Source organism: Micromonospora sp. BQ11 (assembly GCF_052068135.1).
In the GTDB taxonomy this organism is placed as follows: domain Bacteria; phylum Actinomycetota; class Actinomycetes; order Mycobacteriales; family Micromonosporaceae; genus Micromonospora.
This window is the reverse complement of record NZ_JBQHDB010000006.1, coordinates 333272-388756: the sequence shown is the minus strand read 5'-3', so window position 1 is coordinate 388756 and position 55485 is coordinate 333272. Positions and strand designations below refer to the sequence as shown.

63 protein-coding genes and 1 riboswitch (1 of these 64 running past the window's edge) are annotated in these 55485 nt (G+C 70.6%); of the genes, 6 read left to right on the top strand and 57 right to left on the bottom strand.

The genetic code is table 11. From position 1 onward, the window contains the following. On the top strand, positions 1 to 471 hold the 3' portion of the coding sequence (locus ACTMSW_RS16150) for an ABC transporter substrate-binding protein (protein ID WP_441181401.1). Its footprint begins 714 nt before the window's first position; only the last 471 of its 1185 coding nucleotides appear in the window; its start codon lies beyond the left edge, outside the window; the stop codon is at positions 469 to 471. Positions 472 to 523: 52 nt separating this feature from the next. Here the strand turns inward: ACTMSW_RS16150 and ACTMSW_RS16145 are convergent, their stop codons facing one another. Both ACTMSW_RS16145 and ACTMSW_RS16140 read right to left on the bottom strand, forming a co-directional pair. Further along, positions 524 to 1384 carry an ABC transporter permease gene (locus ACTMSW_RS16145; protein WP_441181400.1) on the bottom strand — a complete coding sequence of 287 codons (861 nt, stop codon included), beginning with the start codon at positions 1382 to 1384 and terminating at the stop codon, positions 524 to 526. 103 nt (positions 1385 to 1487) lie between these two features. Beyond that, positions 1488 to 2519 carry an ABC transporter substrate-binding protein gene (locus ACTMSW_RS16140; RefSeq protein WP_441181399.1) on the bottom strand — a complete coding sequence of 344 codons (1032 nt, stop codon included), beginning with the start codon at positions 2517 to 2519 and terminating at the stop codon, positions 1488 to 1490. 268 nt (positions 2520 to 2787) lie between these two features. On the opposite strand from ACTMSW_RS16140, the gene ACTMSW_RS16135 reads away from it, so the two are divergent. From ACTMSW_RS16135 to ACTMSW_RS16120, 4 genes are all read left to right on the top strand, one after another. After that, positions 2788 to 3573, top strand: a complete 786-nt coding sequence (locus ACTMSW_RS16135) for an ABC transporter ATP-binding protein (protein ID WP_441181398.1) — start codon at positions 2788 to 2790, stop codon at positions 3571 to 3573. A 2-nt stretch (positions 3574 to 3575) separates the two neighbouring features. After that, on the top strand, positions 3576 to 4526 hold the full coding sequence (locus tag ACTMSW_RS16130; RefSeq protein WP_441181460.1) for an LLM class F420-dependent oxidoreductase: 951 nt from the start codon (positions 3576 to 3578) through the stop codon (positions 4524 to 4526). After that, a complete protein-coding gene (locus ACTMSW_RS16125; RefSeq protein WP_441181397.1) occupies positions 4523 to 4825 on the top strand; it encodes a cupin in 303 nt (100 codons plus the stop codon). The genes ACTMSW_RS16130 and ACTMSW_RS16125 overlap by 4 nt, the downstream gene beginning before the upstream one ends. Before the next feature lie 77 nt (positions 4826 to 4902). Then, positions 4903 to 7329 carry a hypothetical protein gene (locus ACTMSW_RS16120; protein ID WP_441181396.1) on the top strand — a complete coding sequence of 809 codons (2427 nt, stop codon included), beginning with the start codon at positions 4903 to 4905 and terminating at the stop codon, positions 7327 to 7329. Between the two features lie 127 nt (positions 7330 to 7456). Here ACTMSW_RS16120 and thiC read toward each other — a convergent pair whose 3' ends face one another. From thiC to ACTMSW_RS16070, 10 genes are all read right to left on the bottom strand, one after another. After that, the gene (thiC, locus tag ACTMSW_RS16115) at positions 7457 to 9049 is read right to left on the bottom strand and encodes a phosphomethylpyrimidine synthase ThiC (protein ID WP_441181395.1); all 1593 of its coding nucleotides are present in this window, start codon (positions 9047 to 9049) and stop codon (positions 7457 to 7459) included. Between the two features lie 17 nt (positions 9050 to 9066). Then, on the bottom strand, positions 9067 to 9855 hold the full coding sequence (gene thiD / locus ACTMSW_RS16110) for a bifunctional hydroxymethylpyrimidine kinase/phosphomethylpyrimidine kinase (protein WP_441181394.1): 789 nt from the start codon (positions 9853 to 9855) through the stop codon (positions 9067 to 9069). Further along, a complete protein-coding gene (locus tag ACTMSW_RS16105) occupies positions 9852 to 10499 on the bottom strand; it encodes a thiamine phosphate synthase (protein WP_441181393.1) in 648 nt (215 codons plus the stop codon). The genes thiD and ACTMSW_RS16105 overlap by 4 nt, the downstream gene beginning before the upstream one ends. Then, positions 10496 to 11266, bottom strand: a complete 771-nt coding sequence (locus ACTMSW_RS16100) for a thiazole synthase (RefSeq protein ID WP_441181459.1) — start codon at positions 11264 to 11266, stop codon at positions 10496 to 10498. Before ACTMSW_RS16100 ends, ACTMSW_RS16105 begins: the two co-directional genes overlap by 4 nt. 11 nt (positions 11267 to 11277) lie before the next feature. Further along, complete coding sequence (thiS, locus tag ACTMSW_RS16095) at positions 11278 to 11478, bottom strand: sulfur carrier protein ThiS (RefSeq protein WP_441181392.1); 201 nt, start codon at positions 11476 to 11478, stop codon at positions 11278 to 11280. Next, positions 11469 to 12608: a glycine oxidase ThiO gene (gene thiO, locus ACTMSW_RS16090; protein ID WP_441181391.1), complete on the bottom strand. Its 1140-nt coding sequence runs from the start codon at positions 12606 to 12608 to the stop codon at positions 11469 to 11471. The genes thiS and thiO overlap by 10 nt, the downstream gene beginning before the upstream one ends. Beyond that, positions 12602 to 13228 (bottom strand): thiamine phosphate synthase, encoded by a 627-nt coding sequence (thiE, locus tag ACTMSW_RS16085; RefSeq protein WP_441181390.1) that lies wholly within the window; start codon positions 13226 to 13228, stop codon positions 12602 to 12604. The genes thiO and thiE overlap by 7 nt, the downstream gene beginning before the upstream one ends. Beyond that, positions 13223 to 13331, bottom strand: a riboswitch (TPP riboswitch). Its footprint overlaps the gene before it by 6 nt. 488 nt (positions 13332 to 13819) lie before the next feature. Continuing rightward, on the bottom strand, positions 13820 to 14788 hold the full coding sequence (locus ACTMSW_RS16080; RefSeq protein WP_441181389.1) for an aldo/keto reductase: 969 nt from the start codon (positions 14786 to 14788) through the stop codon (positions 13820 to 13822). A gap of 75 nt (positions 14789 to 14863) precedes the next feature. Next, positions 14864 to 16543: an ABC-F family ATP-binding cassette domain-containing protein gene (locus ACTMSW_RS16075; RefSeq protein ID WP_441181388.1), complete on the bottom strand. Its 1680-nt coding sequence runs from the start codon at positions 16541 to 16543 to the stop codon at positions 14864 to 14866. A 41-nt stretch (positions 16544 to 16584) separates the two neighbouring features. Next, on the bottom strand, positions 16585 to 17190 hold the full coding sequence (locus ACTMSW_RS16070) for a class I SAM-dependent methyltransferase (RefSeq protein ID WP_441181387.1): 606 nt from the start codon (positions 17188 to 17190) through the stop codon (positions 16585 to 16587). Between the two features lie 140 nt (positions 17191 to 17330). Here ACTMSW_RS16070 and ACTMSW_RS16065 point away from each other — a divergent pair, with 140 nt between their 5' ends. Then, positions 17331 to 18371 carry a hypothetical protein gene (locus ACTMSW_RS16065; RefSeq protein WP_441181386.1) on the top strand — a complete coding sequence of 347 codons (1041 nt, stop codon included), beginning with the start codon at positions 17331 to 17333 and terminating at the stop codon, positions 18369 to 18371. Between the two features lie 58 nt (positions 18372 to 18429). Here the strand turns inward: ACTMSW_RS16065 and truA are convergent, their stop codons facing one another. The 45 genes from truA to rplA all read right to left on the bottom strand — a co-directional run bounded on the left by truA (position 18430) and on the right by rplA (position 55432). Then, the gene (truA, locus tag ACTMSW_RS16060; RefSeq protein WP_441181385.1) at positions 18430 to 19260 is read right to left on the bottom strand and encodes a tRNA pseudouridine(38-40) synthase TruA; all 831 of its coding nucleotides are present in this window, start codon (positions 19258 to 19260) and stop codon (positions 18430 to 18432) included. A 65-nt stretch (positions 19261 to 19325) separates the two neighbouring features. Continuing rightward, positions 19326 to 19889 (bottom strand): 50S ribosomal protein L17, encoded by a 564-nt coding sequence (gene rplQ / locus ACTMSW_RS16055; RefSeq protein ID WP_441181384.1) that lies wholly within the window; start codon positions 19887 to 19889, stop codon positions 19326 to 19328. Positions 19890 to 19921: 32 nt separating this feature from the next. Beyond that, complete coding sequence (locus ACTMSW_RS16050) at positions 19922 to 20944, bottom strand: DNA-directed RNA polymerase subunit alpha (RefSeq protein WP_357030266.1); 1023 nt, start codon at positions 20942 to 20944, stop codon at positions 19922 to 19924. A gap of 99 nt (positions 20945 to 21043) precedes the next feature. Continuing rightward, positions 21044 to 21670 (bottom strand): 30S ribosomal protein S4, encoded by a 627-nt coding sequence (gene rpsD, locus ACTMSW_RS16045; RefSeq protein WP_334569332.1) that lies wholly within the window; start codon positions 21668 to 21670, stop codon positions 21044 to 21046. Positions 21671 to 21684: 14 nt separating this feature from the next. Further along, on the bottom strand, positions 21685 to 22092 hold the full coding sequence (gene rpsK / locus ACTMSW_RS16040; RefSeq protein ID WP_014440747.1) for a 30S ribosomal protein S11: 408 nt from the start codon (positions 22090 to 22092) through the stop codon (positions 21685 to 21687). 18 nt (positions 22093 to 22110) lie between these two features. Then, positions 22111 to 22491, bottom strand: a complete 381-nt coding sequence (gene rpsM / locus ACTMSW_RS16035; RefSeq protein ID WP_441181383.1) for a 30S ribosomal protein S13 — start codon at positions 22489 to 22491, stop codon at positions 22111 to 22113. A 261-nt stretch (positions 22492 to 22752) separates the two neighbouring features. Then, on the bottom strand, positions 22753 to 22866 hold the full coding sequence (gene rpmJ, locus ACTMSW_RS16030; RefSeq protein ID WP_012184307.1) for a 50S ribosomal protein L36: 114 nt from the start codon (positions 22864 to 22866) through the stop codon (positions 22753 to 22755). Positions 22867 to 22959: 93 nt separating this feature from the next. Further along, entirely contained in the window at positions 22960 to 23181 is a 222-nt protein-coding gene (infA, locus tag ACTMSW_RS16025; protein WP_007073013.1) for a translation initiation factor IF-1, read from the bottom strand. Between the two features lie 855 nt (positions 23182 to 24036). Then, on the bottom strand, positions 24037 to 24888 hold the full coding sequence (gene map / locus ACTMSW_RS16020; protein WP_441181382.1) for a type I methionyl aminopeptidase: 852 nt from the start codon (positions 24886 to 24888) through the stop codon (positions 24037 to 24039). 93 nt (positions 24889 to 24981) lie between these two features. After that, entirely contained in the window at positions 24982 to 25635 is a 654-nt protein-coding gene (locus ACTMSW_RS16015) for an adenylate kinase (RefSeq protein WP_396711821.1), read from the bottom strand. Further along, positions 25636 to 26964 (bottom strand): preprotein translocase subunit SecY, encoded by a 1329-nt coding sequence (secY, locus tag ACTMSW_RS16010; RefSeq protein WP_441181381.1) that lies wholly within the window; start codon positions 26962 to 26964, stop codon positions 25636 to 25638. It abuts the gene before it with no gap. Positions 26965 to 27521: 557 nt separating this feature from the next. Then, positions 27522 to 27965 (bottom strand): 50S ribosomal protein L15, encoded by a 444-nt coding sequence (rplO, locus tag ACTMSW_RS16005; protein ID WP_441181380.1) that lies wholly within the window; start codon positions 27963 to 27965, stop codon positions 27522 to 27524. Beyond that, a complete protein-coding gene (gene rpmD, locus ACTMSW_RS16000) occupies positions 27965 to 28147 on the bottom strand; it encodes a 50S ribosomal protein L30 (protein WP_441181379.1) in 183 nt (60 codons plus the stop codon). The genes rplO and rpmD overlap by 1 nt, the downstream gene beginning before the upstream one ends. Further along, the gene (rpsE, locus tag ACTMSW_RS15995; RefSeq protein ID WP_222956323.1) at positions 28147 to 28761 is read right to left on the bottom strand and encodes a 30S ribosomal protein S5; all 615 of its coding nucleotides are present in this window, start codon (positions 28759 to 28761) and stop codon (positions 28147 to 28149) included. The genes rpmD and rpsE overlap by 1 nt, the downstream gene beginning before the upstream one ends. A gap of 33 nt (positions 28762 to 28794) precedes the next feature. Continuing rightward, positions 28795 to 29184 carry a 50S ribosomal protein L18 gene (rplR, locus tag ACTMSW_RS15990; protein ID WP_441181377.1) on the bottom strand — a complete coding sequence of 130 codons (390 nt, stop codon included), beginning with the start codon at positions 29182 to 29184 and terminating at the stop codon, positions 28795 to 28797. After that, entirely contained in the window at positions 29181 to 29723 is a 543-nt protein-coding gene (gene rplF, locus ACTMSW_RS15985) for a 50S ribosomal protein L6 (protein ID WP_357030282.1), read from the bottom strand. Before rplF ends, rplR begins: the two co-directional genes overlap by 4 nt. A 16-nt stretch (positions 29724 to 29739) precedes the next feature. Continuing rightward, on the bottom strand, positions 29740 to 30147 hold the full coding sequence (rpsH, locus tag ACTMSW_RS15980) for a 30S ribosomal protein S8 (RefSeq protein WP_013288624.1): 408 nt from the start codon (positions 30145 to 30147) through the stop codon (positions 29740 to 29742). Between the two features lie 118 nt (positions 30148 to 30265). Beyond that, on the bottom strand, positions 30266 to 30451 hold the full coding sequence (locus ACTMSW_RS15975; protein ID WP_007465272.1) for a type Z 30S ribosomal protein S14: 186 nt from the start codon (positions 30449 to 30451) through the stop codon (positions 30266 to 30268). Position 30452: 1 nt separating this feature from the next. Continuing rightward, positions 30453 to 31019, bottom strand: a complete 567-nt coding sequence (gene rplE, locus ACTMSW_RS15970; protein WP_441181376.1) for a 50S ribosomal protein L5 — start codon at positions 31017 to 31019, stop codon at positions 30453 to 30455. Beyond that, complete coding sequence (gene rplX / locus ACTMSW_RS15965) at positions 31019 to 31339, bottom strand: 50S ribosomal protein L24 (RefSeq protein ID WP_357030286.1); 321 nt, start codon at positions 31337 to 31339, stop codon at positions 31019 to 31021. Before rplX ends, rplE begins: the two co-directional genes overlap by 1 nt. After that, entirely contained in the window at positions 31336 to 31704 is a 369-nt protein-coding gene (gene rplN / locus ACTMSW_RS15960) for a 50S ribosomal protein L14 (RefSeq protein ID WP_007073026.1), read from the bottom strand. Before rplN ends, rplX begins: the two co-directional genes overlap by 4 nt. 97 nt (positions 31705 to 31801) lie before the next feature. Beyond that, on the bottom strand, positions 31802 to 32077 hold the full coding sequence (gene rpsQ, locus ACTMSW_RS15955) for a 30S ribosomal protein S17 (RefSeq protein WP_441181375.1): 276 nt from the start codon (positions 32075 to 32077) through the stop codon (positions 31802 to 31804). Next, positions 32074 to 32310, bottom strand: coding sequence for a 50S ribosomal protein L29 (rpmC, locus tag ACTMSW_RS15950; protein WP_350681994.1), 237 nt, complete (start codon positions 32308 to 32310; stop codon positions 32074 to 32076). Before rpmC ends, rpsQ begins: the two co-directional genes overlap by 4 nt. Continuing rightward, positions 32310 to 32735: a 50S ribosomal protein L16 gene (gene rplP / locus ACTMSW_RS15945; RefSeq protein WP_007465292.1), complete on the bottom strand. Its 426-nt coding sequence runs from the start codon at positions 32733 to 32735 to the stop codon at positions 32310 to 32312. The genes rpmC and rplP overlap by 1 nt, the downstream gene beginning before the upstream one ends. A 3-nt stretch (positions 32736 to 32738) precedes the next feature. Continuing rightward, complete coding sequence (rpsC, locus tag ACTMSW_RS15940; RefSeq protein WP_441181374.1) at positions 32739 to 33623, bottom strand: 30S ribosomal protein S3; 885 nt, start codon at positions 33621 to 33623, stop codon at positions 32739 to 32741. Further along, positions 33623 to 34081: a 50S ribosomal protein L22 gene (rplV, locus tag ACTMSW_RS15935; RefSeq protein ID WP_441181373.1), complete on the bottom strand. Its 459-nt coding sequence runs from the start codon at positions 34079 to 34081 to the stop codon at positions 33623 to 33625. Before rplV ends, rpsC begins: the two co-directional genes overlap by 1 nt. 40 nt (positions 34082 to 34121) lie before the next feature. Continuing rightward, the gene (gene rpsS / locus ACTMSW_RS15930) at positions 34122 to 34403 is read right to left on the bottom strand and encodes a 30S ribosomal protein S19 (RefSeq protein WP_007073032.1); all 282 of its coding nucleotides are present in this window, start codon (positions 34401 to 34403) and stop codon (positions 34122 to 34124) included. 12 nt (positions 34404 to 34415) lie between these two features. Further along, complete coding sequence (gene rplB / locus ACTMSW_RS15925; RefSeq protein WP_046567215.1) at positions 34416 to 35255, bottom strand: 50S ribosomal protein L2; 840 nt, start codon at positions 35253 to 35255, stop codon at positions 34416 to 34418. 12 nt (positions 35256 to 35267) lie between these two features. After that, positions 35268 to 35570, bottom strand: coding sequence for a 50S ribosomal protein L23 (gene rplW, locus ACTMSW_RS15920; RefSeq protein ID WP_076466668.1), 303 nt, complete (start codon positions 35568 to 35570; stop codon positions 35268 to 35270). Beyond that, entirely contained in the window at positions 35567 to 36217 is a 651-nt protein-coding gene (gene rplD, locus ACTMSW_RS15915) for a 50S ribosomal protein L4 (RefSeq protein WP_441181372.1), read from the bottom strand. Before rplD ends, rplW begins: the two co-directional genes overlap by 4 nt. Then, positions 36214 to 36879 carry a 50S ribosomal protein L3 gene (gene rplC, locus ACTMSW_RS15910; protein ID WP_441181371.1) on the bottom strand — a complete coding sequence of 222 codons (666 nt, stop codon included), beginning with the start codon at positions 36877 to 36879 and terminating at the stop codon, positions 36214 to 36216. Before rplC ends, rplD begins: the two co-directional genes overlap by 4 nt. A gap of 11 nt (positions 36880 to 36890) precedes the next feature. Continuing rightward, positions 36891 to 37199, bottom strand: coding sequence for a 30S ribosomal protein S10 (gene rpsJ, locus ACTMSW_RS15905; protein ID WP_007073037.1), 309 nt, complete (start codon positions 37197 to 37199; stop codon positions 36891 to 36893). Positions 37200 to 37551: 352 nt separating this feature from the next. After that, positions 37552 to 38745, bottom strand: coding sequence for an elongation factor Tu (gene tuf, locus ACTMSW_RS15900; protein ID WP_441181370.1), 1194 nt, complete (start codon positions 38743 to 38745; stop codon positions 37552 to 37554). Positions 38746 to 38967: 222 nt separating this feature from the next. After that, positions 38968 to 41064, bottom strand: coding sequence for an elongation factor G (fusA, locus tag ACTMSW_RS15895; protein ID WP_441181369.1), 2097 nt, complete (start codon positions 41062 to 41064; stop codon positions 38968 to 38970). Between the two features lie 74 nt (positions 41065 to 41138). Continuing rightward, a complete protein-coding gene (gene rpsG, locus ACTMSW_RS15890; protein WP_441181368.1) occupies positions 41139 to 41609 on the bottom strand; it encodes a 30S ribosomal protein S7 in 471 nt (156 codons plus the stop codon). A gap of 1 nt (position 41610) precedes the next feature. Continuing rightward, positions 41611 to 41985: a 30S ribosomal protein S12 gene (gene rpsL / locus ACTMSW_RS15885; protein ID WP_007465318.1), complete on the bottom strand. Its 375-nt coding sequence runs from the start codon at positions 41983 to 41985 to the stop codon at positions 41611 to 41613. A gap of 502 nt (positions 41986 to 42487) precedes the next feature. Then, on the bottom strand, positions 42488 to 42859 hold the full coding sequence (locus ACTMSW_RS15880; protein ID WP_441181458.1) for a hypothetical protein: 372 nt from the start codon (positions 42857 to 42859) through the stop codon (positions 42488 to 42490). Positions 42860 to 43368: 509 nt separating this feature from the next. Then, complete coding sequence (locus tag ACTMSW_RS15875; RefSeq protein WP_441181367.1) at positions 43369 to 43740, bottom strand: hypothetical protein; 372 nt, start codon at positions 43738 to 43740, stop codon at positions 43369 to 43371. A 110-nt stretch (positions 43741 to 43850) separates the two neighbouring features. Beyond that, entirely contained in the window at positions 43851 to 47738 is a 3888-nt protein-coding gene (locus ACTMSW_RS15870; RefSeq protein ID WP_441181366.1) for a DNA-directed RNA polymerase subunit beta', read from the bottom strand. Between the two features lie 80 nt (positions 47739 to 47818). Continuing rightward, complete coding sequence (gene rpoB, locus ACTMSW_RS15865) at positions 47819 to 51250, bottom strand: DNA-directed RNA polymerase subunit beta (protein ID WP_441181365.1); 3432 nt, start codon at positions 51248 to 51250, stop codon at positions 47819 to 47821. Positions 51251 to 51822: 572 nt separating this feature from the next. Next, positions 51823 to 52212 carry a 50S ribosomal protein L7/L12 gene (gene rplL, locus ACTMSW_RS15860; RefSeq protein WP_357037918.1) on the bottom strand — a complete coding sequence of 130 codons (390 nt, stop codon included), beginning with the start codon at positions 52210 to 52212 and terminating at the stop codon, positions 51823 to 51825. 57 nt (positions 52213 to 52269) lie between these two features. Then, the gene (gene rplJ / locus ACTMSW_RS15855; RefSeq protein WP_357037921.1) at positions 52270 to 52815 is read right to left on the bottom strand and encodes a 50S ribosomal protein L10; all 546 of its coding nucleotides are present in this window, start codon (positions 52813 to 52815) and stop codon (positions 52270 to 52272) included. 331 nt (positions 52816 to 53146) lie between these two features. Next, on the bottom strand, positions 53147 to 53836 hold the full coding sequence (locus ACTMSW_RS15850; RefSeq protein WP_441181364.1) for a hypothetical protein: 690 nt from the start codon (positions 53834 to 53836) through the stop codon (positions 53147 to 53149). Next, positions 53833 to 54636, bottom strand: a complete 804-nt coding sequence (locus ACTMSW_RS15845) for an ATP-binding cassette domain-containing protein (protein WP_441181363.1) — start codon at positions 54634 to 54636, stop codon at positions 53833 to 53835. Before ACTMSW_RS15845 ends, ACTMSW_RS15850 begins: the two co-directional genes overlap by 4 nt. A gap of 79 nt (positions 54637 to 54715) precedes the next feature. Further along, complete coding sequence (gene rplA / locus ACTMSW_RS15840) at positions 54716 to 55432, bottom strand: 50S ribosomal protein L1 (protein WP_441181362.1); 717 nt, start codon at positions 55430 to 55432, stop codon at positions 54716 to 54718. Between the last annotated feature and the right edge of the window lie 53 nt (positions 55433 to 55485).

The following is a 55485-nucleotide window of genomic DNA, read 5'->3' as shown; positions in this document are numbered from 1 at the left end:
GAGCAGGCGACACTCGCCGCCGCCGCGGCCGCGCAGCGCGACTTCTCCGGCTCGCTCTTCTTCGACGCCTCCGCGGCCGGTGACCTCTTCCTCGGCGCCTCCGCCCGGGCCACCGAACGGGCGACCCTGGTCTTCACCCAGACCATGGTGATCGACGACGTCATCGCGACCACGCCGGCCAAGGCCGCCCGACGCCAGTGGTTCCAGGACTACACCGCCAGCTACGGCGGCTACCACGGTTCGTCGTCCTTCGCCGCGGACGCCGTCCAGCTCGTCGCCGACGCCGTGCTGCGTGCCGGTGGCGAGCCCGGCACCGTCAACCGCGACGGCATCCGGGACACGCTGGAGACGTCCCAGCTCGACGGCCTCTCCGGCCCGATCCGGATGACCCCGGACAACCACTCCGGCCTGATGCCGCAGGCGCTGACCGTTCTGGTGGCCCGTAACGGCCGCTGGCGCCTGGCCGGCTGACCCACGACGCGTACGGCCCGCCGGGTCCACCCCGGCGGGCCGTTCCGTGCGCTCAGCGACTGCTCGTGGTCTCCCGCTGCCAGGGCAGGGCCCGCCGTTCCACGACCAGCAGGGCCGCGTAGAGCAGGATGCTCACCAGCGCCACCAGCATGATCGCCGCCCACGCGGTGGCGGTGTCACCGATGCCCGCGTACTGCTGGATGACGTAGCCGAGGCCCCCCTCGCCGGCCTGGAACTCGCCGATCACCGCGCCGATCGCGGCCAGCGGCATGGCCACCTTGAGCCCGACGAAGATCTGCGGCAGCGCCGCCGGGAAGCGCACCTTGCGGAACGCCTGCCAGCGCGACGCGTTCAGCGAGCGCGCCAACTCGGCGAGATCGGCCGGTGTGGTGGTCAGACCGGTCGCCGTGGACAGCACGATCGGGAAGAAGCAGAGCAGGAACACCATGGTGAGGATGGGTTTCTGACCCCAGCCGAGCGCCACCACCAGCAGCGGCCCGAGGGTGATCTTCGGGACCGCGTTCACCGCCACCAGCAGCGGGGTGAACATCCGCTCCACCGTGCGGGAGGCCGCCAGGGCCAGGCCGAGCAGCACGCCGGCCACCGCCGAGAGCGCGAACCCGACCATGATCTCCCGGGTGGTCATCCAGGTGTGCTCCAGCATCCGGGCCGGCTGGTCGGCGAACGCGGTCACCACGTCGCCCGGCGGCGGCAGGGCGGCCGGGTGGACCAGTTCCAGGTGGGCCACCACCCACCACGTGCCGAGCGCGACCAGCAGGCCGGCGACGGGCAGCAGCACGGCGGCCGCGCCGCCACCCCACCGCCGGGCCCGGGCGCGACCGGCCGAAGAGCCGGCCTGCGGCGCGGACGGGGCGACCGTCACCGCCGGCTCCGGCGAGCGGACGTCGGTCATCGAGATCCTCCTGGCAACATGCGGCCGTCGGCCGGTACGGGACGGGGGCACGCCCCACCGGTCGGGACCGGTGGACCGCACCCCCGTGGACGATCGGACCCGCTCAGGCCTTCGGCGCGAGACCGAAGTCGATGATCTGGTCGGGGGTGATGTTCTGCTTGAGCTGGCCCGCCCCCTGCAGGATCGCGATGCTCTTGGCCACCCGGCCGCTGTCCAGGGTGCCGAGCTGGGTGCCGGAGTTGCTGGACCGGACGTACGCGGCCATCAGCTGAAGCTCGGCGGCGGCCGCGGCGGGGACCGTGGCGTCGACGTTCTTCTTCAGGAGGTCGGCAGCCTCCTTCGGGTTGGCCAGCGCGTACTCCAGGCCCTTCATCAGGGCGCCGGTGAACCGCTTGACCATCTCCGGGTTCTCCTTGGCGATCTTCGAGGACGTGATCAGCACGTTGCCGTAGAGGTCCTGCATCACGTCGCTGTACGGCAGCAGGACCGCCTTCTTCTTCGTGATCGCCTCGATGGTGGGCTGACCGACGACGAACTGGCCGATGCCGTCGACCGAGCCGGAGGCCAGCGTGCCCATCAGCGTCTGCGCCTCACCGTTGACCCAGGTCACCTTGGAGGCGTCGACGCCGGCCATCCGGGCGTACGTCGGGAAGAGGTTGCGCACGACGGAACTCGGGGTGTCGGCGAGCTTCTTGCCCTCCAGGTCCTTCGGAGAGGCGATGTTCTTGCCCTCGACCGTGGCGATGGCCGCCATGGTGCGCTGCTGGATCGCGGCGACCGCCACGAAGTCCTTCGCCTGGCCGTTGCCGAGCTGGAGCAGACCACCGGTGAGGTCGATCGGGCCGAACTGGGCCTGACCACCGACGATGGTCTGGATGACCGAGCCGGTGCCCTGGCCCGGCTTGATCTCGACGTCGAAGCCGGCCTCGGAGAAGAAGCCCTTCTCCTTGGCCACCCAGGCGTACGAGTCACGGCCGAAGTTGCCGAACGAGGTGAGGTAGGTCACCTTCTCCAACGCCTTGCCGTCGCCGCCCTTGGGGGCGTCGGCGGAGTCCGAGCCGCTGCTGCAGCCGGCGACCAGGGCGAGGGCGGTCGCCAGGGTGGCCGCGGCGACCGTGCGGGTCAGCCTTCTCATCAGTGCACCTTGTCCTTTCCGACCGGGGGCGGCGGGCCTCCCGGCGGGGTTGTTCGGTGGCGGCGGCTCAGGGGGAAAGCCGACACCACCGTCGTGAGGGGACTCTTCGCGGCCACAGCGTACGAGAAACCCACCTTTGCGACGCCAGGCGTCCGAGGTTTCGGAACGGAAACAACTCACCTCCACCCCGGACGGTGCGCAAACCACACAGGACGGATACCCTTTCCGGCAGCCGGCTGACCGACGACTCAGGGGAGGCACGTCGGAGATGATCCGTCTTTCCGGGGTGTCCCGTACCTTCGACGGCCGCAGCGGCCAGGTCGAGGCGCTGCGCGGCATCGACCTCGACGTCGCCGAGGGCGAGTTCGTCGCCGTCGTCGGCCGCTCGGGCTGCGGCAAGTCCACGCTGCTACGCCTGATCGCCGGGCTGCTCCCGACGACCGCCGGGGAGATCACCGTCGCCGGCACGCCGATCACGCGGCCCCGACCGGACATCGCGATGCTCTTCCAGCGGCCGGCCCTGCTCCCCTGGCGCACCGTCCTGGACAACGTCCTGCTCCCGGTCGAGATCTTCGGTTGGAAGCGGAAGGAGCACCGGGAGCGCGCCCGCGCCCTGCTCGACCTCGCCGGCCTCGCAGGCTTCGAGAAGCGCCTCCCGCACGAGCTGTCCGGCGGCATGCAGCAGCGGGTGTCGCTGTGCCGGTCGCTCATCGGCGAGCCCCGGGTGATGCTGATGGACGAGCCGTTCTCGGCACTCGACGCGCTCACCCGCGAGGAGCTGGCCGGCGAACTCCAGCGGGTGCACATGGAGACCTCCGCCACCGTCGTGTTCGTCACCCACTCCATCGACGAGGCGGTGCTGCTGGCCGACCGGGTGGTCGTGCTGAGCCCCCGCCCGGGACGGATCCGCAAGGTCGTCGACGTGGCCATCCCCCGACCCCGCACCCTGGGCCGCAACGCGCACCTCGCCGACGTCGCCCGGGTCAGCGCGGACCTGCACGAACTGCTGATGGAGCGGGACCTGCCGGTCGCCTCCGGCGCGGAGGGACGATGACCATGCGGGTGTCGGTGTTCGTCGAGCCGCACCGCGGCGCGAGCTACGACGACCAGTCACGCTTCGCCCGCGCGGCCGAGGCGGCCGGGTACGAGGGCTTCTTCCGCGCCGACCACTACCGGGCCATGGGCGACGAGCCCGCGTTGCCCGGTCCCACCGACGCCTGGCTGACCCTCGCCGCGCTCGCCCGGGAGACCAGCCGCATCCGGCTCGGCACCCTGGTGAGCTCGGCCACGTTCCGCATGCCCGGGCCGCTCGCGGTGATGGTGGCCCAGGTCGACCAGATGAGCGGCGGCCGGATCGAGCTGGGCATCGGGGCCGGCTGGTATGAGCGCGAGCACACCGCGTACGGCATCCCGTTCCCCGGTGTCGGCGAGCGCTTCGACCGGCTCGCCGAGCAGTTGGAGATCGTCACCGGGCTGTGGGCCACCCCGTCAGGCGGGACGTTCAGCTACACCGGCGACCACTACCGGCTGGTGGACGCTCCGGCGCTGCCGAAGCCCGTGCAGGTGCCCGGTCCCCCGGTGATCGTCGGCGGACGCGGTCCGAAGCGCACCCCCGAGCTGGCCGCCCGGTACGCCGACGAGTTCAACATGCCGTTCAAGTCGGTCGAGGAGACCGCCGTCGCGTACGAGCGGGTACGCGAGGCGTGCGACCGGACCGGGCGGGACGCGAGCGGGCGGGCACCGCTGGTGCTCTCCGCCGGGATCGTGGTGGCGATCGGCCGCACCGACGCCGAGGCGCGGGAGCGCGCCGCGCCGCTGCACGTCAAGAGCGCCCTGCCGCCGGAGGACCCGGTGGTCGGGTCGCCCGCGCAGCTCGTGGACCGGATCGGCGAGTTCGCCGCGATCGGCGCCTCCCGTGTCCACCTGCGCCTGATCGACCTCGCCGACCTCGACCACCTGGAACTCATCGCCGCCGAGGTGCTTCCCCGTCTGGACGGAGTCCGATGACCGACGCCCAGCTCGATCTCGGTCCGGTGGGCCAGGAGATCGTGTACGAGAACGACCGGGTCCGGGTGTGGCACATCCGCCTGGAGCCGGGCGAGCGCCAGCCCCTGCACCGGCACGACCACCCCTACCTGGTGGTGGCGGTCCAGGGCGCGAAGAACGTCGTGCAGACCGTCGACGGCACGCGGATCGACGCGGACGAGCCGACCGGCGGCGTCGTCTACCGGGACCCGGGCGCCGTGCACATGCTCACCAACGTCGGCGACACGACGTACCTGGCCCGGCTGGTCGAACTCAAGTAGACCCGCCGGAGGCAGGGCCGTGACGTCGCACGGCGCGCCGGTGGCGATCGGGCGCACCGGACCGTAACGTGCCGGACATGGCCTTTCGGACCTGGGGCAGACTGCTGCTCACCGCGCTCGGGGTGAGCCTGTTGGCCGGGGCCGGCCAGCTGGGCGTCGCGTTCGGCTTCGGCATCGTCCGGCTCGACGGCAGCTTCACCGGCGGCAGCGTCAACCAGTGGCCGGCTCAGCTCGTCTGGGCCGGCTGGTTCGCGGCGAACGCCGCCGTGGCCGGCGCCGTGCTCACCGAGCGCCTGGCCCGGCGCGACGGGCTGCTGACCGGTACGGTGCGACCGGTCGCGGTCGCCGCGGCCGCCGCGCTCGGCGCCACCGTCGTCGCCCCGCTGTGCATGCAACCCGCACGGGCCGCCGAGCTGATCTCGGTGGACCCGGTCTGGGCGGTCGCCGTCTGCGCGACCGCCGGCGCGGTGGTGGGTGCGTGCGCCGCGACGACCGTCCTGCTACGACCGCCGGTCGGCTGGAACATGGCCCTGGTGGCCGCGGTCGTGTGGCTGCTCGCGCTGGTGTCGGCCGCGCCGACGCTGATCGGCGCGGGCGAGCTGTCCACCGTACGACTCGGGGTCCTGGAGCCGTCCTGGCTCGACCCGGACGCGGCGCAGCGGCTGTCGATGGTCGTCCTGCCGCTGGTGGCTCTGCTGGCCGGCGCGGCCACCGGTGGTCTGGCCCGCTGGCGGGGGCACCCGCCCCTGGTCAGCGGCGCGACGGGGGTGGCCGGCCCGGTGCTCCTCGCGTTCGCGTACCTGACCGCGGGTCCCGGGGACGTCGTCGACCGTTACCAGGCCACGCCGTACTACGGCGCCCTCATCGCCGTCGTGGTGGGCGCGCTCGGCTCGGCCGCCGCTGCCCTGCTGCGCTGGCCGCTCGTGCCGGCCCGGTCCGCGAGCACGGCCATCGAGCCGACCGAGGTTCTCCGGGCGCTGCCCGCCGGCCCGGGCCTGCCCTCGACCGTTACGTCCGCCGACACCACGTCGGCCGACGTCCGGTCGACCGACGTCACGCTCACCGGCCGGCCGGGCGACGAGCCGGACCCGCGCGGGAGGACCGCCGTCGGGGTCCGCGACCACGACGGCGGTACGCCCCTCGGGGCACCCGTCCCGCCCGGCGGTTCCGGCCCGACGACCCCGGTCCACTGGGACTGGCCGGTAGCGACGACGAGGCCGATCGACCTCGTCCCGGATCGGGCACCCGACGCCTCGGCCCCGGCACCCGCCCAGAAGACCGACGACACGACCACGACCACGACCGACACGACCACGGCCGACACGACCACGGCCGGCACGACGACGGCCGGCGCGACGGCGGCTGGGGGGCCCGAAGGGCTCGCGGCACCCGCTCCGGTCGCCGCGTCGACGGCCCGCCCTCGCCGGCCCCGCCGGCCCCGCTCCGCCCCGGAGCCGTCGGACACCACCACGCCGGTTCCCGTCACCGAAGCCGTCGTCGGGCCGGTCGGCCCTCCCCGGGACCAGGCCACCCCGATCCCGGCCGGTCGGACCCCCGACCCGCGCGCGACGCCGCCCGCACCGGTCGTCGCTCCGATCCACGCCGCGGTGCCGACCAACGCGACACCGACCGGCGCCGCACCGACCGACGCCGCGGTGCCGACCAACGCGACACCGATTGACGCCGCACCGACCGACGCTGCGCCGACCGACGCCGTCGTACCGGCCGACCCGCCCGCCACACCGCCACCGGCGACCCGACCGACGCCCATCGGTCGGCCGGTCCGCCCCGAGCCGCCCGTGACCCGGCCGAACGGGCCCGCCGCGGCTCGGACGACCGGGGACGGGACTCCGGAGCCGGCTCTCCGACCACGGCACCGGGCTCCGCTGCCCGACCTCAGCCGCGCCGCGACCTGGGACGCCTTCGAGACGGCCCGCCGCGCCGGCCCGCAGACGACCGGTGCCCCGCTCCCGACCACCGGCCCGTCCTCGACCACCGGCCCGTCCTCGACCACCGGCCCGGCGCCGGCTGCGGCGACCACGAGGACCCCCGGCACGATCACCTCCACGCCCGGCGCGCCGGGCAGCCCGGCCGGCACCGCCGGCACGGACACCACGGGCACGAGCACCACCGGCACGAGCACCGCCGGCACGGGCACCATCGGCACGGGCGCCGCCGGCGTGATCGGCACGGGCGCCGCCGGTACCTCCCCGGCGGGCACCGTCGGCGGCGGGGACGCCGCCCTCGACGGAGCGCCGCCGAGCGCCGGAACCGACCAGTCGGCCGGACGGGGGCGCGGCCGGCGTGGGCTGTTCCGCCGCGGCAAGGCGCGGGCCGAACAGGACACCGCCGCCACGGTCGACCAGACCGAGCAGCTCCCCGCACAGGACGAGGAGTTCGTGGACTGGGTCGCCGGGCTCAGCAAGCCGCTGCCGGACAACGAGCCGGAGCAGGAGAGCGGCCGGCGGTCGCTGCGGTCGAGCGGCCGGCACCACCGCGACTGAGTGCCCACGAGGGAGCACGAATCTGAACTGGCGTTATGCCTGACAGGCATATTTATTCCTGACAGGCATACCGCCTCGCGCACTCGTACACCCTCAAGTGCGCCGTACCGGGGCGGACCGGCACGGGTCAGGCCAGCGGCAGGTACACGCGGCCCCCACCGGCCACGAACTCGTCCGACTTGTTCTTCATGCCACGGGCGGCGTACTCCTTCAGCTCCTGCGTGATCTTCATCGAGCAGAACTTCGGCCCGCACATCGAGCAGAAGTGGGCCGTCTTCGCCGGCTCGGCCGGCAGCGTCGCGTCGTGGTACGACCGTGCGGTCTCCGGGTCGAGCGACAGGTTGAACTGGTCCTCCCAGCGGAACTCGAACCGCGCCTTGGAGAGCGCGTCGTCCCACGCCTGCGCCCCCGGGTGGCCCTTGGCCAGGTCGGCCGCGTGCGCGGCGATCTTGTACGCGATCACGCCCGCCTTCACGTCGTCCCGGTCCGGCAGACCGAGGTGCTCCTTCGGGGTGACGTAGCAGAGCATCGCGGTGCCGAACATGCCGATCATCGCGGCACCGATCGCCGAGGTGATGTGGTCGTACGCCGGGGCGATGTCCGTGGTCAGCGGGCCGAGCGTGTAGAAGGGGGCCTCGTGGCACCACTCCTGCTGGAGGTCCACGTTCTCCTTGATCTTGTGCATCGGCACGTGCCCGGGGCCCTCGATCATGACCTGGACGTCGTACTCCCAGGCGACCTTCGTGAGCTCACCGAGGGTGCGAAGCTCGGCGAACTGCGCCTCGTCGTTGGCGTCGGCGATCGAGCCGGGCCGCAGCCCGTCGCCGAGGGAGAACGTCACGTCGTACCGGGCGAGCAGCGCACACAGCTCCCGGAAGTTCGTGTAGAGGAAGTTCTCCTCGTGATGTGCGAGGCCCCAGGCGGCCATGATGGAGCCGCCCCGGGAGACGATCCCGGTCACCCGGTCCACGGCCAGCGGCACGTACGGCAGCAGCACCCCGGCGTGCACGGTCATGTAGTCGACGCCCTGCTCGGCCTGCTCGATCACCGTCTCCCGGAACACCTCCCAGCTCAGCTTCACCGGGTCGCCGCCGACCTTCTCCAACGCCTGGTAGATCGGCACCGTGCCGATCGGCACCGGCGAGTTGCGCACGATCGCCTCGCGGGTCTCGTGGATCCGCCGGCCGGTGGACAGGTCCATCACCGTGTCCGCGCCCCAGCGGGTGGCCCACGTCAGCTTCTCCACCTCCTCGGCGACGGACGAGGTGACGGCCGACGTGCCGATGTTCGCGTTGACCTTCACGAGGAACGCCTTGCCGATGATCGCCGGCTCGCACTCCGGGTGGTTGACGTTCAGCGGCAGCACGGCCCGGCCGGCCGCGATCTCGTCCCGCACGAACTCGGGCGCGACGCCCTCCCGGATCGCCACGAACTCCATCTCCGGCGTGACGACCCCCGCCCGCGCGTACGCGAGCTGGGTCGGCCGCTTCCCCTCCGCACCCGCGAGCGGGGTACCCGCACCAGCGACGGGCGCCACGTCACCCCGCGCGGCGATCCACGCACCGCGCAGCGGCGGCAGCCCCACCTCCGGGTCGGAGCCCGGGCCGGAGGTGTCGTAGAGCCGGACCGGCGGGTTGTCCCCGGTCAGGTCCACCTCGGCGAACGGCACCCGGACGTCCGGCCGCGACCCCTCGACGTAGACCTTGCGACGTGCCTGCATGACAGCCTCCCTGTCGCTCAAGCGGACCAGCCGAAGTGGTCCAGAGGGCCGCGTCCCGCGCCCAACTCCCAGTCCCGGGCGCCGGTCAGCGCCCGGGTGACGTACTCCTTGGCGGTGGTGACGGCGACCGGAACCGGATCGCCCAGCGCCAGCCGGACGGCGATCGCCGCCGAGAACGAGCACCCGGTCCCGTGGTTGTGCCGCGTCGGCACCCGGGACGCGCGGAGCACCGTCGTCGTGCCGCCGCCGCGCAGGACGTCGACCGCCTCACCGTCGGCGTCCACGTCGCCGCCGGTGACCACCACGAACGCCGGTCCGCCCGCGGCGAGGGCCTCCGCGGCGGCCACCATCTCCTCGACCGTGGTCACCGGGCGTCCGGTGAGGGCCGCGGCCTCCGCGCAGTTCGGCGTCGCCACCTCGGCGTACGGCAGGAGCCGCTCCACCGCCTCCACCACGCCGAGCGTGTGGCCGCTGGTGGCGACGAGCACCGGGTCGACGACGAGATGGGGCAGCCGCCTGTCCTTCGCGGCCTCGGCCACCGCGTCCGCAACGGCGGGGCTGCCCAGCATGCCGGTCTTGACCGCCCGGACGGTGAAGTCGACGAGCACGCTGTCCAGTTGGTCGGTGACCGTACGCGGAGGCAACGGCAGGACGGCGTCCACGCCCCGGGTGTTCTGCGCGGTCACGGCGGTGAGCACGCTGGTCCCGTACGCCCCGAGCGCGGCGAAGACCTTGAGGTCGGCCTGGATGCCGGCGCCCCCGCCGGAGTCCGAGCCGGCGATGGTGAGCACGGTCGTCGGTGTCACCGGTCCCCCTCGGTGGTCGCGGCGGCGGCCTGCAACGTGGCGGCGGCCTCGGCGGGGTCGTCGGCCCGCATGACCGCGCCGAGGATCGCCACGCCGACCGCCCCTGCCGCGACGCACTGCCGCACCTGGTCCGGGGACTCGACGCCACCCAGGGCCAGGACCGGGACCGGGCTGACCCGGATCAGATTGGCGAGCCCCGTCGGGCGCAGTGGTGGGCCGTAGCCGGGTTTGGTCGTCGTCGGGTAGACCGGCGAGAGGGTCGCGTAGTCCTCGGTGGTGAGCCGGGCGAGTTCCGCCTCGTCGTGGCAGGAGCGGCCGACCAGACCGAGGCGCGGCGGTGGGTACGGGCCGGCGGCGGGCAGGTGCACGGCGTCGGAGCCCAGCGGGTCCGGACCGGCGACGACCAGCGTGCCGCCCGCCTCGGCCAGGATCGCCCGCAGGTCGGCGGCGAGGGCGGCCCGCTCGACCCGGGGCAGGTCCTTCTCGCGCAGCACCACCCACCGCACTCCCCCGGCGACGGCCGCCGCCACCACCTCGGCGAGCGGCCGGCGCGCCAGCCGCCGATCGGTCAGCACGACGACGCCCGAGGGACGGCGGGAGGAGACGGAGCCGGGACGCGGGTCGAGGCGCGACGACGCCGTCACAGCTCCGGCCTTCCCTCGTCCGGCGTGGACGCGAGGGCGTGGAAGCGGCGCTCGATCCGCCCGGCACCGTACGCGAGGCGGCCGGCCTCGACCGCGTACCGCATTGCGGTGGCCATCGCCACCGGGTCGGCGGCCCGGGTCACCGCGCTGGCGAGCAGCACCGCGTCGCAGCCGAGCTCCATGGCGAGCGCCGCGTCGGAGGCGGTGCCGATGCCCGCGTCCAGGATCACCGGCACGTCGACGCTCTGCCGGATCAGCCGGATGTGGTGCGGATTGCTCACCCCCAGCCCGGAGCCGATCGGCGCGCCGGCCGGCATGACGGCGGCGCAGCCGACGTCGGCCAGCCGGCGGGCCAGGATCGGGTCGTCGGACGTGTACGGCAGCACGGTGAAGCCGTCCGCGACGAGTTCCTCGGCGGCACGCAGCAGCTCCACCCCGTCGGGCAGCAGCGTCCGCTCGTCGCCGATCACCTCCAGCTTCACCCAGTCGGTGTCGAACGCCTCCCGGGCCAGGTGGGCGACCTTGACGGCCTCGCCCGCCGTGTAGCAGCCGGCCGTGTTCGGCAGCAGGCGTACGCCGCAGCGGTCGAGCAGGTCGAGCAACCCGCCGGCGGTGCCGGGGGCGGTGTCGACGCGACGCAGGGCGAGGGTGACCAGCTCGGTGCCGGAGGCCCGGATCGCCTGCTCCAGGACGTGCAGGTTGGCGGCGCCGCCGGTGCCGAGGATGAGGCGCGACGTGAACGGGACGCCGCCGAGGTCCAGGGTCAGGGTCACCACGCTCACCCGCCCTGCGCGGCGCTGAGCACCTCGACGCGGTCGCCGTCGCGCAGCGCGGTCACCGGCCAGCCGGTCCGGGGCACCACTTCGCCGTTGACGGCGACCGCGAGGCCGCGCTGCTGGTCGGTGACGGCACGGACCAGGTCCGCCACGGTGGAGCCGCCGGGCAGGGTCCGGCCGGCACCGTTCACGGTCAGTTCCACGGGTGTCCCTCCTCGGTGGTGAACCGGTCCGGGGTGAACGGGGCCAGCAGCGGGTCGGCCACCCCGGTGGTGATCAGGTCGGCGATCAGGTCGGCGGTGACGGGGGTGAGCACGATGCCGTGGCGGTGGTGTCCGGTCGCCGCCAGCACGGCGGGCCGCCCGGGCAGCGGGCCGAGGATCGGGGCGTTGTCCGGTGTGCCGGGGCGCAGCCCGGCGACCGCCTCGACCAGGTCGTACTCGGCCAGCTCCGGTAGGAGGTCCACGGCGGCACGCAACAGGCGCAGCACCGCCCCGGCGGTGACCGTGGTGTCGGTGCGCTCCTCGACGGTCGCCCCGACCACCACCTCCCCGTCGGCGCGCGGGACGAGGTAGACGTGCTCGCCGTCGGCGTACCCCCGGATGACGTGCCGGAAGCCCGGCGCGGCGCCCCCGGGCGCGCGGAGCCGGAGCACCTGACCCTTCACCGGTCGGACCGGCAGCCCGGTCAGCGACGCGGCGCCGCAGCCGGCGGCGACCACTGTGACGCGAGCGTCCACCTCGGACAGGCGCGCGACGGCCGTGGCGGTGAGCGTCGCTCCGGCCCGCTCGGCGGCGGTACGCAGCGCCGGCACCAGGCGGCGCGGGTCGACCTGGTGGTCGGTGCCAGCGAGCGCGCCGCCACGCACTCGGGGGGCGAGGGCCGGCTCGCGGTCCCGCAGCTCCGAGGGGCGCAGCGGCGTCACCGGCAGTCCGAGCCCCTGCTGGAACGCCCACAGCCGCCGCGCCTCGGCCAGGTCGTCGGCGGTGAGCCCGACCAGCAGGGTGCCCTCGGTGCGGTAGCCGAGGTCGGCGCCGGTCGCCTCGGTCAGCTCGGCGGCGAACGCCGGCCAGCGGGCGGCGGAGGCGGTGAGCAGGCCGGTCAGCTCGTGCTCACCGAAGTACGCCTCGGCCACCGGCGCGAGCATCCCGGCGGCCACGTACGACGCCCCGGAACCGGGCGCCGGATCGTGCACGACGACGCGCAGCCCTCGCGAGGCACACCGCCAGGCGATCGCCAGCCCGACCGGCCCCGCCCCCACCACCGCCACATCCGGTGCAAGGAAGGGCCCCTTCTTAACGCCTGATGTATAGAAAGGGCCCCCGCTTAACACGTCAACGCCCCGAGCAGCTCCGCCGTGGCACGGGCGGGGTCGGCGGCTCCGGAGAGCGCGCCCACCACCGCCACCCCGTACGCGCCGGCGGCCCGCAGCTCGCGCACGTCCGCCGCCGTCACACCACCGATGGCGATCACCGGCACGGTGACCGCCTCGGCGACGGCGCGCACGCCGGCCACACCGATCGCCGGCGGCAGTCCGTCCTTGGTCCGGGTGGGTCGGAAGGGCCCCACGCCCAGGTAGCTCGCCCCGGCGGCGACCGCCTCGGTGGCGGCACCCGGCTCGCGGGCCGTCGCGCCGAGCACGGCGGCCGACCCGAGCACCCGCCGCGCCGCGCCGACCGGCAGGTCGTGCGCGCCGACGTGCCCACCGGCGGCGCCGACCGCGAGGGCCACGTGCAGGCGGTCGTTGACCAGGCAGGTCACGTCGTGGCGGGCGCAGAGCGCCACGACCCGGCGGGACAGGTCGTACGCCTCCCGGTCGGTGGCGTCGTCGCCGACCCGGACCTGGACGACCAGCTCGCCGCGGGCCACCGGCAGGGCGGCCCGCAGCACGGCGAGCGGGTCCCGTCCGGGTCGGGTGTCGGTGATCAGGTGCAGGCGTCCCAGGGACGGCACGGCAACACTCCTCCCTGCGCCGGCATTACCCGGATCAGGTTCGACGGTCGGGGGCTGTCAGCCCCCCTCTCAGCCCGGTACACCGGGCTCCCGTGGGTCACTTGCGGCTGTCACCGTACGACGGATCCTCGGATCCGCCAAGGGCGGGGGTACGGATTTCCCACCGACCGTCCGAAGGCGACGAGGGGGCGGCGGGTGAGCGTCCCGTCACGCCATGCTGTCCGGATGCCCTCCGCCGCCCGGGTTCCGCGCCGCCTCGCGTTCCTGCCGTTCCGGGCCGGCGCGGCCGTCGCCGAGGGTGTGGTGACCTGGTCGATGCTGCGCGCACCGGTGTGGCGCAGGCTCCTGCCGGACGTGTACGTGCACGTCGACGGCTATCGGGAGACCGACCATCGCATGTGGTGCGACGCGGTGGGCCTGGTGCTTCCGCCGGGCGGGGTGATCGCCGGACTCGGCGCCCTGTACCTCTGGGGCACCGACCTGCTGGGCCGGGCCGCCGGCAACACGCGGCACCGCCCGCCGGCAACGCGCGCACCAGGCCTCGCAACGCGTGCACCGCGCCGACCGCAAAGCGGCCGGGAACCGCGAGGTCTACCGGTCGAGTACGGCGCGCAGGGCCGCCAGGTCGTCGTCGCTGGGCTGCCAGGAACCGGCCGCCGCGTTGGCGCGTACCTGCTCGGGCGTGGTGGCGCCGGCGATCACCGACGTCACGGCCGGCTGGGCGGCGAGGCCACCGATCGCCACCTGGAGCATGGACAGGTCCCGGTCCGCCGCGTACGCCTCGATGGCCTCGATGGTGTCCCAGTCGGCGGCGGCGAGGCGGGCCGCGTACCGGCCGCCACCGGCGAGTCGGCTGCCGGCGGGCGGTGCCTGGTCCCGGCGGTACTTGCCGGTGAGCAGGCCGTTGGCCAGCGGGAAGAACGGCAGCATGCCGAGGCCGAAGCGCTCGCAGGCGGGGATCACCTCGGCCTCCACGCTCCGCTCCAGCAGCGAGTAGTGGTTCTGTGCGGAGACGAACCGGGTCCGGCCCTGGGACGACGCCGTCCAGTCGGCGTCGGCGATCTGCCAGCCGGCGAAGTTGGAGTTGCCCAGGTAGCGGACCTTGCCGGCGCGGACCAGGTCGTCCAGAGCCGCCAGCGTCTCGTCGATCGGGGTGTCCGGGTCGGGCTCGTGCATCTGGTACAGGTCGATGTGGTCGGTGCCGAGCCGGCGCAGCGACGCCTCCACCGCCCGCGCGATGTAGCGCCGGGCGCCCCGGGCGCCGAAGTCGGGCCCGTTGAGGCCGTGCATGTCCATGCCGAACTTCGTGGCCACCACCACGTCGTCGCGGCGGCCCTTGAGCGCCTGACCCAGCAGCTCCTCGGAGCCGCCCTGCGGTTCGCCGTAGATGTCGGCGGTGTCGAAGAAGGTGATGCCGGCGTCGAGGGCGGCGTCGACCACCGCCCGGGTGCCGTCGAGGTCGAGCTTGCGGCCGAAGTTGTTGCAGCCGATGCCGACCACGGACACCACGAGCCCGGAGTCGCCCAGCCGGCGGTACGTCATCTCAGTCACGAGATCCACCCTATGCCCGCCGGGGGGAGCGGAACGGTTCAGCCGAGTACCTCGGCCGCGAGCGCCCGCCGACGCCGGCGGGGATCACCGGACGTCCCAGACCGGCTCGGTGGTCTCCACCACCTCGCCGTCACCGCGGAACAGCACGAAACGGTCGAAGGAGCGGGTGAACCAGCGGTCGTGGGTCACCGCGACAACCGTTCCGGCGAAGGCCGCGAGGCCCGTCTCCAGGGCCTCCGCGCTGGCCAGGTCGAGGTTGTCGGTGGGTTCGTCGAGCAACAGCAGCGTCGTCCCCGACAGCTCCAGCAGGAGTACGAGGAACCGCGCCTGCTGCCCGCCGGAGAGGGTGCCGAAGCGCTGGTCGCCCTGCCCGGCCAACTCGTACCGGGACAGCGCCGCCATCGCCGCGTGCCGGTCCATGCCGGCGCGGTGCTCGTCGCCCCGCCACAGGATCTCGACCAGCGTCCGTTCCATCAACTCCGGCCGGTCGTGGGTCTGCGAGAAGTGACCGGGGCGGACACGGGCGCCGAGCCGGGCCATCCCGCCGTGCGCGACCGGGGCGAGCTTCTCGGCACCGTCGACCGGCCCGTTGGCGGGGTCGGGGTCGGTGCCGCCCCGGGCCAGCAGGCGCAGGAAGTGGGACTTCCCCGTCCCGTTGGCGCCGAGCACCGCGACCCGGTCGCCGTACCAGATCTCCAGGTCGAAGGGGTAGGTGAGGTTGTCGAGTTCGAGCTGCTCGCACATCACCGCGCGCTTGCCGGTCCGGCCGCCCGCGAGCCGCATCCGGATGTCCTGGTCCTTCGGTGGCACGGGCGGCGGCCCGGCCTCCTCGAACTTGCGCAGCTTGGTCTGCGCCGACTGGTAGCGGGAGGCCATGTCGGAGTTGTACGCGGCCTTCTGCTTGTACATCAACATCTGCTCGCGCAGCTTCTGGTGCTCCTCGTCCCACCGCTTGCGCAGCTCGTCGAGGCGCGCGTGGCGAGCGACCCGGGCGGCGTGCCAGCTGGCGAACCCGCCGGGGTGCACCCAGGCGCTGCCGCCCTCCACGGCGACCACCCGGTCGGCGGTGTGCGACAGCAGTTCCCGGTCGTGCGAGACGTAGAGCACCGACTTGCCGGACTCCCGCAGCCGCGCCTCCAACCAGCGCTTGCCGGGGACGTCGAGGAAGTTGTCCGGCTCGTCGAGGAGCAGCACCTCGTCGGGGCCGCGCAGCAGCAGCTCCAGGGCGAAGCGCTTCTGCTGGCCGCCGGAGAGGGTCCGGACGGGACGTTCCCGCGAGGCGTCCCAGGGCAGGTCGAGCACGATGGTGGAGACGGTGTCGAAGAGCACCTCCGCGTCGTACCCGCCGGCCTCGCCCCAGGCGGCCAGCGCGTCCGCGTACGCCAGCTGGGCCTTGCCGGCGGCGGTGCTGTACTTGCCGCGCACCTCGGCCGTCCGCATGGCCGCCTCGGTCTCGGCGAGCCGGCGCCCGGCGGCGCGCAGCGCCGGTGGGGCGAGCGAGAGCGCGAGGTCGGCGAGGGTCGACTCGTCGCCGATCATGCCGATGAACTGGCGCATGACGCCGAGCCCGCCGGTACGCGCGATCGTGCCGGTCCGCACCGTCAGGTCACCGGCGACCATGCGCAGGAGCGTCGTCTTGCCGGCGCCGTTCGGTCCGACCAGCGCGACCTTGGCCCCCTCGCCGACGCGGAACGACACGTCGGTGAAGAGTTCCCGGCCGTCGGGCAGGATGTGCCCGACCCCTGCCACGTCCACGTATCCCACGCCGGCATCCTGCCCGAGCCGCCGCCGGACGGCCCAGTCATTTACCGGGTGACGCGCAGCACCCGGAAGCCCTTCTGGCTGGAGTGGCGCTCGACCTGCCAGTCGGTGTCGACCAGCCAGCGGTGCAGGGAGTCGCCGCCGAGGTGCCGGGCGACGACCAGCCAGGCGACCCCGTCCGGGGCGAGTCGGGGCAGCCAGCGCGACAGCAGCTGGTGCAGCTCCTCCTTGCCGATCCGGATCGGCGGGTTGGACCAGATCTGGGCGAAGGTGACGTCGGCCGGTACGTCGTCCGGGGCGGCGACGCGCACCCGCTCGGCCGCGTCGACGCGGGCCGCGTTGGCGGCGGTCAGCTGCCGGGCCCGTTCGTTGACGTCGACCGCCCAGACCGTCGCCGACGGTGCACACGTCGCGAGGACGCAGGTGATGGGCCCGAAGCCGCAGCCGATGTCGAGCAGGTCGCCGGTGGTGCCGGCGGACGGCAGCTCGGCCTTGCGGAGCAGGACGGCGGTGCCGGGGTCGAGCCGGGTGGCGGAGAACACCCCGCCGGACGAGGCGAGTGTGTAGTCGCGGCCGGCGACGGTGAACTCGACCTCGCGCGGGTGGGCGGTGGTCGTGGGTTCAGCGGTGAAGTAGTGGTCGCCGGTCATCCGGCGATTCTCGCAGGCAGCCCGGGTACGGCCGGCACGGGTGCTGGGCTGTGGGTACGAACCCTCACCATCTTCACCACCGTCATCACAATTTCCCATTTTTACCACCTAAAGGGACATTGACTCCTACTCTGGGCGGCATGGTGTATCGGTACGAGTCCGATGAGGACGCATTCCTGGAGTACCCGGACGAGGCGTCCGGGCCGTCGGCGCTCGGCGCCGGTCCCCAGCCTCCGGCCGGCCCGTCGCCGTCCCGCTTCCCCACGCCGTCGCTCCCCCGGACCACGCGGATGGCGCTGCCGTCCGCCGAGCCGGTGCCGCCGCCGGAGCCGCCACCGGCGCAGCCGCCCCGCGCCGCCGTGTACGCCTCGGCCGTACCGATCGAGCCTTCCGCGCGCGGTGGCGGCTCCGGCGGCGGCCGGATGTGGCAGGTGGTCGTCGGCGGCTCGGCGGTGCTGGTCCTGCTCGCCCTCTGCGGCCTCGGTGCCGCCGCCCTGGTCAACGAGCGGGACAGCGACCCCCGGCCCACGCCGACCGAGCAGCCCGCCGCAGCGGGCTCCACCGCACCCGACCGGCAGGACCTCGACTCCCGGGACATCGACCAGGCGCCGTTGACCGCCAAGGAGGTCTTCCCCGGCCGGCAGCTCGTGCCCGGCGACGGGGAGGCCGCGTACCGCGTGCTCAAGACAAACTCCAGCGGCAGCTGCGCGGTGGCCGCCACCGGCGAGGTCGCCGAACTGCTCGTCCGGCTGGGCTGCAACCAGGTGGTCCGGGCCACCCTGCGCTCCCCGGACGGCGAGCACCTCGTCACCACCGGCCTGTTCAACCTGACGGACCGGGCCAGCGCCGAGCGCGCCCGTGACCGGATCCGCCAGATCCTCGACGATCGGCAGGGCCGCTTCCGCGGCATGGTGGCCGACGACGAGACGGAGGCGATCGGCACTGCACCGACCCGCGTCGGCTGGCAGGTACGCGGCCACTACCTCGCGTACGCCCTGGTGGCCCGGGTCGACGGCGAGACCATCCGGTCCGGCGACACCGCGGTCCGCGAGGTCCTCTTCGACATGATCGAGCTGCACCTCAACCAGAGTGTGCTGGAGCGGCGGGCGACGGGCGGCACGGCCGTCCAGCCGACCGAGGAGGCCACCGGTTCCCAGGAGGGCGGGTCCACCGGCGACTGAGGAGGACACATCGGGGGTGCGGGTGTGGGCCGGACAGGCCCGCACCCGCCGTGTCGTCTCAGCCCTCGACGGGCACGCGCAGCCGGCGGGTCAGTTCGGCGCGACGGGCGTAGGCGGCCGGATCGTCGGGATAGCCGACGGCCACCAGCGTCAGCCCGTGCGCCGGCGCGACGGTCACCTCGCTGGACCGCTCCCGACGGGTGAGCAGGCTGCCCGGCCAGTCGACCGGACGCCGGCCGTCACCGGCCACCAGCATCGCGCCGACGAGGCTGCGCACCATCGCCTGGCAGAACGCGTCGGCCTGCACGGTGGCGACGAGGATGCCGTCCGGGTCGCGCCGCCAGTCCAGCCGGGTCACCTCGCGCAGCGTCGTGGCGTTCTCCTTGCGCCGGCAGTACGCGGCGAAGTCGTGCTCCCCCACGAGGCCCGCCGCGGCGGCGTTGAGAGCGTCCAGGTCGAGCGCCTTCGCCCAGGCGAGGGTGTCCCGCCGACGCAGCGGCTCGGCGCCCCAGGGGGCGTCGGTCACCCGGTACTCGTAGCGGCGGAAGGTGGCCGAGAACCGGGCGTCGAAGTCGCCGGGCACCTCGGCCATCGCCCGGATCCGCACGTCGGTCGGGAGCAGCCGGGCCAGCCGGCGCAGCAGCCGCCCCTCGTGCTCCCGCCACACCTCGGCGGGCAGGTCCACGTGGCACACCTGCCCGCTGGCGTGCACCCCCGCGTCGGTACGCCCGGCCACGGTCAGGCCGGTCGCGGTTCCCGCCCCGAGCACCAGGTCGAGCGTCTGGACGATCACCCCCGCGACCGTACGACGGGTGGGCTGGGCGGCCCAACCGGAGAAGTCCGTGCCGTCGTAGGAGACGTCCAGCCGGAGCCGGGTGCGCTCGTCCACTCGTACCTCCTGACGGGTCGGGCCCGGCACCCCCTCAGGGGTGCCGGGCCCGATCGTGGCCTGGCTCAGGCCTTGTCGTTCTCGCCGGCCTCGTCGCTGTCCTCGCGGGCGGCGGCGGTGTCGCCGGAGGCCGAGACGGGCGCCTCGGCGTCCTGGTCGTCAGCCGGCTTCGACTGCGGGGCCTCGTCCTCGGGGGCGAGCGCCTCGACCTTGTCCTGCTGCGCGGCCTTGCGGGCAGCGGTCTTCTTGTTCGCCTTCGGTGCCGCGACCTGCAGCTCCTCGACCAGCTCGATGATCGCCATCGGAGCGGCGTCACCCTTGCGCGGACCGGTCTTCACGATCCGGGTGTAGCCGCCGTTGCGGTTGGCGTACCGCGGGGCGATCTGGTCGAACAGGGCGTAGACCACGTCCTTGTCCTTGACGACGCCCAGCACCCGCCGACGAGCGGCAAGGTCGCCGCGCTTGGCCTTGGTGATGAGCTGCTCCGCGAGCGGACGCAGCCGCCGGGCCTTGGTCTCGGTAGTCTGGATCTTGCCGTGCTGGAACAGCGCGGTGGCAAGGTTGGCCAGCATCAGCCGCTCGTGCGACGGGCTGCCGCCGAGGCGGGGACCCTTGGTGGGCGTGGGCATTCTCGGTGCTCCTCGTTAATCCTCAGCCGCGCTTACAGCTGCTCGGTCTCGCGGTAGTCGTCGCTGTCGTAGTCGGCCTCACCGAAGGCGTCCACGACGTGCGCCGGGTCGAAGTTCGGAGCCGAGTCCTTCAGCCCCAGACCCATCCCGGCGAGCTTCATCTTGACCTCGTCGATCGACTTCTGACCGAAGTTGCGGATGTCGAGGAGGTCGGCCTCGGTGCGCCCGATGAGCTCACCAACGGAGTTGATGCCCTCGCGCTTGAGGCAGTTGTAGGAGCGGACGGTCAGGTCCAGCTCCTCGATCGGCAGCGCCAGGTCGGCGGCCAGCTGGGCGTCCTGCGGGGACGGCCCGATGTCGATGCCCTCGGCGGTCTCGTCCAGCTCCCGGGCCAGCCCGAACAGCTCCACCAGCGTCGAACCGGCCGAGGCCAGCGCCGTACGCGGGCCCATCGACGCCTTGGTCTCGACGTCGATGATCAGCCGGTCGAAGTCGGTCCGCTGCTCGACACGGGTCGCCTCGACGCGGTAGGTCACCTTGAGCACCGGCGAGTAGATCGAGTCGACCGGGATCCGGCCGATCTCGGCGCCGGCCTGCTTGTTCTGCGCCGCCGTCACGTAGCCGCGACCCCGCTCGACGGTCAGCTCCATGTCGAGCCGGCCCTTGCCGTTGAGGGTGGCGAGCTTGAGGTCCGGGTTGTGCACCGAGACGCCGGCCGGCGGCTGGATGTCGCCCGCCGTCACGTCGCCCGGGCCCTGCTTGCGCAGGTACATGCTGACCGGCTCGTCGTGCTCGGAGCTGACGCAGAGCTCCTTGATGTTCATGACGAGCTCGACCACGTCCTCCTTGACACCGGGGATCGTGGTGAACTCGTGCAGGACACCGTCGATCTTGATCGAGGTGACCGCCGCACCCGGGATCGACGACAGCAGCGTACGCCGCAGCGAGTTGCCCAGGGTGTAGCCGAAGCCCGGCTCCAGCGGCTCGATGGTGAACCGGGAGCGGGTCTCGTTGATCGACTCTTCGGAGAGAGACGGTCGCTGGCTGATGAGCATTTCTTCTCTTCTCTTCCGGGGCGCCCGCTATTTGACGCCCACGACACAAACTGTTCCGGTGGCCCGCCCCGCGAGGGGGCGAGCCACCGCAACGAGCCCTTACTTGGAGTAGAGCTCGACGATCAGCTGCTCCTGGACCTGGGTGTCGATCACCTGGCGGGCCGGGAGCGAGTGCACGAGGATCTTCATCTGGCTGGGGATCGCCTCGAGCCAGGCCGGCACCGAACGCGAACCGGCCTGAGCCTGCGCCACCACGAACGGGGTGAGCTCCTTGCTCTTGCCCCGAACCTCGATGATGTCGTGCTCCTTGACGCGGTACGACGGGATGTCGACCTTCTTGCCGTTCACGGTGAAGTGACCGTGCTTGACAAGCTGGCGAGCCTGGTCACGCGAGCTGGCGTAGCCGGCCCGGTAGACCACGTTGTCCAGCCGCGACTCGAGGATCTGCAGGAGAACCTCACCGGTCTTGGCCTTCTTGCCCACGGCCTCTTCGTAGTAGCCGCGGAACTGCTTCTCCAGCACGCCGTAGACACGACGGGCCTTCTGCTTCTCACGGAGCTGGAGCAGGTACTCCGTCTCCTTCGTGCGGCCGCGGCCGTGCTGCCCGGGCGGGAACGGCCGGGACTCGAACGGGCACTTCGGACCATCGCACTTGCTGCCCTTGAGGAACAGCTTCATCTTCTCCCGCCGGCAACGGCGGCAGTCAGCACCGGTGTAACGAGCCATCTCTCTCTAACCTCTCAGACCCGGCGACGCTTCGGCGGACGACACCCGTTGTGCGGCTGCGGGGTGACGTCGGAGATCTGCCCGACCTCGAGGCCCGCGGCCTGCAGCGAACGGATGGCGGTTTCCCGGCCGGAGCCGGGGCCCTTGACGAACACGTCGACCTTGCGCATGCCGTGCTCCATGGCCCGACGCGCGGCGGCCTCGGCAGCCAGCTGCGCGGCGAACGGGGTCGACTTGCGGGAGCCCTTGAAGCCAACCTGGCCGGAGGAGGCCCAGGAGATGACCGCACCGGTCGGGTCGGTGATCGACACGATGGTGTTGTTGAAGGTGCTCTTGATGTGCGCCTGCCCGTGGGCGACGTTCTTGCGTTCCTTGCGCCGGACCTTCTTGACGGCGGCTCCGGCACGAGCCTTCGGTGGCATAAGTCTGTGCGCTCCTAGTTACTTCTTGCCGGGCTTCTTCTTGCCGGCGACGGTCCGCTTCGGGCCCTTGCGGGTCCGGGCGTTGGTCTTGGTCCGCTGGCCACGCACGGGCAGGCCCCGGCGGTGCCGGATGCCGGCGTAGCAGCCGATCTCGACCTTGCGGCGGATGTCAGCGGCGACCTCGCGGCGCAGGTCGCCTTCAACCTTGTAGTTGCCCTCGATGTGGCTGCGGAGCTGGACCAGCTCCTCATCCGTGAGGTCCCGAACGCGCTTGTCCGGCGAGATGCCGGTGGCGGTGAGCGTCTCCAGGGCGCGGGTCCGACCCACGCCGAAGATGTAGGTGAGCGCGATCTCCATCCGCTTTTCGCGGGGGAGGTCGACGCCAGCTAGACGTGCCATGTGCGGGCGTACTCCTCGTGATGTTGTGGCGGAGGTGTGGACCCGTCCCACCCCGCTACCGACCGTCCCTGTCCTTCCGACGCCGTTGGCGCCGGCGACCGGGAGTGGTCGTGCCCGAGCGGGCCCCGGCCTCCGACCGGGGGTCAACCACGATGAGATACGCGCTGCGTACCGCTCGTGGCTGGAACGAGCATGTGCTGTGTTGTGGATCTGCGGCCCGGACCGGTCCGACCGACCGTTCGCACGGTCGGTCGCGACGGTTCAGCCCTGGCGCTGCTTGTGGCGCGGGTCGGTGCAGATGACCATGACCCGGCCGTGCCGGCGAATGACCCGGCACTTGTTGCAGATCCGCTTGACGCTCGGCTTGACCTTCACGGTTGCCTTACTTCCCATCTGGCCCGGTGACGCGACGAGCACGACGACCGGACGACGAAGACGGACACGGGACTCACCCGGCCGCCGTCAGGCTTACTTGTAGCGGTAGACGATGCGCCCTCGGGTCAGGTCGTACGGCGAAAGTTCGACGACGACCCGGTCCTCCGGCAGGATGCGGATGTAGTGCTGCCGCATCTTGCCGCTGATGTGAGCCAGCACCTTGTGACCGTTCGCGAGCTCCACCCGGAACATGGCGTTCGGCAGGGGCTCGATGACCCGGCCCTCGATCTCGATGGCTCCGTCTTTTTTCGGCATGTCCTCCGCTGTCCTGACGTCGGTTACTCCGGACGGCTCACAACGTCTTACACGGATCGGCCTGATCAAGATCAGGAGATCCGCGCCAGCCGCGGCTCCGACTCCCACCGAAGCGCGGGGTGGGCATGCCGGAGTGGACGCTGTGCGCCGATCTGAAAGTGTACGCCCGCCCGCGCGCCGTCGCCAAACCGACCGCCGATCCGGTTGCCGCGGGTCGAAAATCGGGCCCTCCGGGCCGGCTCCCCCGGCGCCGGACCGCCTCAGACCTGGTCCGAAGCCCGCTTCGTGGCCTTCCGCGCGCGTTTGCGCGCCCGCTTGGCCCCCCGCCGCTGCCGACGTCGCTCCTCGTCCACGGCCCACCGCCGCGGCTCCCCGACGTGATACCGGACACGGTACGGACCAGGAGCACCGCGCCCCACGGCTGGCCACCCAGGCCGGCCAGAACCAGAGCGCCTGGCCCGCCGGCACCGACGTCACCGCCCACACCGCCAGAGACGACCCCACGGCCTTCAGGTAGGGGCTCCCACACGTTCCCGAGCCACCACGCGGTGGCCGCCCGCTGGAGCCGTCCGGCCCGGCGTGACCCCGCTCGGAACGGCATGCGTCGAACAGTCCGCAAGGTCGACTCGATGTCAGGACCATTGGGCCTTCGCCGCGCCAGGACAACCCGATGTACCCGACACCGAGTCGACCTTGGCCTTCTCCGGTCCGCGACCGCCTGCCGATCCACGTCGGCGGGCCCGTGTTCCCGCCCGTCCATGGCATCCAGGCTGTCACCGCCACACCAGGCACCCCACACGCGGACATCCGCCCCTCCCGGCTCGTCCGCCGGGAAGGGAGGTGGCAGCGGGGGGATCAGTGAGCCGGAGAGTCGGCGGGTTGGCGGGCGGTGACCAGGTCGCCGAGGCGGGCCCGGCCGCCGTCGGGGGCGGTGAGCACCCACACCCCGTCCGGCAGCAGCGCCATCGTGTGCTCCACGTGCACCGCCATCGAACCGTCCCGGGTCACCACCGTCCAACCGTCGGCCAGCTCCGCGGTCCGGGGTGAGCCCATCGTGATCATCGGCTCGATGGCGAGCGCCATGCCCGGCACCAGCCGGGGGCCCTTGCCCGGACGACCGTGGTTGAGCACGTGCGGGTCCTGGTGCATCTCGGTGCCGATGCCGTGGCCGCCGTAGCCGTCGACGATGCCGTACCGCCCGCCCGCACGGATCGCCTTCTCGACCGCGTGCGAGATGTCGGTGAGGCGGCCCTTGCCGCTGGCCGCGCCCCGGGCGGCGGCGGCGATGCCGGCCCACATGCCGTCCTCGGCGACCTCGGTCATCCTCAGCAGCGCCGGGTCCACGTCACCGACGCCGACGGTGATCGCGGCGTCCCCGTGCCAACCGTCGAGGATCGCGCCGCAGTCGATGGAGATGATGTCGCCGTCGCGCAACACCTGGTCGGGCGACGGGATGGCGTGCACGATCTGCTCGTTGACCGAGGAGCAGATCGACGCGGGGAAGCCGTGGTACCCCTTGAACGACGGAACGGCCCCCGCCTCGCGGATCGTCGACTCGGCGATCGCGTCCAGGTCGGCGGTGCTGACCCCGGGTGCGACCGCCTCCCGCATCCGACGCAGCGCATCGGCGACCACGAGGCCGGCGGCCCGCATCTTCTCGATCTGATCAGGGGTCTTCAGCTGGATGTCCAGCTGGGGACGACGCATCGAGGGGTTACCTTTCGTTCCCGAAACCGAAGAGCGGGGCACGTCGCGCGTACCCCGCTCTTCGCACTCTATCCGCCGCCGCCCGGCGAGGCGTCAGCCGCCGTACGACCGCAGGGCGTCGATGGCGCGGACCGTGACGTCCTCCACCGGACCCGTCGCGTCGATACCGACCAGCTTGCCCTGGGCGCCGTAGTAGTCCACCAGCGGCGCGGTCTTGTCCGCGTACTCGCGCAGGCGGGTGGCGATCGTCTCCGGCTTGTCGTCGTCGCGCTGGAAGAGCTCGGCCCCACAGCGGTCGCAGACACCCTCGCGGGTGGTCGCGTCGAACTCGACGTGCCAGATCTTGCCGCAGCCCCGGCAGGTACGCCGGCCGGACAGCCGCCGGATCACCTCGTCGTCGTCGACGACCAGCTCCAGCACCAGGTCCAGCGCGGTGCCCAGGTCGGCGAGGAGCTTGTCCAGAGCAGCGGCCTGCGGCGTGGTGCGCGGGAACCCGTCGAGGAGGAAGCCGTCTCCGGCGTCCGGCTCGGCGAGCCGGTCCCGGACCATGTTGATGGTGACCTCGTCGGGAACCAGCTCACCGGCGTCCATGTAGCGCTTGGCCTCGACGCCCAGCGGGGTGCCCTGCGAGACGTTCGACCGGAAGATGTCGCCGGTCGAGATCTTCGGCACCGCCAGGTGTGCGGCGATGAACTCCGCCTGTGTGCCCTTACCCGCGCCCGGCGGGCCAACCAGAACGAGTCTCATCTACCGCAGGAACCCTTCGTAGTTCCGCTGCATGAGTTGGCTCTCGATCTGCTTGGTGGTCTCCAGGCCGACGCCAACCATGATCAGCACAGCGGTGCCGCCGAACGGGAAGTTGAGGTACTGCTGCCTGTCCAGCCAGATGAAGAAGAAGTTCGGCAGGATCGAGATGAGGCCCAGGTAGAGAGCGCCCGGCAGGGTGATCCGACTGAGGATGAAGTCGAGGTAGTCGGCGGTCGGCTTGCCGGGGCGGATGCCCGGCACGAAGCCGCCGTACTTCTTCATGTTGTCCGCGACCTCGGTCGGGTTGAACGTGATCGAGACGTAGAAGTACGTGAAGAAGATGATCAGCAGGAAGTAGACCACGATGTAGATCGGGCTGGTCGGGTCGACCAGGTTGTTCTGGATCCACGCCTGGGTCTTGCCGGGGTTGTTCTGGTCGAAGAACTGGAGCGCCAACTGCGGCAGGTAGAGCAGCGACGAACCGAAGATGACCGGGATGACACCCGCCTGGTTGACCTTCAGCGGGATGTACGTCGAGGTGCCGCCGTACATCCGCCGGCCGATCATCCGCTTGGCGTACTGCACCGGGATCCGGCGCTGCGCCTGCTCGATGAAGGTGACCGCGGTGATGACGACCAGGACCAGCGCGATGACGAGGAGGAACTTGCCCCAGCCGCCGGTCTGCTTGATCTGCCAGCCCTCGGCGGGGAGGCGGGCGGCGATCGAGGCGAAGATCAGGACGGACATGCCGTTGCCCACGCCGCGGTCGGTGATGAGCTCGCCGAGCCACATGACCACGCCGGTGCCGGCGGTCATCGTCATGACCAGGATCGTCAGGGTCAGCCAGTCCGGGATGCCGGTCCCCGTGGGGATGATCGGGAACTGGTCGCACTGGTTCTGGAAGAGCTGCCCGGAGCGGGCCAGCGCCACGAACGCCGAAGCCTGGAGGACGCCGAGACCGAGGGTCAGGTAGCGGGTGTACTGCGTGATCTTCGCCTGACCGGCCTGACCCTCCTTGCGGAGCTGCTCCAACCGGGGAATGACCACGGTGAGCAGCTGCAGGATGATCGACGCGGTGATGTAGGGCATGATGCCCAGCGCGAAGACCGAGAGCTGCAGCAGGGCGCCGCCGGAGAACAGGTTCAGCAGGTTGAGGACGCCCGTGGAACCGTTCTCCAGGGTGTCCAGACACTTCTGCACGTTGCCGTAGGAGACACCCGGGCTGGGCAGCGTGGCGCCGAGCCGGTAGACCGCGATGATGCCTACCGTAAACAGCAGTTTCTTGCGCAGGTCAGGCGTACGGAACGCACTGATGAAGGCGGACAACAACTGGATCCTCCTGCGCGGAAGGCCCACCCGGCTCTGCTACCAGGAACCGAGGGGCGCCATCAGACTGGCGACAGGACCAAGCCGCCGAGGTGACACCTTAACAGTCTCGTCGGCTGGCACGCCACGGGTTGCCCGCACCCCCGCCTGCCAGCGTGATCGGGGTGCGGCACGTCGACGTCCACGATAGCCGCCGCCCACCGGCACGACCCTGCCGCACACCCCCCGCGAAGGGACGATGTGCCAGGTGAACGCGGTGCGCGACCGGAGCGTCGCGTCCCGTGGACCAACGGCCGTCCGGGTCGTTACCACTCCCCCGCCCGCCGCGCACGAAGGTGATCGTGCCCAGTGGGCGATGTCACAACAGGGCGGCGGTCCGGTCACCCGCCGCGTCCGGAACGCCCCGCGTCCACTTCGGGTGGTACGAGTCGTGGCGGCCGGCACCGTACGCGCCCCGGCGCCACCACGTGTCGCCGCACCTGTACGACCGTGGTGGGGGTCGCCGGGAACGCCGACGCCCGCCCGGTGGAACCGGGCGGGCGTCGAGCGGTCGTACGGCCTTACAGCTCGGTGACCGAGCCACCGGCGGCGGTGATCTTCTCCTTGGCCGACGCACTGAAGCCGTGCGCCGACACCTGGAGCGCCACCCCGCCGAGGTCGCCGGTGCCGAGCACCTTGATCGGCTGGCCCTTGCGGACCGCGCCGGCCTCGACCATCTCCAGCGGGCCGACCTGGCCGCCGTTCGGGAAGAGCTCGGCGAGCCGGTCCAGGTTGACCACCTGGAAGACGACCTTGAACTTGTTCTTGAAGCCCTTCAGCTTCGGCAGGCGCATGTGGATGGGCATCTGCCCACCCTCGAACGCCGCCGAGATGTTCTTACGGGCCTTCGAGCCCTTGGTACCGCGACCGGCGGTCTTGCCCTTGGAGCCCTCACCACGACCCACGCGGGTCTTGGCGGTCTTGGCCCCCGGCGCCGGGCGCAGGTGGTGGACCTTGATCGTCATTACTCGACCTCCTCGACCTTCACGAGGTGGTTGACCGTGAAGATCATGCCGCGGATCTCCGGACGATCCTCCTTGACCACCACGTCGTTGATCCGCTTGAGACCGAGCGAACGCAGCGAGTCACGCTGGTTCTTCTTGGTCCCGATCTCGGACCGGAGCTGGGTGACCTTCAGGCGAGCCATCAGGAAGCCACCCCCGCCCGCGACGCCAGCATGGCGGCCGGCGCGACGTCCTCCACCGGCAGGCCACGACGGGCGGCGACGGCCTCGGGGGACTCGAGTCCCTTCAGCGCCGCCACGGTGGCGTGCACGATGTTGATCGGGTTCGACGACCCGAGGCTCTTGGAGAGCACGTCGTGGATACCCGCGCACTCCAGCACGGCACGCACCGGACCACCGGCGATGACACCCGTACCGGCCGAGGCCGGCTTGAGCAGCACCACACCCGCCGCGTCCTCACCCGTCACCGGGTGCGGGATCGACTGGCCGATCCGCGGAACCTTGAAGAAGTGCTTCTTGGCCTCCTCGACACCCTTGGCGATCGCCGCGGGCACCTCCTTGGCCTTTCCGTAGCCCACGCCGACGGTGCCGTCGCCGTCGCCCACGATCACCAGGGCGGTGAAGCTGAAGCGACGACCACCCTTCACGACCTTGGCGACGCGGTTGATCGCGACGACCCGCTCGAGGTGCGGGGTCTTCTCGACGGGCGCGTTTCCGCGGCCGCCCTCACGGCGGTTGTCGCGGCGACCACCCTCGTTGCCACCGGACCCGCCGCCACGGCGCTGTTGACCTGGCATCAGCAGCCTTCCTTATCTCTCGTGACGGGGTTTCTAGAACTCGAGCCCGGCTTCGCGGGCGGCGTCGGCCAGCGCGGCGACTCGCCCCGCGTACCGGTTGCCACCGCGGTCGAAGACGACCTTGGAGACGCCGGCGGCCTTGGCCCGCTCGGCGAGCAGCGCACCGACCTTGCCGGCCAGGGCGCTCTTGTCGCCCTCGGTGCCCCGCAGCGACCCGTCCAGGGTCGACGCCGACGCCAGGGTGTGACCCTTGGTGTCGTCGACGATCTGGGCGACGATGTGCCGCAGGGAGCGGGTGACGACCAGGCGGGGACGGTCGGCGGTGCCGCTGATGTTCTTGCGGACCCGGAAGTGCCGACGCGCACGCCCGACGGCGCGCTTGGCGGCAACGCCGCGGCGGCGCTTGAGCAGCGTGGCGCTCACTTCTTACCTGCCTTTCCAGCCTTGCGGCGGATGACCTCGCCCTGGTACTTCACACCCTTGCCCTTGTAGGGCTCCGGCGGACGGATCTTCCGGATGTTGGCGGCTACCTCACCGACGAGCTGCTTGTCGATGCCGGCCACGTGGAACAGGGTCGGCTTCTCCACCGTGAAGGTGATGCCCTCCGGCGCCGGAACGAGCACCGGGTGCGAGAACCCGAGCGCGAACTCCAGGTCCTTGCCCTTGGCGGTGACCCGGTAACCGGTGCCGGCGATCTCCAGGCTCTTGCGGTAGCCCTCGGTGACGCCGACGATCATGTTGGCGACCAGGGTACGGCTCAGGCCGTGCAGTTCCTTGGCCTTGCGCTCGTCGTTCGGGCGGTTGACGTTCAGCTGCCCGTCCTCGGCCCGCTCGACCTTGATCGGCTCGGCGAGGGTGTGCGACAGCTCGCCCTTGGGACCCTTGACCTTGACGGTCTGGCCCTCGATCGTGATGTCGACGCCGGCTGGCACCGGGATCGACTTACGTCCAATACGCGACATTTCTACCTGTCTCCCGTTACCAGACGAAGGCGAGGACTTCCCCGCCAACGCTCCGCTTGCGGGCCTGCCGGTCGGTGAGCAGCCCCTGGGACGTCGAAATGATCGCCACGCCCAGCCCACCGAGCACCCGCGGGAGCCCGTCCGACTTGGCGTACACCCGGAGACCGGGCTTGGACACGCGCTTGATGCCGGCCAGGCTCCGCTCGCGGTTCTGGCCGTACTTCAGCTCGACGACCAGTCGCTTGCCGACGGCGCCCTCCTCGGGCTCCTCGACCGACCAGGTGGCGATGTAACCCTCGGCCTTGAGGACCTCGGCGATGTTCGCCTTGATCTTCGAGTAGGGCATCGTCACCCGGTCGTGGTACGCCTGGTTGGCGTTACGCAGACGCGTGAGCATGTCTGCGATCGGGTCGGTCATCGTCATGAAACTCGTCAGCCTTTCTCGCCGGGGTTCCCGGGGTCTGTCGCCACGGGCCTACGGCGAAGAGCAATACGTGATCGGTGCAAGGGGTCCCGGCCGTGCGGCCGGGACTCGGTCGCCCTTACCAGGAAGCCTTGGACACGCCCGGCAGCTCACCGCGGTGGGCCATCTCCCGGATGCACACCCGGCAGAGACCGAACTTGCGGTAGACCGCCTTGGGACGCCCGCACCGCTGGCAGCGGGTGTACGCGCGAACCGAGAACTTCGGCTTCGCGGCCGCCTTGATGATCAGCGCCTTCTTGGCCATCTCAGTTCTCCTTGAACGGGAAGCCCAGGAGCTTGAGCAGCGCCCGGCCCTCGTCGTCGGTCGTGGCGGTCGTGACCACCGTGATGTCCATGCCCCGCTGGCGATCGATCCGGTCCTGGTCGATCTCGTGGAACACCGACTGCTCGGTCAGACCGAACGTGTAGTTGCCGTGCCCGTCGAGCTTGCGCCCGTCCAGACCGCGGAAGTCGCGGATACGCGGCAGGGCGATGGACAGCAGCCGGTCCAGGAACTCCCACATCCGGTCGCCGCGAAGGGTGACCTTCGCGCCGATCGGCATGCCCTCGCGGAGCTTGAACTGCGCGATGGACTTGGTCGCCCGTCGCACCTGCGGCTTCTGGCCGGTGATGGTGGCAAGGTCCCGGACGGCGCCGTCGATCAGCTTGGCGTCCCGGGCGGCCTCGCCGACACCCATGTTGACGACGATCTTGACCAGCCGCGGCACCTGCATGGCGTTGCCGTACTGGTACTGCTCGCGCAGCTGGTTCACGATCTCGTTGCGGTACCGCTCCTTGAGGCGCGGCATGGTCTTTTCGGTAGCCGTGGTCATCACAGGTCCTTACCGGTGCTACGCGCGATGCGGACCTTCTGGCCGTTCTCGTCGATCCGGTAACCGACGCGGGTCGGCTTCCCGTCGGAGTCCAGGACCGCCACGTTCGAGACGTGGATCGGGGCCTCCTGGGTGACGATGCCACCGGTCTTGGCGCCACGCTGGGTGGTGCTGATGCGGGTGTGCTTCTTGACCCGGTTCACGCCCTCGACCAGGACCTTGTCCTGCCGCGGGTAGGCCGCGATGACCTTGCCCTTGGCACCCTTGTCCTTGCCGGCGATGACGACGACCGTGTCGCCCTTCTTGACCTTCACGGTCACAACACCTCCGGCGCGAGGGAAATGATCTTCATGAACCGCTTGTCCCGCAGCTCCCGACCCACCGGGCCGAAGATACGGGTACCACGCGGGTCCCCGCCGTCCTTGATGATGACGGCGGCGTTCTCGTCGAAGCGGATGTACGACCCGTCCGGGCGCCGCTTCTCCTTGGCGGTGCGAACGACGACAGCCTTGACGACGTCGCCCTTCTTCACACCGGCACCCGGGATCGCGTCCTTGACGGTGGCCACGATGACGTCGCCGATGCTCGCGTAGCGCCGACCGGAGCCACCGAGAACCCGGATGCACAGGATCTCCCGGGCACCCGTGTTGTCGGCGACGCGCAGTCGCGACTCCTGCTGAATCACGTCTATCTCCTATGTCTGCCGGTTCTCCGGCCGCACGAGGCGGCCGGAGCCTGGCGGAACCTGCGCCCGACCGTCGCCGGGCGAGCTCGAGCCTTCGCTACTTGGCCTTTTCCAGGATCTCCACGATCCGCCAACGCTTGGTGGCGGACAGCGGCCGGGTCTCCATGATCAGGACCCGGTCGCCGGTGCCGGCGGCGTTCTGCTCGTCGTGCACCTTCAGCTTGCGCGTACGGCGCATGATCTTGCCGTACAGAGCGTGCTTGACCCGGTCCTCGACCTCGACCACGACGGTCTTTTCCATCTTGTCGCTGACCACGAGGCCCTCACGCACCTTGCGGCGGGCCCGCGCGGTGGCGGTGGTGTTCTCGCTCATGATGCAGTCACCTCAGTCGGCGCGACCGAGAGACCAAGCTCGCGCTCACGCATGATCGTGTAGATCCGGGCGATCTCCCGGCGGATGACCTGCAGCCGCCGGTTGTTGTCGAGCTGCCCGGTTGCGGCCTGCACGCGGAGGTTGAACAGCTCCGCCTTGGCCTCGCGCAGCTTCGTGACCAACTCCTCCTCGGAGAGCTCACGCAGCTCGGAAGGCTTGACGCCAGCTGCCATCAGGATTCACCCACTTCGCGCGTAACAATGCGGCACTTCATCGGGAGCTTGTGGATCGCGCGACGCATCGCCTCTCGCGCGATCTGCTCGTTGGGGAAGGACATCTCGAAGAGAACCCGCCCCGGCTTCACGTTGGCGACCCACCACTCGGGCGAACCCTTACCGGAACCCATCCGGGTCTCGGCCGGCTTCTTGGTCAGCGCCTGGTCCGGGAAGATCGTGATCCAGACCTTGCCGCCACGCTTGATGTGACGGGTCATCGCGATACGCGCCGACTCGATCTGGCGGTTGGTCACGTACGCCGGCTCGAGAGCCTGGATCCCGAACTCGCCGAACACCACCCGGTTACCACCCTTGGACGCGCCACTGCGGTCCGGGTGGTGCGGCTTGCGGAAGCCCTTCGGGGGCTTGCGCGGCATCAGCATCTGTCAGCCCTCCTGCTGCGTTTCTGCCGGCTGGTTGGCGGCCGGAGCAGACGCCGTGGCGGCGACAGCGCCAGCGTCCACGGGCTCGCCGCTCGGCGTCTCGGCCTGCTGCGCGATCGTGGTCGCGGCAGCCCGGCCAGCCTCGGTGCCGCCAGCCGTCGTGCCGGACGAACCCGACCGACCACGGCGCGGACGCTCCGGACGGTCGCCACGCTCACCACGACGCGGACGCGACGGAGCCTCGGTCGGGGTCTCCCGACCCGGCACCGCGTCGCCCTTGTAGATCCAGACCTTCACGCCGATCCGGCCGAAGGTGGTACGGGCCTCGAAGAAGCCGTACTCGATGTTGGCCCGCAGCGTGTGCAGCGGAACCCGACCCTCGCGGTAGAACTCGGTCCGGCTCATCTCGGCGCCGCCGAGACGACCCGAGACCTGGACCCGGATGCCCTTGCAGACCGGGTTCTTCATCGCGGACTGCATCGCCTTGCGCATGGCCCGACGGAAGCTGACCCGGGAGGACAGCTGCTCGGCCACGCCCTGCGCGACGAGCTGGGCGTCCGACTCGGGGTTCTTGACCTCGATGATGTTGAGCTGGACCTGCTTGCCGGTGAGCTTCTCGAGCTCGCCCCGGATCCGGTCGGCCTCCGCACCCTTCCGGCCGATGACGATGCCCGGCCGGGCGGTGTGGATGTCGACGCGGACCCGGTCGCGGGTGCGCTCGATGTCGACCTTGGAGATCCCGGCGCGCTCGAGGCCCTTGGACATCATCCGGCGGATCTTGACGTCCTCGCCGATGTAGTCCTTGTAGAGCTTGTCCGCGAACCAGCGGGACTTCCAGTCGGTCGAGATGCCGAGCCGGAACCCGTGCGGGTGAACCTTCTGACCCATTACTCGGCACCCTCCGTCTTGCTCTGCGTCTCAGCCGGCTCGGCCTGCTTCGCCGGAGCCGCCTTCTTCGCCGCCGCCTTCTTCGGCGCGGCCGGAGCCACCGCCTCGACCGCGATGGTGATGTGGCACGTGCGCTTGCGGATCCGGAAGGCCCGGCCCTGCGCCCGCGGCTGGAACCGCTTCATGGTCGGGCCCTCGTCCACGAACGCCTCGCTGACGAGCAGCGCGTCAGGGTCCAGCCGCTCGTTGTTCTCCGCGTTGGCGATCGCGCTCGCGAGCACCTTGTACACCTGCTCGCTCGCAGCCTGCGGCGCGAACTGCAGCACCGTGAGCGCCTCCTTCGCGGGCAGGCCGCGGACGAGGTTGACCACCCGGCGCGCCTTCATCGGCGAGATGCGCACGTGCCGCGCAACCGCCCGCGCGCCCGGAAGCACCGGAGCGTCGCCCTTTCCTGGCATCGCTGTAACCCCTTGTTCCTCTATCCGTATGCCCGCGGCGTCAGCGCCGACGGCTCTTCCGGTCGTCCTTCTCGTGACCCTTGAACGTGCGGGTCAGCGCGAACTCGCCGAGCTTGTGCCCGACCATCGCCTCGGTCACGAACACCGGGACGTGCTTGCGTCCGTCGTGCACGGCGATCGTGTGACCCAGCATCTCCGGGATGATCGTCGAGCGCCGCGACCAGGTCTTGATGACGTTCTTCGAGCCCTTGTCGTTCTGCGTCTCCACCTTCTTGAGCAGGTGGTCGTCGACGAACGGGCCCTTCTTCAGGCTGCGAGGCATGTCTTATCTCCCTCAGCCGCGCTTACGCGTGGCGTAGCGGCGGCGGACGATCAGCCGGTCACTCGGCTGGCCCTTACGACGGGTGCGGCCCTCGGGCTTACCCTGCGGGTTGACCGGGTGGCGACCGCCGGAGGTCTTACCCTCACCACCACCGTGCGGGTGGTCGACCGGGTTCATGGCGACACCACGGACCGTCGGGCGCTTGCCCTTCCAGCGCATGCGGCCGGCCTTGCCCCAGTTGATGTTCGACTGGTCGGCATTGCCGATCTCGCCGATGCTCGCGCGGCAGCGGACGTCGACCCGCCGGATCTCACCGGACGGCATACGGAGGGTCGCGTACGCGCCCTCACGACCGAGCAGCTGGATGCCGACGCCGGCCGAGCGGGCCAACTTGGCGCCGCCGCCCGGACGCAGCTCCACGTTGTGGATGGTGGTACCGACCGGGATGTTGCGCAGCGGCAGGTTGTTGCCCGGCTTGATGTCGGCACCCGGACCCGACTCGACCGCGTCGCCCTGCTTCAGGTCCTTCGGCGCGATGATGTACCGCTTCTCGCCGTCGGCGTAGTGCAGCAGCGCGATACGCGCGGTGCGGTTCGGGTCGTACTCGATGTGGGCGACCTTCGCCGGCACGCCGTCCTTGTCGACCCGCTTGAAGTCGATCAGACGGTACTGGCGCTTGTGGCCGCCACCGTGGTGCCGCGTGGTGATCCGGCCGTGGGCGTTACGCCCGCCCTTCTTCGGCAGCGGAGCCAGCAGCGACTTCTCCGGCGTGGACCGGGTGATCTCGGCGAAGTCGGCGACGCTGGAGCCACGCCGGCCCGGCGTCGTCGGCTTGTACTTACGGATAGCCATTGTCTACACCCCTCAGCTGACCGGGCCGCCGAAGGCCTCGATACGGTCACCGTCAGCCAGCTTCACCATCGCCCGCTTGGTGTCCTTGCGCTTCCCGAACCCGGTACGGGTCCGCTTGCGCTTGCCCTCGCGGTTGAGCGTGTTGACCGTCAGGACGCGGACGTTGAAGATCTGCTGGATAGCGATCTTGATCTCGGTCTTGTTCGCGTCCGGGTGCACCAGGAAGGTGTACCAGTTGCGGTTCAGCTCGCTGTAGCTCTTCTCCGAGACGACCGGCGCGACGATGATGTCGCGCGGATCGGCGATCGTGCTCACTTGCCACCCTCCTCGGTGGTCTCGGCGGGAACGCCCAGGAACTCGTCCAGGGCCTCCTTGGTGAAGACCACGTCGTCGGCCACCAGCACGTCGTACGTGTTGAGCTGGCCGGCCTCGATGAGGTGCACCCGCGGCTCGTTGCGCAGCGACACCCAGTTCAGCTCGTCGGTGCTGCTCAGCACGACCAGGACCCGACGGGCCCCGGTCAGCTTGGCGAGCGTGGCCAGAGCGGCCTTGGTCGACGGCTTCTCACCCGAGACGAACGCCTCGACGACGTGCACCTGCCCGGCGCGGGCCCGATCCGACAGGGCGCCACGGAGCGCGGCGGCCTTCATCTTCTTGGGGGTGCGCTGGCTGTAGTCGCGCGGGACCGGGCCGTGCACCACACCGCCGCCGGCGAACTGCGGCGCGCGGATCGAGCCCTGGCGGGCACGACCGGTGCCCTTCTGCTTGTACGGCTTCTTGCCGCCACCGGCGACCTCGCCGCGGGTCTTGACCTTGTGCGTGCCCTGCCGGGCCGCCGCGAGCTGGGCCACCACGACCTGGTGCATCAGCGCGACGTTGGCCTGGACGTCGAAGATGTCGCCGGGCAGCTCGACCGAGCCGCTCTTGGCGCCTTCGACGTTGAGGACGTCAACGGTGGTCACTTGGCCACACCGCCCTTCTTCACCTTGGACTTGGCCGCGGTGCGGACCAGGACCAGCGCGCCCTTCGGGCCAGGGATGGCACCGCGGACGAGCAGGAGGTTGTTCTCGGTGTCGACCGCCTGGACGGTCAGGTTCTGGACGGTGTAGCGCTTGCCACCCATCCGGCCGGCCATCCGGGTGCCCTTGAAGACACGACCCGGGGTGGCGCAGGCGCCGATGGAGCCCGGCGAGCGGTGCTTGCGCTCGACACCGTGACCGGCGCCCAGGCCGTGGAAGCCGTGCCGCTTCATGACGCCGGCGTAGCCCTTGCCCTTGGTCTTGCCCGTCACGTCGATCGAGACGCCGGCCGGGAACTCCTCGACCGTGACCTCCTGGCCGAGCGAGTACTCGGCGGCGTCGGCGGTGCGCAGCTCGACGATGTGCCGGCGCGGCGCGACGTCCGCCTTCGCGTAGTGCCCGCTGATCGGCTTCTTCACCTTGCGCGGGTCGATCGTGCCGTACGCCAGCTGGACTGCGGAGTAACCGTCCTTCTCGGCGCTACGAACCTGGCTGATGACGCAGGGGCCGGCCTGAACCACGGTCACGGGAACAATCTTGTTGTTGTCCCAGACCTGGGTCATGCCGAGCTTCGCGCCCAGGATCCCCTTGACTTGCCTGTCCATTTGTCCGGTCCCTACAGCTTGATCTCGATGTCGACGCCAGCCGGCAGGTCGAGGCGCATGAGCGAGTCGACCGTCTTCGGGGTCGGGTCGATGATGTCGATCAGCCGCTTGTGCGTGCGCATCTCGAAGTGCTCGCGCGAGTCCTTGTACTTGTGCGGCGAGCGGATGACGCAGAAACGGTTGATCTCCGTGGGCAGCGGCACCGGGCCAGCGACCTGCGCCCCGGTACGCGTCACCGTCTCGACGATCTTCCGAGCCGAGGAGTCGACGACCTCGTGGTCATAGGCCTTGAGCCGGATGCGGATCTTCTGTCCCGCCATGGTGGCTTCTGTTCCTTCTCTCGATGCCGCTGTGTCGCGGGTGCCTGTACCGGCTGGCACAGGCCCTCTTCGCCGACCCCCGCGGTCGGGCGTGTCGCGCCCTGGGACCAGGCTCCGCCCCGGGACTCCGGAGCGGGTCTGACCGCGCGGTGGGTCAAGGCGCCGATCGCATTACCGCGACCTGAACGCCGTGCGAGGGTGGTTGGCGGACGGGCCGCCAACCACCCCACGCCCGACTGCTCTACCGCCCCGGAGGTTCAGCCTAAGCCGAACACGGCGCAGCGAACTGTCGTTACGCAACCTGACTAGTATGCCGCACGACCGGCGGCGGGTCTAATCGGGGTTACCTAGCTCACTTGATGATCTTGGTGACGAACCCGGCGCCGACGGTGCGGCCACCCTCGCGGATCGCGAACTTGAGGTTCTCCTCCATGGCGATGGGCTGGATCAGCTTCACCGTCATGGTGGTGTTGTCACCCGGCATGACCATCTCGGTGCCCTCGGGGAGCGTGACGACACCGGTGACGTCCGTGGTCCGGAAGTAGAACTGCGGACGGTAGTTCTGGAAGAACGGGGTGTGCCGGCCGCCCTCCTCCTTGGAGAGGATGTAGACCGTCGCCTCGAACTCCGTGTGCGGGGTCGTGGTGCCCGGCTTGACGACCACCATGCCGCGCTCGACGTCCTCGCGCTTGATGCCGCGCAGCAGCAGACCGACGTTCTCGCCCGCGCGGGCCTCGTCGAGCAGCTTGCGGAACATCTCGATACCGGTGCAGACCGTCTTCTGCGACTTCTCGCGGATACCGACGAGCTCCACCTCCTCGTTCGGCTTGAGGATGCCGCGCTCCGCGCGACCGGTGACGACGGTGCCACGACCGGTGATCGTGAACACGTCCTCGATCGGCATGAGGAACGGCTTCTCGGTCTCGCGCTCCGGCTGCGGGATCGCGGTGTCGACCGCGGTCATCAGGTCCAGGAGCTTGCCGGTCCACTCGGGGTCACCCTCGAGGGCCTTCAGGGCCGAGACCCGGACGACCGGCAGGTCGTCACCCGGGTACTCCTGCGCCGAGAGCAGCTCACGGACCTCGAGCTCGACGAGCTCCAGGAGCTCCTCGTCGTCGACCATGTCGCTCTTGTTGAGCGCCACGACGATGTACGGCACACCGACCTGACGGGCCAGCAGCACGTGCTCGCGGGTCTGCGGCATCGGGCCGTCGGTCGCCGCCACCACCAGGATCGCGCCGTCCATCTGCGCGGCACCGGTGATCATGTTCTTGATGTAGTCGGCGTGACCGGGGCAGTCGACGTGCGCGTAGTGCCGCGCCTCGGTCTGGTACTCGACGTGCGCGATCGAGATCGTGATGCCGCGGGCCTTCTCCTCCGGCGCCTTGTCGATCTCGTCGAACGGCGTGTACGGGTTCAGGTCCGGGAACTGGTCGTGCAGGACTTTGGTGATGGCCGCCGTCAGCGTCGTCTTACCGTGGTCGATGTGACCAATGGTGCCGATGTTGACGTGCGGCTTAGTCCGCTCGAACTTCGCCTTCGCCACTGGTGTCCTCCTGTGGACTTCTTGGTTCTTCTCGCCCCGGCGCGCCGATTGGCGCTTAGGACTCTGTCGACAGCCTTTCCGGCCTGACGGCCGGAGAGCTTTGGTGGGTTCTGCGGCGATGAAGCCTACAGGCCCGGTCTCACGCAACCCGACCCTGGTGGTCGCGGGAGGGAGTTCCCTCCCGCGACCACCGACGGATCATCGGATCAGTTCAGGTGACCGTCACTCACCGGTCGCCTTGGCGATGATCTCCTTCGCCACGCTCTGCGGAACCTCGGCGTAGGAGTCGAACTGCATGCTGTAGCTAGCCCGGCCCTGGGTCTTCGACCGCAGGTCGCCGACGTAGCCGAACATCTCCGACAACGGCACCAGAGCCCTCACGATGCGGGCGCCACTGCGCTCCTCCATCGCCTGGATGATCCCGCGGCGGGAGTTGAGGTCGCCGATGACGTCACCCATGTTCTCCTCGGGAGTGGTGACCTCAACGGCCATCATCGGCTCGAGCAGCGCGGGGTCGGCCTTGCGGGCCGCCTCCTTCATCACCATCGAGCCGGCGATCTTGAATGCCATTTCGGACGAGTCGACCTCGTGGTACTGGCCGTCCAGCAGGGTCAGCTTGACACCCACCAGCGGGAAGCCGGCGAGAATGCCGTACTGCATGGCGTCCTGCGCACCCGCGTCCACCGACGGGATGAACTCCCGGGGGATGCGGCCACCGGTGACGGCGTTCGCGAACTCGTACGTCGGCGAGTCGTTGTCCAGCGGCAGCGGCTCGACGCTCACGATGACGCGGGCGTACTGGCCGGAACCACCGGTCTGCTTCTTGTGGGTGTACTCGATCTTCTCCACCTTGCGGCGGATCGTCTCGCGGTACGCCACCTGCGGCTTGCCGATGTTCGCCTCGACGTTGAACTCGCGGCGCATCCGGTCGACCAGGATGTCCAGGTGCAGCTCGCCCATGCCGGAGATGACCGTCTGACCGGTCTCCTCGTCCAGCTTGACGCGGAAGGTCGGGTCCTCCTCGGCCAGCCGCTGGATGGCGGTGCTGAGCTTCTCCTGGTCGGCCTTGGTCTTCGGCTCGATGGCGACCTCGATGACCGGCTCCGGGAAGGTCATCGACTCCAGGATGACCGGGTTCGCCGGGTCGCACAGCGTGTCACCGGTGGTGGTCTGCTTGAGACCCTGCACCGCGATGATGTCGCCAGCCTGGGCCGAGCCGCGCTCTTCCCGCTTGTTGGCGTGCATCTGGTAGATCTTGCCGATGCGCTCCTTGCGGTCCTTGGTGGAGTTGACCACCTGGGTGCCGGTCTCGACCACGCCGGAGTAGACCCGGACGTAGGTGAGCTTGCCGAGGTGCTTGTCGGTCTGGATCTTGAAGGCCAGGCCGGAGAACGGCTCCGACTTCGACGGCTTCCGCTGCAACGGCGTCTCGCCGTCGGTCGCCGTGCCCTCGATCGCCGGAACGTCCAGCGGCGACGGCAGGAAGTCGACCACGGCGTCGAGCATGGGCTGCACGCCCTTGTTCTTGAACGCCGAGCCGCAGAGCACCGGGTTGGCCTTGCTGGCGATGGTGGCCCGACGGATGGCGGCCTTGATCTCCTCGACGGAGATCTCCTCGCCCTCCAGGTACTTCTCCATCACCGCGTCGTCGACGTCGGCGAGGGTCTCCATCAGCTTCTCGCGCCACTCCGCCGCGGAGTCGGCCAGGTCGGCCGGGATCTCCTCGATGGCGTAGTCCTCACCCTTCTGGGTCTCCCCACGCCAGGTGAGCGCGCGCATGCCGATCAGGTCGACGATACCGATGTGGTCGCCCTCGAGCCCGATCGGGATCTGGAGGACCAGCGGCGTGGCGTTGAGCCGGTCGATCATCATCTGCACGCAGCGGAAGAAGTCCGCGCCGGTGCGGTCGAGCTTGTTGACGAAGCACATGCGCGGGACGTGGTACTTGTCGGCCTGCCGCCAGACGTTCTCCGTCTGCGGCTCCACGCCGGCGACACCGTCGTAGACCGCGACCGCACCATCCAGCACCCGCAGCGACCGCTCGACCTCGACCGTGAAGTCGACGTGGCCGGGCGTGTCGATGATCTGGATCGTGTGGCCCTTCCACTCACACTTGGTGGCAGCGGAGGTGATGGTGATACCACGCTCCTGCTCCTGCTCCATCCAGTCCATGACGGCAGCGCCCTCGTGGACCTCACCGATCTTGTAGGTGATACCGGTGTAGAACAGGATCCGCTCGGTGGTTGTGGTCTTACCGGCATCGATGTGCGCCATGATGCCGATGTTGCGTACGTTGGCGAGCGCGTCTGCGGCGGCCACTTCAATCCCTACTTATCGTCGTCTCGACACAACTGGTGGCGGTTCCGGCGCCCGTGGGCGCCGGAACCAGGGTGTTACCAGCGGTAGTGCGCGAAGGCCTTGTTGGACTCGGCCATCTTGTGCGTGTCCTCGCGCCGCTTGACGGCGGCACCCAGACCGTTGCTCGCGTCCAGCAGCTCGTTCATCAGGCGCTCGACCATGGTCTTCTCACGGCGCGCCTTGGAGTACGTCACCAGCCAGCGCAGACCGAGGGTGGTCGCCCGGGACGGACGGACCTCGACCGGCACCTGGTAGGTCGCGCCACCGACACGGCGGCTGCGGACCTCGAGGGTCGGCTTGACGTTGTCCATCGCCCGCTTCAGGGTGACGACCGGGTCGGTGCCGGACTTCTCACGGCAGCCCTCGAGAGCGGCGTACACGATGCGCTCGGCGAGCTGACGCTTGCCGCGCAGCAGGATCTTGTTCACCAGCTGGGTGACCAGCGGCGAGTTGTACACCGGGTCAGCGACCAGCGGCCGCCGCGGAGCGGGTCCCTTACGCGGCATGTCAGCTCTTCTCCTTCTTCGCGCCGTAACGGCTGCGCGCCTGCTTGCGGTTACGGACACCCTGGGTGTCCAGCGAACCGCGAACGATCTTGTAACGCACGCCGGGGAGGTCCTTCACCCGGCCGCCGCGGACGAGCACGATCGAGTGCTCCTGCAGGTTGTGACCGACGCCCGGGATGTAGGCGGTCACCTCGATCTGGCTGCTGAGCTTGACACGGGCGACCTTGCGGAGCGCCGAGTTCGGCTTCTTGGGGGTGGTGGTGTACACGCGGGTGCACACGCCGCGCCGCTGAGGGGAACCCTTCAGCGCCGGGGTCTTGGTCTTGGTCGTCTTGGCCTGTCGGCCCTTTCGGACCAGCTGCTGGATCGTGGGCACCGGGTTTCTCCGCTCCCTTCGGCCGCATCGCGGCCGCGCCGTCTGACGTAACCGGCCTGCTGACCGGTTCTCCTACATTCCGACCAGGGCCGCCTCTCGGAGGCCCCGGCACCCGCGGTCGGGCGTGTCGCCCAGCTCACGGTCCCGTTGTCGGCGCTCGCACGCGACCCCGGGGTCTGTCACCGGCACACGGCGGGCCGCGAACCGGTTCTTGTGGCTGTGTCGTGCCGCAGCCGGACCGTCGGATTCATCGGATCCAGCGCACGCACGAGTTGCCCGGGCACGCCCGGGCACAAGGGGAAAGAGTACCTACCACAACCGCGCTGGTCAAAACGGAGTGGCCGGTGGGATGTCCCACCGTCAGTCCATCGGCTCCGTCGCGCCAACCCGCCCGTGATGGGCACCTACGAACACAAGTGTACCGGCTGTTCCGGAGCGCGGCCCGTCGGCCCCGGTGCCCGGGGCACCGGAGCGCGCCGGCCGGCCACACCGGCCACCCGCGTCACGCGAACGACACCAGCAACGACAGTCCCAACCCGACCAGGCTCAGCAGCACCCCGGCCGCCCCGCAGCTCACCCCGGCCAGGGCCAGGCCCCGACCGGTGAAGCGCACCGCCGGCGGTGCCACCGGGCGGCGGATCTGCCGGAGCGCGAGCAGGCCGGCGACGGTCGCGCCCGTCCCGGTCAGCGCGCCCAGCAGGGTGATCGCGCCGGCGGCCCAGACTCCGCCCTGGCCGCCGGCGACCAGGCCGACGCAGATCACCAGCAGCGACACCAGGATCGAGGCGACACCGCCCACCAGCGCGCCGACCGCCAGCCCGGACGTGACCGGCGGCACGTCGAGGTGCACGACCCCGAACGGCGTACCGGCCACCGCGTCGACCCGCCGTGGGCGGGGCGTCTGCCCGGGCGGCGGGGGCGTCACGGCCGGCCCGGAGACCGGCGGGTGTCCCCACCCCGGGCTCGCGGCGGGGGGTGTGCCGGGAGCACCCGGGCCCCACCCAGGACCGGCACCCGACGACGGAGGCGGACCGCCGTACGGCGTACCCCATCCCGGTCCGGACGGCGGCGGTCCCCACCCGGGCCCCGACGGCGGCGGCGTCCACGGACGGACGGGCGGAGCCGACGCGGTCGGCGGCGGGTACCCCACCACACCGGCGTCCGGCGGCGCGCTCGGCCGTGCCCACCCACCGTTGTCGGGTGTGGTGGGGTGCGGACCGTCGGTGTGCGGCGCCGTCGGGTCGGTGCCCGGGGGGCGCGCCGGTTCCGTCACGGATCCTCCTGTCGGCAGCGGGCGTCCACCGCCGTGCGACGGACACCGGCCAGGCTACCGCCGGCAGCCGGACCGCCGACGCCCGGCGGGGACCCATCCCCCGCGGGCGGTCAGTCCACGTTCGGTGCGAAGTCCTGCCCGAAGGGCGCCTCGGCCAGCCGCACGACGGCGATCACCACCATCGCCACGACGCTCACCGCGGCGAGCGTCAGGCCCGTCCACGCCAGCCGCTCCCCCCGCCGCAGCCAGGCCGCGCCGGTGAGGAAACCCCCCGAGACGTACGCCTCCCGGCGCGCCTGCCGGGCCAGCTGCAGCGCCACCGTCGCCGGCACCACTCCGCCGACGAACAGACCGGTCAGCGCCGCGATGAGGCCCAACGCGAAGACCGCGCGTGCCTTGGTGGAGCGGGTCGGGTCCGGATCCAGCGGGTGGCGCGGCGGACCCGGCGGGGCGAGGGGCACCGGCCCGGGCAGGGTCGTCATGCCCTCCATCATGCCGCGTCCACCGGCCGACGGAGCCGGCACGCCGGTCCCCGGACCCCGAACACGACGAGGCCCCCGGCGGGTGCCGGGGGCCTCGTCGTCGCAACTGCTTAGCGGTACGACCCGAAGTCGAAGTCGTCCAGCGGCACTGCCTGCCCGCTGGCCGGCCCGAACCCGTAGTCGGTCTCCGGGTAGCCGGTCATCGAGTAGACCTTGGCCTTGGCCTCCTCGGTCGGCTCCACCCGGACGTTGCGGTACTTGCTGATGCCGGTACCGGCCGGGATGAGCTTACCGATGATCACGTTCTCCTTGAGGCCGACCAGCGAGTCGCTGCGCGAGTTGATCGCCGCGTCGGTCAGCACCCGGGTGGTCTCCTGGAAGGAGGCCGCCGAGAGCCAGGAGTCGGTGGCCAGCGAGGCCTTGGTGATACCCATCAGCACCGGGCGACCGGCGGCGGGCTCGCCGCCCTCGCCCACGAGCCGGCGGTTCTCCGACTCGAACAGCGCCCGGTCGACCAGCACGCCCGGCAGGAACTCGGTCGAGCCGGAGTCGATGACCGTCACCCGCTTGAGCATCTGGCGGATGATGATCTCGATGTGCTTGTCGTGGATGAGCACACCCTGCGAGCGGTAGACCTCCTGGACCTCCTGGGTCAGGTGGACCTGGACCGCACGCGGGCCGAGGATGCGGAGCAGCTCGTGCGGGTCGACCGTACCGACCGTGAGCTTCTCGCCGACCTCGACGTGGTCGCCGTCGTTGGCCAGCAGACGGACGCGCTTGGAGATCTTGTCGTAGACGATCTCGTCGCTGCCGTCGTCCGGCACCACGATGATCTTCCGCGACCGCTCGCCGTCCTCGATCCGGATCCGGCCGGGGGTGTCGGCGATCGGCGCCTTGCCCTTCGGGACCCGGGCCTCGAAGATCTCCTGCACACGCGGCAGACCCTGGGTGATGTCCTCACCCGCGACACCACCGGTGTGGAAGGTACGCATCGTGAGCTGCGTACCCGGCTCACCGATCGACTGGGCGGCGATGATGCCGACCGCCTCGCCGACGTCCACCGTCTTGCCGGTCGGCAGCGAGCGGCCGTAGCACGCACCGCAGACGCCCAGCTTCGACTCGCAGGTCAGCACGCTGCGCACCCGGATGGTCTCCACCCCGGCGGCGACGATCCGGTCGACCAGGATCGAGTTGACGTCCTGGCCCCGCTCGGCGACGACGGTGCCGTCCGGCCCCTTGATGTCGTCGGCCAGCGTACGGGCGTGCACGCTGGTCTCGGCGTGCTCGTGCACGACCAGCCCGCCGTCGCGCCGCTGCCCGATCTGCATCGGGATGGCCCGGTCGGTGCCGCAGTCCTCCTCGCGGATGATGACGTCCTGCGAGACGTCCACCAGACGACGGGTCAGGTAACCCGAGTCGGCGGTACGCAGGGCGGTGTCCGCGAGACCCTTACGGGCACCGTGCGTGGAGATGAAGTACTCCAGCACGGACAGACCCTCCCGGTAGCTGGCCTTGATCGGCCGGGGGATGATCTCGCCCTTCGGGTTGGCCACCAGACCACGGATCGCGGCGATCTGCCGGAGCTGGAGCAGGTTACCGCGGGCACCCGAGTTGATCATCTTCCACAGCGGGTTCTCCTGCGGCAGCGCGGTGTCCATCTCCTTGGCGACCTCGTTCGTCGCCTTGGTCCAGATCTCGATGAGCTCGCCGCGACGCTCCTCGGCGGTCATCAGACCACGCTGGTACTGCTTGTCGATCCGGTCGGCCTCGGCCTCGTACCGCTCCAGGATCTCCCGCTTGCGCGGCGGAGCGATGACGTCCTCCATGCCGATCGTCACGCCGGACCAGGTGGCCCAGTGGAAGCCGGCCTCCTTGAGCCCGTCCAGGGTGGCCGCGAGGGCCACCTTCGGGAAGCGCTCGGCGAGGTCGTTGACGATCGCGGAGAGCTGGCCCTTGCGGATCTCGTAGTTCACGAACCGGTAGCCCTGCGGCAGGGTCTCGTTGAACAGGACCCGGCCCAGCGTGGTCTCCACCGTCAGCGGGTCACCCTCGACCCAGCCCTCCGGCGCGGTCCACGGCTCGGCGCCCGCCCCGTTGTCGACGCCGACGACGCCGCGCAACCGGATCCGGACCGGAGCCTGCAGGTGCAGTTCGCCGTTGTCGAACGCCATCCGCGCCTCGGCGTCGGAGCTGAACGCCCGACCCTCGCCCCGCTCACCCGCGGTGAGGTGGGTGAGGTGGTAGAGACCGATGATCATGTCCTGGGTGGGCATGGTCACCGGCTTGCCGTCGGCCGGCTTGAGGATGTTGTTCGACGAGAGCATCAGGATCCGCGCCTCGGCCTGGGCCTCGGCGGACAGCGGCACGTGCACCGCCATCTGGTCACCGTCGAAGTCGGCGTTGAACGCGGTGCAGACCAGCGGGTGGATCTGGATCGCCTTGCCCTCGACCAGCTGCGGCTCGAAGGCCTGGATGCCCAGACGGTGCAGGGTCGGTGCCCGGTTGAGCAGCACCGGGTGCTCGCCGATGACCTCTTCCAGCACATCCCAGACGACCGGCCGCTGCCGCTCGACCATCCGCTTGGCGGACTTGATGTTCTGTGCGTGGTTGAGGTCGACCAGCCGCTTCATGACGAAGGGCTTGAACAGCTCCAGCGCCATCTGCTTCGGCAGGCCGCACTGGTGCAGCTTCAGCTTCGGGCCGACGACGATGACCGAACGACCGGAGTAGTCCACGCGCTTGCCCAGCAGGTTCTGCCGGAACCGGCCCTGCTTGCCCTTGAGCATGTCGGACAGCGACTTGAGCGGGCGGTTGCCCGGCCCGGTGACCGGCCGGCCACGACGGCCGTTGTCGAACAGCGCGTCGACGGCCTCCTGGAGCATCCGCTTCTCGTTGTTGACGATGATCTCGGGCGCGCCGAGGTCGATCAGCCGCTTGAGGCGGTTGTTCCGGTTGATCACGCGGCGGTACAGGTCGTTCAGGTCGGAGGTCGCGAAGCGGCCACCGTCCAGCTGCACCATCGGACGCAGGTCCGGCGGGATGACCGGCACGCAGTCGAGCACCATGCCGAGCGGCGAGTTCCGGGTGTTCAGGAACGCCGCGACGACCTTGAGCCGCTTGAGCGCCCGGATCTTCCGCTGACCCTTACCGGTGCGGATGGTCTCCCGCAGGCTCTCGGCCTCGGCGTCGAGGTCCATGTTCTGGACCAGCGCCTTGATGGCCTCGGCGCCCATGCCACCGGTGAAGTACTCGCCGAACCGGTCCCGCAGCTCGCGGTAGAGCAGCTCGTCGGTGACCAGCTGCTTCGAATCCAGCTTGCGGAAGGTGTCCAGCACCTCGTCCAGGCGGTCGATTTCGCGCTGGGCCCGGTCGCGGATCTGGCGCATCTCGCGCTCTCCGCCCTCCTTGACCTTGCGCCGGACGTCCGCCTTCGCGCCCTCGGCCTCCAGCTCGGCCAGGTCGGCCTCGAGCTTGGCGGCCCGCTTCTCGATCTCCGAGTCGCGGCTGTTCTCCGACTGCCGCTTCTCGGCCAGGATCTCGTTCTCGATGGTCGAGAGGTCACGGTGACGCGACTCGGCGTCCACGCTCGTCACGACGTACGAGGCGAAGTAGATGATCTTTTCGAGGTCCTTGGGGGCGAGGTCCAGCAGGTAGCCCAGCCGGCTCGGCACGCCCTTGAAGTACCAGATGTGGGTCACCGGAGCGGCGAGCTCGATGTGCCCCATCCGCTCACGACGGACCTTCGACCGGGTCACCTCGACGCCGCAGCGCTCGCAGATGATGCCCTTGAAGCGGACCCGCTTGTACTTACCGCAGTAGCACTCCCAGTCCCGCTGCGGACCGAAGATCTTCTCGCAGAAGAGTCCGTCCTTTTCCGGCTTGAGCGTGCGGTAGTTGATCGTCTCGGGCTTCTTGACCTCACCGTGCGACCACTGACGGATGTCGTCGGCGGTGGCGAGGCCGATGCGCAGCTCGTCGAAGAAGTTGACGTCGAGCACTATGTCCCCTATGTCGTCGTCTGTACTGCTAGCTAGTGGGTGGGGTCGGGAGCCGGCGAGCCGGCTCCCGACCGCTCACCTCAGACCTCTTCGACCGAGCTCGGCTCGCGCCGGGACAGGTCGATGCCCAGCTCCTCCGCCGCCCGGAAGACCTCGTCGTCGGTCTCGCGCATCTCCAGGGCCACACCGTCGCTGGACAGCACCTCGACGTTGAGGCACAGCGACTGCAGCTCCTTGAGCAGCACCTTGAACGACTCCGGGATGCCCGGCTCGGGGATGTTCTCGCCCTTGACGATGGCCTCGTAGACCTTGACCCGGCCGAGGACGTCGTCCGACTTGATGGTCAGCAGTTCCTGCAGGGCGTAGGCGGCGCCGTACGCCTGCATCGCCCAGCACTCCATCTCACCGAAGCGCTGGCCACCGAACTGCGCCTTACCACCCAGCGGCTGCTGCGTGATCATCGAGTACGGGCCGGTCGACCGGGCGTGGATCTTGTCGTCGACCAGGTGGTTGAGCTTGAGGATGTAGATGTAGCCGACGGCGATCGGGTCCGGCAGCGGCTCGCCGGAGCGACCGTCGAACAGCTGCGCCTTGCCGGAGGAGCCGATCAGCTGCTTGCCGTCCCGGTTGGGCAGGGTCGACGAGAGCAGACCGGAGATCTCCTCCTCCCGGGCACCGTCGAAGACCGGGGTGGCCACGTTGGTGTCCCCCTCGGACTCGTGGGCGTCGATCGAGCGCAGCGCCTTCTTCCAGTCGGCGTCGTCGCCCTGGACGCTCCAGCCGGTCTTGGCCACCCACCCGAGGTGGGTCTCCAGGACCTGGCCGATGTTCATCCGGGACGGCACACCCAGCGGGTTCAGCACGATGTCGACCGGGGTGCCGTCCTCCAGGAACGGCATGTCCTCGACCGGCAGGATCTTGGAGATGACGCCCTTGTTGCCGTGCCGGCCCGCGAGCTTGTCACCGTCCTGGATCTTGCGCTTCTGGGCGACGTAGACCCGGACCAGCTCGTTGACGCCCGGGGGCAGCTCGTCGCCGTCCTCGCGGGAGAAGGTACGCACGCCGATGACCGTGCCGGTCTCGCCGTGCGGCACCTTCAGCGAGGTGTCCCGGACCTCACGCGCCTTCTCACCGAAGATCGCGCGGAGCAGCCGCTCCTCCGGGGTCAGCTCGGTCTCGCCCTTCGGCGTGACCTTGCCGACCAGGATGTCGCCGGGGACGACCTCGGCGCCGATCCGGATGATGCCGCGCTCGTCGAGGTCGGCGAGCATTTCCTCGCTGACGTTCGGGATGTCGCGGGTGATCTCCTCCGGGCCGAGCTTGGTGTCCCGCGCGTCGACCTCGTGCTCCTCGATGTGGATCGAGGTGAGCACGTCCTGCTGCACGAGGCGCTGCGACAGGATGATCGCGTCCTCGTAGTTGTGGCCCTCCCAGCACATGAACGCCACGAGCAGGTTGCGCCCGAGCGCCATCTCGCCCTCGTCGGTGCACGGACCGTCGGCGATGACCTGACCGGCCTCGACGCGGTCGCCCTCGAAGACGACCGGCTTCTGGTTGACGCAGGAGCCGGCGTTGGAGCGGCGGAACTTGTGCAGCAGGTACGTCCGGCGGTGGCCGTCGTCCTGGTGGATGGTGATGTAGTCGGCGCAGAGGTCCTCGATGACGCCACCGACCTCGGCGACCACCACGTCACCGGCGTCGACGGCCGCGCGGTACTCCATGCCCGTACCGACCAGCGGAGCCTCGGCCTTGACCAGCGGCACCGCCTGGCGCTGCATGTTCGCGCCCATCAGCGCCCGGTTGGCGTCGTCGTGCTCGAGGAACGGGATCATCGCGGTCGCAACCGAGGTCATCTGCCGCGGCGAGACGTCCATGTAGTCGACGGCGCTGGGAACCACGTCCTCGGTCTCGCCGCCCTTACGGCGGCACAGGACCCGGTCCTCGGCGAAGGTGCCGTCCGCCTTCAGCGGAGCGTTGGCCTGCGCCTTGACGAACCGGTCCTCCTCGTCCGCGGTCAGGTAGTCGATCTGGTCGGTGACCCGACCCTCGATGACCTTCCGGTACGGCGTCTCGATGAAGCCGAACGGGTTGACCCGGGCGAAGGTGGACAGGGCGCCGATCAGGCCGATGTTCGGGCCTTCCGGCGTCTCGATCGGGCACATCCGGCCGTAGTGGGACGGGTGCACGTCGCGAACCTCGAAGCCGGCCCGCTCCCGGGACAGACCACCCGGGCCGAGCGCGCTCAGCCGGCGCCGGTGGGTCAGACCCGCCAGCGGGTTGGTCTGGTCCATGAACTGGGACAGCTGCGACGTACCGAAGAACTCCTTGATCGCCGCCACCACGGGACGGATGTTGATCAGGGTCTGCGGCGTGATCGCCTCGACGTCCTGAGTCGTCATCCGCTCACGGACGACGCGCTCCATCCGGGACAGACCGACCCGGACCTGGTTCTGGATCAGCTCGCCCACGGTACGCAGACGACGGTTGCCGAAGTGGTCGATGTCGTCGGCCTCGTAGCCGTCCTCACCGGCGTGCAGCCGGCACAGGTACTCCACGGTCGCGACGACGTCGTCCTCGGTGAGCGTGCCGGTGGTGATCGGCACGTTCACTTCGAGCTTCTTGTTGAACTTGTATCGACCGACCTTGGCGACGTCGTACCGCTTCGGGTTGAAGAAGAGGTTGTCGAGCAGGGTCTGGGCGTTCTCGCGGGTCGGCGGCTCGCCAGGGCGGAGCTTCCGGTAGATGTCGAGCAGCGCCTCGTCCTGGCCGGCGATGTGGTCCTTCTCGAGCGTGGTCATCATCAGCTCGGACCAGCCGAACTTCTCGCGGATCTGCTCGGCCGACCATCCGATGGCCTTGAGCAGGACCGTGACGGCCTGCCGACGCTTGCGGTCGATGCGAACGCCGACCGTGTCGCGCTTGTCGATGTCGAACTCCAGCCAGGCACCCCGGCTCGGGATGACCTTGACACTGGAGAGGTCGCGGTCGGAGGTCTTGTCCGGCTGCTTGTCGAAGTAGACGCCCGGGGACCGGACGAGCTGGCTGACCACGACGCGCTCGGTGCCGTTGATGATGAAGGTGCCCTTCGGCGTCATCATCGGGAAGTCACCCATGAACACCGTCTGGCTCTTGATCTCGCCGGTGGTGTTGTTGGTGAACTCCGCGGTCACGAACAGCGGGGCGCAGTAGGTCAGGTCCTTCTCCTTGCACTCCTCGATCGAGGCCTTGACCTCGTCGAAGCGCGGAGCCGAGAAGGAGAGCGACATGGTGCCGGAGAAGTCCTCAATGGGACTGATCTCTTCGAGGATCTCCGCGAGACCCGAGCGTGCGTGCGGGTCGTCCGCCGACCGGCCCTGCCAAGCCTCGTTGCCGACGAGCCAGTCGAAGGACTCGTTCTGAATGGCGAGGAGGTTGGGGACCTCGAGGTGTTCGGTGATCCTGCCGAAAGAAACTCGGCGGGGAGCGAAAGCGCTCGACGTACGACTGGTCTTCGCAGGGCGGGAAGCTGCCAAGATGCGTCCTTCCGAGGACCGGTGCTGCAGAACGGCTGGTACGCGTGCACTCCAATGACCCCACCAGAAATATCCGCAAACGGACATTTCCGAGCAGGGGTCAAGTCGGAAGGCAGCGCAAACTAGCAGTGTAGCCGAGAGGCTAACCGCTGTCCAGCCCACCCCGCAGTTCGTCGCGGAACGTGCCTCGGGACCCCTCGAACGGGGTCTCACCGGGCCGCTCAGAACGCCACGTTCCTGCGGACCGCCCGGGTGCGGCGGCGAGGGTCTCGCTGCTTTACCCAAGTGGTGGCCGTTGCAAGCGCGGAAGGTCTTGCTGGTGTCAGCGTGCCTGCCGGGCCGGGGCCGCGTCAAGGGCCGGCCCCGGGTCGCCGGGTCTTTCCCACCGACGGGCTACCGCCGGCCGCGCCGGCACCGCGCCGAGCCGCGCGCCGACCGCCCTGCTCACGTGCACTGCCGCCGGACCCACCAACGCCGGTGGGCGGCGATCCGTTCCCGGATCGCCGCCCACCGTGACGCGGTGTGTGCCCCGGCTCACGTGGAGCGGGACGCGCGCCTGGATGGAGCTCAGGTCACTTGAGGGTGACCTTGGCGCCCTCACCCTCGAGCTTGGCCTTGGCCTTCTCGGCGGTCTCCTTGTTGACCTTCTCCAGGATCGCCTTCGGCGCGGACTCGACCGCGTCCTTGGCCTCCTTGAGGCCCAGGCCGGTCAGCTCACGCACGACCTTGATGACCTGGATCTTCTTGCCACCGTCGGCCTCGAGGACGACGTCGAACTCGTCCTTCTCCGCCTCCGGCTCGGCAGCGGCGCCGCCGCCGGCCGGGCCGGCCATCATCATCGCGGCCGGGGCCGCGGCGGTGACCTCGAAGGTCTCCTCGAACTGCTTCACGAACTCGGAGAGCTCGATCAGCGTCATCTCCTTGAACGCGTCGAGCAGCTCGTCGGTGCTGAGCTTCGCCATGTCTGGCGTCCTTTCCTACGGGGATCACTAAGACTGAACTGGGTGCGCCGGGAGGCCTCAGGCCGCCTCGGCGCCCTCCTTCTCGCGCTTGTCCTGCAGTGCGGCCGCCAGACGGGCGGTCTTGGAGAGCGGAGCCTGGAACAGGGCCGCGGCCTTGCTCAGGTTGCCCTTCATCGCGCCGGCCAGCTTGGCCAGCAGCACCTCACGGGACTCCAGGTCGGCGAGCTTCGTGACCTCGGCCGCGGTAATGGCCTTGCCCTCGAAGACGCCGCCCTTGATGACGAGCTTCGGGTTGGCCTTCGCGAAGTCGCGAAGGCCCTTCGCCGCCTCGACGACGTCGCCCGAAACGAAAGTCAGCGCGGTAGGACCGGTGAACAGCTCGTCGAGGCCGGAGATGCCCGCATCGGTCGCAGCACGCTTTGCCAACGTGTTCTTCGCGACCGTGTAGGTGGTCTCCTTGCCGAGCGAGCGCCGCAGCTGGGTGAGCTGGGAAACCGTCAGACCACGGTATTCGGTCAGCACCGCAGCGCCCGCGTTGCGGAAGCTCTCGGTCAGCTCAGCGACGGCCGTGGCCTTGTCGGCCCGGATCGGCTTGTCCGCCATGTCCCTCCTCTCGTTGCTCGGAAGCTGGTCACCATCGTCAGCCGGGAGGCTGACGACGGGGACGGAGGCCATCGCGTCAACGAGAAAAGCCCCGGCGCAGGGCGCACGGGGCGAGGGCCGGCACGCGCACACGGTCGGCGGACCATGTTCACAGCCGAGTTTCGCTTGCCGCCCTGCGCGGGTCGCCCGTCGTTGCGGAACCTTCGACCGTGCCGGAGCACGGTGACCAGCGGTCTCTGGGTGGAACTTCGCGGCCAAGGTTACGCGACACCTACGGTGACCACCAAATCGCCCCCCGCGTGCCCCGCGTCACCTGCCTGCTGGGACCGTCTCAGGGCCGGAAGCGGCGGTGCCACAGGTAGGCGGCACCCGCCACCGCGCACCACGCGACCGTCCAGGCGGTCAGCAGCACCACCGCCCGACCGGAGAGGTCGCCGGCAGCCGCCCGGGCGGTCGCCATCACCGGTGGCACGAGCCACGGCGCCACCGAGTCACGCATCCCCAGGACGACCGCCCCGACACCGCCGACGGTGAGTACCGCGACGCCGTACCCGGCGCTCCCGGTCGAGACCCGGCTCGCCAGGGCGCCCAGCGCGACCGCCGCGGGCAGTGCCAGCAGGTGCGCCCAGACCCCGATCGCGATCCCGGCCGGCACCGACCGGTCCCCCGGGTCGACCGGCCCGGTCACCCCGCCGACCAGCCACGGGAAGACCATCGCCACCGCGACCGTCACCAGCGCGGCCAGGGCGGCCGCGAGCAGGCCCGCCGCGTACTCGCGGGCGGGCCCGACCAGGACCCGGGCCAGGCGTCGCTGCCCGTCCGGCTCCACGTCCAGCAGGATCTTGGTCTGCCACGCCAGCACCGGGAAGAGCACCACCGCGGAGACGCCGTACGCCTCCGCCGGCTGGGCCCGGCCGCCGCCGTAGAGGATGCCCAGGGCCACCAGGCCGGCGAGCACCGGCGCCAGCGCCCTGCCGGTACGCAGGAAGGCCGCCAGCCGCAGCCGTACCAGCGCGGTCAACGAACCTCCTCCCGAGGCGGGCCGGCGGTGCCGGGCGTACCGGAGACCGGATCGGTGGTGGCGGGCGCGGCGTCGGGGCGTACCCGCAGGACGTGGTGGCCGTCGGCGCGCAACCGGGCCACGGTGCCGGCCACGCGCGCGGCCGGCACCGCCAGCTCGACCACCGCGAGGGCCTCGCCCCCGGCCGGCTCCTCCTCGACGACCGCGCCGTCGGCGACCGCCCACCGGCGGGCGCCGGGCAGCCGGGCCGTCTCGCCGCGATGGTCGCTGACCAGGACCGACCCGCCGGTGGTGAGCACCTCGTCGACCAGCTCCGGAACCAGGTCCCGCGCCGCGGCGTCCAGCCCCTCCCACGGCTCGTCCAGCACCAGCAGGCCCGGGTCACCGAGCATGGCCTGGGCCAGACCCACCTTCTGCGCCGTTCCCTTGGACAACTCGGGCAGCCGGACCGCGCGGAAGGGGGTGAGCCCGAGCCGGGCCGTCCACCGTCGCACCGCCCCGTCCGTCTCGGCACGGGACAGCCCGGCGATCCGGCCCATCCCGGTCAGGTAACGCTCCACGGTGAAGGGCTGGTCGGCCGGGAAGCGCTCCGGCACCCACCCCACCGACCGGGACCGGTCGACCACCCGGCCCCGGACCGGCCGCAGCACCCCGGCCGCGAGCTGGAGCAGGGTCGACTTGCCGACTCCGTTCCCGCCGGCCACGACGACCACCGCACCCGGCTCGACCCGTACCCGCACGCCCCGCAGCACCCAGGGACCTCGCCGCCGGTACCGGAACCAGACGTCCTCCAGCCGCATGCCCGGAGCCTGCCACAGCGGACAGACGGACGGGGCCCCGCCACGGTCGTGGCGGGGCCCCGTCGCGGGGAGTTGCGGCTCAGGCCTCGGCCGAGCCCTCCTGCAGGTTCTTCACCACGTTCGGGTCGACCGGGACACCCGGGCCCATGGTGGTGGTGAGGACGACCTTCTTCAGGTACTTGCCCTTGGCGGCGGACGGCTTGGCCCGCAGGACCTCGTCGAGGACCGCCGCGTAGTTGTCCACCAGCTGGGTCTCCGAGAACGAGGCCTTGCCGATGATCAGGTGCAGGTTGGAGTGCTTGTCCACCCGGAAGGTGATCTTGCCGCCCTTGATGTCCGAGACGGCCTTGGTGACGTCCATGGTCACCGTGCCGGTCTTCGGGTTCGGCATGAGACCGCGCGGGCCCAGGATCCGCGCGATCCGGCCGATCTTGGCCATCTGGTCGGGCGTGGCGATCGCCGCGTCGAAGTCCAGCCAACCGCCCTGGATCCGGGCGACCAGCTCGTCGGTGCCCACCTCGTCCGCACCGGCGGCGACGGCCTCCTCGGCCTTCGCGCCGGCGGCGAAGACGATCACGCGGGCGGTCTTACCGGTGCCGTGCGGCAGGTTGACCGTGCCGCGGACCATCTGGTCCGCCTTGCGGGGGTCGACGCCGAGGCGCATCGCGACCTCGACCGTGGCGTCGAACTTGACGTTGGTGGTCTCCTTGGCCAGCTTCACGGCCTCGGCGGGGGTGTAGAGCTTGGACCGGTCGATGACGTCGGCGGCCTTGCGGTAGCTCTTGCTGCGCTGCATTTCTGCTTACTCCTGTGGTCTCTGGCGGGCCGCGGCGACCGCGCGCCCTCCCA

Coding starts and splice junctions, on each gene's coding strand:
- infA (WP_007073013.1), bottom strand. CDS start 23,181: ATGCCGAAAAAAGACGGAGCCATCGAGATCGAGGGCCGGGTCATCGAG.
- rpsH (WP_013288624.1), bottom strand. CDS start 30,147: ATGACGATGACCGACCCGATCGCAGACATGCTCACGCGTCTGCGTAAC.
- rplA (WP_441181362.1), bottom strand. CDS start 55,432: ATGCAGCGCAGCAAGAGCTACCGCAAGGCCGCCGACGTCATCGACCGG.
- ACTMSW_RS15875 (WP_441181367.1), bottom strand. CDS start 43,740: ATGACGACCCTGCCCGGGCCGGTGCCCCTCGCCCCGCCGGGTCCGCCG.
- ACTMSW_RS16130 (WP_441181460.1), top strand. CDS start 3,576: ATGCGGGTGTCGGTGTTCGTCGAGCCGCACCGCGGCGCGAGCTACGAC.
- rpsM (WP_441181383.1), bottom strand. CDS start 22,491: ATGGCACGTCTAGCTGGCGTCGACCTCCCCCGCGAAAAGCGGATGGAG.
- rplJ (WP_357037921.1), bottom strand. CDS start 52,815: ATGGCGGACAAGCCGATCCGGGCCGACAAGGCCACGGCCGTCGCTGAG.
- ACTMSW_RS16070 (WP_441181387.1), bottom strand. CDS start 17,190: ATGACCGGCGACCACTACTTCACCGCTGAACCCACGACCACCGCCCAC.
- ACTMSW_RS16135 (WP_441181398.1), top strand. CDS start 2,788: ATGATCCGTCTTTCCGGGGTGTCCCGTACCTTCGACGGCCGCAGCGGC.
- thiC (WP_441181395.1), bottom strand. CDS start 9,049: ATGCAGGCACGTCGCAAGGTCTACGTCGAGGGGTCGCGGCCGGACGTC.
- rpsG (WP_441181368.1), bottom strand. CDS start 41,609: ATGCCGCGTAAGGGACCCGCTCCGCGGCGGCCGCTGGTCGCTGACCCG.
- rplQ (WP_441181384.1), bottom strand. CDS start 19,889: ATGCCCACGCCCACCAAGGGTCCCCGCCTCGGCGGCAGCCCGTCGCAC.
- ACTMSW_RS15845 (WP_441181363.1), bottom strand. CDS start 54,636: ATGCGGCTGGAGGACGTCTGGTTCCGGTACCGGCGGCGAGGTCCCTGG.
- rplF (WP_357030282.1), bottom strand. CDS start 29,723: ATGTCGCGTATTGGACGTAAGTCGATCCCGGTGCCAGCCGGCGTCGAC.
- rpsQ (WP_441181375.1), bottom strand. CDS start 32,077: ATGAGCGAGAACACCACCGCCACCGCGCGGGCCCGCCGCAAGGTGCGT.
- rpsE (WP_222956323.1), bottom strand. CDS start 28,761: ATGCCAGGTCAACAGCGCCGTGGCGGCGGGTCCGGTGGCAACGAGGGT.
- ACTMSW_RS16140 (WP_441181399.1), bottom strand. CDS start 2,519: ATGAGAAGGCTGACCCGCACGGTCGCCGCGGCCACCCTGGCGACCGCC.
- rpmD (WP_441181379.1), bottom strand. CDS start 28,147: ATGGCTCGCCTGAAGGTCACCCAGCTCCGGTCCGAGATCGGGACCAAG.
- rplP (WP_007465292.1), bottom strand. CDS start 32,735: ATGCTGATGCCGCGCAAGCCCCCGAAGGGCTTCCGCAAGCCGCACCAC.
- ACTMSW_RS15975 (WP_007465272.1), bottom strand. CDS start 30,451: ATGGCCAAGAAGGCGCTGATCATCAAGGCGGCCGCGAAGCCGAAGTTC.
- rpsK (WP_014440747.1), bottom strand. CDS start 22,092: ATGCCACCGAAGGCTCGTGCCGGAGCCGCCGTCAAGAAGGTCCGGCGC.
- rplE (WP_441181376.1), bottom strand. CDS start 31,019: ATGACCACGGCTACCGAAAAGACCATGCCGCGCCTCAAGGAGCGGTAC.
- rpmC (WP_350681994.1), bottom strand. CDS start 32,310: ATGGCAGCTGGCGTCAAGCCTTCCGAGCTGCGTGAGCTCTCCGAGGAG.
- ACTMSW_RS16015 (WP_396711821.1), bottom strand. CDS start 25,635: ATGAGACTCGTTCTGGTTGGCCCGCCGGGCGCGGGTAAGGGCACACAG.
- rpsD (WP_334569332.1), bottom strand. CDS start 21,670: ATGGCTCGTTACACCGGTGCTGACTGCCGCCGTTGCCGGCGGGAGAAG.
- map (WP_441181382.1), bottom strand. CDS start 24,888: ATGCGTCGTCCCCAGCTGGACATCCAGCTGAAGACCCCTGATCAGATC.
- rpsC (WP_441181374.1), bottom strand. CDS start 33,623: ATGGGTCAGAAGGTTCACCCGCACGGGTTCCGGCTCGGCATCTCGACC.
- rplV (WP_441181373.1), bottom strand. CDS start 34,081: ATGCCAGGAAAGGGCGACGCTCCGGTGCTTCCGGGCGCGCGGGCGGTT.
- rplL (WP_357037918.1), bottom strand. CDS start 52,212: ATGGCGAAGCTCAGCACCGACGAGCTGCTCGACGCGTTCAAGGAGATG.
- ACTMSW_RS16050 (WP_357030266.1), bottom strand. CDS start 20,944: ATGCTCATCAGCCAGCGACCGTCTCTCTCCGAAGAGTCGATCAACGAG.
- ACTMSW_RS16125 (WP_441181397.1), top strand. CDS start 4,523: ATGACCGACGCCCAGCTCGATCTCGGTCCGGTGGGCCAGGAGATCGTG.
- rplB (WP_046567215.1), bottom strand. CDS start 35,255: ATGGCTATCCGTAAGTACAAGCCGACGACGCCGGGCCGGCGTGGCTCC.
- ACTMSW_RS16065 (WP_441181386.1), top strand. CDS start 17,331: ATGGTGTATCGGTACGAGTCCGATGAGGACGCATTCCTGGAGTACCCG.
- rplO (WP_441181380.1), bottom strand. CDS start 27,965: ATGACGATCAAGGTCCACCACCTGCGCCCGGCGCCGGGGGCCAAGACC.
- ACTMSW_RS16120 (WP_441181396.1), top strand. CDS start 4,903: ATGGCCTTTCGGACCTGGGGCAGACTGCTGCTCACCGCGCTCGGGGTG.
- rplC (WP_441181371.1), bottom strand. CDS start 36,879: ATGGACAGGCAAGTCAAGGGGATCCTGGGCGCGAAGCTCGGCATGACC.
- ACTMSW_RS16145 (WP_441181400.1), bottom strand. CDS start 1,384: ATGACCGACGTCCGCTCGCCGGAGCCGGCGGTGACGGTCGCCCCGTCC.
- rpsJ (WP_007073037.1), bottom strand. CDS start 37,199: ATGGCGGGACAGAAGATCCGCATCCGGCTCAAGGCCTATGACCACGAG.
- rpsS (WP_007073032.1), bottom strand. CDS start 34,403: ATGCCTCGCAGCCTGAAGAAGGGCCCGTTCGTCGACGACCACCTGCTC.